Origin of the sequence: Paenibacillus lutimineralis (assembly GCF_003991425.1) — a bacterium.
Taxonomy (GTDB): domain Bacteria; phylum Bacillota; class Bacilli; order Paenibacillales; family Paenibacillaceae; genus Fontibacillus; species Fontibacillus lutimineralis.
The window spans coordinates 6449558-6497679 of the sequence record NZ_CP034346.1; the positions used below are offsets into that span (position 1 = coordinate 6449558).

47 protein-coding genes and 1 tRNA gene (1 of these 48 cut by a window edge) are annotated in these 48122 nt (G+C 46.3%); 6 read left to right on the top strand and 42 right to left on the bottom strand.

The features are described 5' to 3' along the window. The 3 genes from EI981_RS28650 to EI981_RS28660 all read right to left on the bottom strand — a co-directional run. Window positions 1–578: the 5' portion of a LacI family DNA-binding transcriptional regulator gene (locus tag EI981_RS28650; protein ID WP_127004108.1), read on the bottom strand. It extends 412 nt beyond the left edge of the window; only the first 578 of its 990 coding nucleotides appear in the window; it begins with the start codon at window positions 576–578; the stop codon falls past the left edge of the window. Window positions 579–871: 293 nt separating this feature from the next. Beyond that, complete coding sequence (locus EI981_RS28655) at window positions 872–1345, bottom strand: SRPBCC family protein (protein ID WP_127004110.1); 474 nt, start codon at window positions 1343–1345, stop codon at window positions 872–874. Between the two features lie 171 nt (window positions 1346–1516). Further along, the gene (locus EI981_RS28660) at window positions 1517–2764 is read right to left on the bottom strand and encodes a S1C family serine protease (RefSeq protein WP_127004112.1); all 1248 of its coding nucleotides are present in this window, start codon (window positions 2762–2764) and stop codon (window positions 1517–1519) included. Between the two features lie 460 nt (window positions 2765–3224). Between EI981_RS28660 and EI981_RS28665 the strand changes: the two genes are divergently transcribed. Continuing rightward, a complete protein-coding gene (locus tag EI981_RS28665; protein WP_127004114.1) occupies window positions 3225–3434 on the top strand; it encodes a hypothetical protein in 210 nt (69 codons plus the stop codon). On the opposite strand, the gene EI981_RS28670 is transcribed toward EI981_RS28665, so the two are convergent. The 23 genes from EI981_RS28670 to rpsF form a co-directional block, all read right to left on the bottom strand. Further along, a complete protein-coding gene (locus EI981_RS28670) occupies window positions 3403–4209 on the bottom strand; it encodes an MBL fold metallo-hydrolase (protein WP_127004116.1) in 807 nt (268 codons plus the stop codon). The two genes, EI981_RS28665 and EI981_RS28670, sit on opposite strands and share 32 nt — an antisense overlap. A 7-nt stretch (window positions 4210–4216) precedes the next feature. Next, a complete protein-coding gene (yycI, locus tag EI981_RS28675) occupies window positions 4217–4966 on the bottom strand; it encodes a two-component system regulatory protein YycI (RefSeq protein ID WP_127004118.1) in 750 nt (249 codons plus the stop codon). Between the two features lie 73 nt (window positions 4967–5039). Beyond that, complete coding sequence (locus tag EI981_RS28680) at window positions 5040–6335, bottom strand: YycH family regulatory protein (RefSeq protein ID WP_127004120.1); 1296 nt, start codon at window positions 6333–6335, stop codon at window positions 5040–5042. Then, window positions 6332–8155, bottom strand: a complete 1824-nt coding sequence (gene walK, locus EI981_RS28685) for a cell wall metabolism sensor histidine kinase WalK (RefSeq protein WP_127004122.1) — start codon at window positions 8153–8155, stop codon at window positions 6332–6334. The genes EI981_RS28680 and walK overlap by 4 nt, the downstream gene beginning before the upstream one ends. Next, window positions 8156–8869 (bottom strand): response regulator YycF, encoded by a 714-nt coding sequence (gene yycF / locus EI981_RS28690; protein WP_127005105.1) that lies wholly within the window; start codon window positions 8867–8869, stop codon window positions 8156–8158. A gap of 180 nt (window positions 8870–9049) precedes the next feature. Continuing rightward, window positions 9050–10606 carry a peptidoglycan DD-metalloendopeptidase family protein gene (locus EI981_RS28695; protein ID WP_127004124.1) on the bottom strand — a complete coding sequence of 519 codons (1557 nt, stop codon included), beginning with the start codon at window positions 10604–10606 and terminating at the stop codon, window positions 9050–9052. Between the two features lie 245 nt (window positions 10607–10851). Further along, complete coding sequence (locus tag EI981_RS28700) at window positions 10852–11559, bottom strand: hypothetical protein (protein WP_127004126.1); 708 nt, start codon at window positions 11557–11559, stop codon at window positions 10852–10854. A 243-nt stretch (window positions 11560–11802) separates the two neighbouring features. Beyond that, window positions 11803–13089 (bottom strand): adenylosuccinate synthase, encoded by a 1287-nt coding sequence (locus tag EI981_RS28705; protein WP_127004128.1) that lies wholly within the window; start codon window positions 13087–13089, stop codon window positions 11803–11805. A gap of 258 nt (window positions 13090–13347) precedes the next feature. Further along, window positions 13348–14712 (bottom strand): replicative DNA helicase, encoded by a 1365-nt coding sequence (gene dnaB, locus EI981_RS28710; protein WP_127004130.1) that lies wholly within the window; start codon window positions 14710–14712, stop codon window positions 13348–13350. Window position 14713: 1 nt separating this feature from the next. After that, a complete protein-coding gene (gene rplI / locus EI981_RS28715; protein WP_127004132.1) occupies window positions 14714–15157 on the bottom strand; it encodes a 50S ribosomal protein L9 in 444 nt (147 codons plus the stop codon). Next, window positions 15154–17136, bottom strand: coding sequence for a DHH family phosphoesterase (locus EI981_RS28720; RefSeq protein WP_127004134.1), 1983 nt, complete (start codon window positions 17134–17136; stop codon window positions 15154–15156). Before EI981_RS28720 ends, rplI begins: the two co-directional genes overlap by 4 nt. Window positions 17137–17147: 11 nt before the next feature. After that, window positions 17148–18095: a DUF2232 domain-containing protein gene (locus EI981_RS28725; RefSeq protein WP_127004136.1), complete on the bottom strand. Its 948-nt coding sequence runs from the start codon at window positions 18093–18095 to the stop codon at window positions 17148–17150. A 7-nt stretch (window positions 18096–18102) separates the two neighbouring features. Further along, window positions 18103–18405, bottom strand: a complete 303-nt coding sequence (locus EI981_RS28730) for a MazG-like family protein (protein ID WP_193556416.1) — start codon at window positions 18403–18405, stop codon at window positions 18103–18105. Between the two features lie 127 nt (window positions 18406–18532). Next, window positions 18533–18961, bottom strand: a complete 429-nt coding sequence (locus EI981_RS28735) for a CBS domain-containing protein (RefSeq protein ID WP_127004140.1) — start codon at window positions 18959–18961, stop codon at window positions 18533–18535. Between the two features lie 195 nt (window positions 18962–19156). Then, window positions 19157–20221 (bottom strand): LCP family protein, encoded by a 1065-nt coding sequence (locus EI981_RS28740; protein WP_127004142.1) that lies wholly within the window; start codon window positions 20219–20221, stop codon window positions 19157–19159. Window positions 20222–20885: 664 nt separating this feature from the next. Continuing rightward, on the bottom strand, window positions 20886–21881 hold the full coding sequence (locus tag EI981_RS28745) for an ABC transporter ATP-binding protein (RefSeq protein WP_127004144.1): 996 nt from the start codon (window positions 21879–21881) through the stop codon (window positions 20886–20888). Next, entirely contained in the window at window positions 21878–22897 is a 1020-nt protein-coding gene (locus tag EI981_RS28750) for an ABC transporter ATP-binding protein (protein ID WP_127004146.1), read from the bottom strand. The genes EI981_RS28745 and EI981_RS28750 overlap by 4 nt, the downstream gene beginning before the upstream one ends. Beyond that, window positions 22864–23841 (bottom strand): ABC transporter permease, encoded by a 978-nt coding sequence (locus tag EI981_RS28755; protein WP_127004148.1) that lies wholly within the window; start codon window positions 23839–23841, stop codon window positions 22864–22866. Before EI981_RS28755 ends, EI981_RS28750 begins: the two co-directional genes overlap by 34 nt. Then, window positions 23838–24809, bottom strand: coding sequence for an ABC transporter permease (locus tag EI981_RS28760; protein WP_127004150.1), 972 nt, complete (start codon window positions 24807–24809; stop codon window positions 23838–23840). The genes EI981_RS28755 and EI981_RS28760 overlap by 4 nt, the downstream gene beginning before the upstream one ends. Window positions 24810–24931: 122 nt before the next feature. Beyond that, the gene (locus tag EI981_RS28765; protein WP_127004152.1) at window positions 24932–26680 is read right to left on the bottom strand and encodes an ABC transporter substrate-binding protein; all 1749 of its coding nucleotides are present in this window, start codon (window positions 26678–26680) and stop codon (window positions 24932–24934) included. 713 nt (window positions 26681–27393) lie between these two features. Further along, window positions 27394–27663 carry a 30S ribosomal protein S18 gene (rpsR, locus tag EI981_RS28770; RefSeq protein ID WP_127004154.1) on the bottom strand — a complete coding sequence of 90 codons (270 nt, stop codon included), beginning with the start codon at window positions 27661–27663 and terminating at the stop codon, window positions 27394–27396. Between the two features lie 19 nt (window positions 27664–27682). Beyond that, entirely contained in the window at window positions 27683–28165 is a 483-nt protein-coding gene (gene ssb / locus EI981_RS28775; RefSeq protein ID WP_127004156.1) for a single-stranded DNA-binding protein, read from the bottom strand. A gap of 46 nt (window positions 28166–28211) precedes the next feature. Further along, complete coding sequence (gene rpsF / locus EI981_RS28780; protein ID WP_127004158.1) at window positions 28212–28496, bottom strand: 30S ribosomal protein S6; 285 nt, start codon at window positions 28494–28496, stop codon at window positions 28212–28214. A 203-nt stretch (window positions 28497–28699) separates the two neighbouring features. On the opposite strand from rpsF, the gene EI981_RS28785 reads away from it, so the two are divergent. Continuing rightward, a complete protein-coding gene (locus tag EI981_RS28785; protein WP_127004160.1) occupies window positions 28700–28897 on the top strand; it encodes a YjzC family protein in 198 nt (65 codons plus the stop codon). Between the two features lie 491 nt (window positions 28898–29388). On the opposite strand, the gene EI981_RS28790 is transcribed toward EI981_RS28785, so the two are convergent. The 4 genes from EI981_RS28790 to EI981_RS28805 all read right to left on the bottom strand — a co-directional run bounded on the left by EI981_RS28790 (window position 29389) and on the right by EI981_RS28805 (window position 31353). Beyond that, window positions 29389–29479: transfer RNA gene (locus EI981_RS28790), tRNA-Ser, on the bottom strand. A gap of 72 nt (window positions 29480–29551) precedes the next feature. Further along, window positions 29552–29773, bottom strand: a complete 222-nt coding sequence (locus tag EI981_RS28795; RefSeq protein ID WP_127004162.1) for a DUF951 domain-containing protein — start codon at window positions 29771–29773, stop codon at window positions 29552–29554. Between the two features lie 53 nt (window positions 29774–29826). Beyond that, window positions 29827–30711 carry a mechanosensitive ion channel family protein gene (locus tag EI981_RS28800; protein ID WP_127004164.1) on the bottom strand — a complete coding sequence of 295 codons (885 nt, stop codon included), beginning with the start codon at window positions 30709–30711 and terminating at the stop codon, window positions 29827–29829. 387 nt (window positions 30712–31098) lie between these two features. Beyond that, complete coding sequence (locus EI981_RS28805) at window positions 31099–31353, bottom strand: putative Se/S carrier protein (protein ID WP_127004166.1); 255 nt, start codon at window positions 31351–31353, stop codon at window positions 31099–31101. Between the two features lie 166 nt (window positions 31354–31519). Between EI981_RS28805 and yyaC the strand changes: the two genes are divergently transcribed. Then, window positions 31520–32128: a spore protease YyaC gene (yyaC, locus tag EI981_RS28810; RefSeq protein WP_127004168.1), complete on the top strand. Its 609-nt coding sequence runs from the start codon at window positions 31520–31522 to the stop codon at window positions 32126–32128. Here the strand turns inward: yyaC and EI981_RS28815 are convergent. The 12 genes from EI981_RS28815 to rpmH all read right to left on the bottom strand — a co-directional run bounded on the left by EI981_RS28815 (window position 32100) and on the right by rpmH (window position 43863). Then, window positions 32100–32600 (bottom strand): DUF4446 family protein, encoded by a 501-nt coding sequence (locus tag EI981_RS28815; protein ID WP_127004170.1) that lies wholly within the window; start codon window positions 32598–32600, stop codon window positions 32100–32102. The two genes, yyaC and EI981_RS28815, sit on opposite strands and share 29 nt — an antisense overlap. An 18-nt stretch (window positions 32601–32618) precedes the next feature. Further along, complete coding sequence (locus EI981_RS28820; protein WP_127004172.1) at window positions 32619–33779, bottom strand: aminotransferase class V-fold PLP-dependent enzyme; 1161 nt, start codon at window positions 33777–33779, stop codon at window positions 32619–32621. 122 nt (window positions 33780–33901) lie between these two features. Continuing rightward, window positions 33902–34744: a ParB/RepB/Spo0J family partition protein gene (locus EI981_RS28825; RefSeq protein ID WP_127004174.1), complete on the bottom strand. Its 843-nt coding sequence runs from the start codon at window positions 34742–34744 to the stop codon at window positions 33902–33904. Then, complete coding sequence (locus EI981_RS28830; RefSeq protein WP_127004176.1) at window positions 34737–35498, bottom strand: ParA family protein; 762 nt, start codon at window positions 35496–35498, stop codon at window positions 34737–34739. The genes EI981_RS28825 and EI981_RS28830 overlap by 8 nt, the downstream gene beginning before the upstream one ends. A gap of 203 nt (window positions 35499–35701) precedes the next feature. Continuing rightward, the gene (noc, locus tag EI981_RS28835; protein ID WP_127004178.1) at window positions 35702–36520 is read right to left on the bottom strand and encodes a nucleoid occlusion protein; all 819 of its coding nucleotides are present in this window, start codon (window positions 36518–36520) and stop codon (window positions 35702–35704) included. Window positions 36521–36843: 323 nt separating this feature from the next. Then, window positions 36844–37566: a 16S rRNA (guanine(527)-N(7))-methyltransferase RsmG gene (rsmG, locus tag EI981_RS28840; protein WP_127004180.1), complete on the bottom strand. Its 723-nt coding sequence runs from the start codon at window positions 37564–37566 to the stop codon at window positions 36844–36846. Further along, on the bottom strand, window positions 37559–39457 hold the full coding sequence (mnmG, locus tag EI981_RS28845; RefSeq protein WP_127004182.1) for a tRNA uridine-5-carboxymethylaminomethyl(34) synthesis enzyme MnmG: 1899 nt from the start codon (window positions 39455–39457) through the stop codon (window positions 37559–37561). The genes rsmG and mnmG overlap by 8 nt, the downstream gene beginning before the upstream one ends. Before the next feature lie 328 nt (window positions 39458–39785). Then, on the bottom strand, window positions 39786–41165 hold the full coding sequence (mnmE, locus tag EI981_RS28850; protein ID WP_127004184.1) for a tRNA uridine-5-carboxymethylaminomethyl(34) synthesis GTPase MnmE: 1380 nt from the start codon (window positions 41163–41165) through the stop codon (window positions 39786–39788). A 337-nt stretch (window positions 41166–41502) separates the two neighbouring features. After that, complete coding sequence (gene jag / locus EI981_RS28855) at window positions 41503–42216, bottom strand: RNA-binding cell elongation regulator Jag/EloR (RefSeq protein WP_127004186.1); 714 nt, start codon at window positions 42214–42216, stop codon at window positions 41503–41505. Continuing rightward, window positions 42213–43097, bottom strand: a complete 885-nt coding sequence (locus EI981_RS28860; RefSeq protein WP_127004188.1) for a YidC/Oxa1 family membrane protein insertase — start codon at window positions 43095–43097, stop codon at window positions 42213–42215. The genes jag and EI981_RS28860 overlap by 4 nt, the downstream gene beginning before the upstream one ends. Before the next feature lie 68 nt (window positions 43098–43165). After that, the gene (gene rnpA, locus EI981_RS28865; RefSeq protein ID WP_068778605.1) at window positions 43166–43522 is read right to left on the bottom strand and encodes a ribonuclease P protein component; all 357 of its coding nucleotides are present in this window, start codon (window positions 43520–43522) and stop codon (window positions 43166–43168) included. A 206-nt stretch (window positions 43523–43728) separates the two neighbouring features. Continuing rightward, window positions 43729–43863 carry a 50S ribosomal protein L34 gene (gene rpmH, locus EI981_RS28870; protein ID WP_068778604.1) on the bottom strand — a complete coding sequence of 45 codons (135 nt, stop codon included), beginning with the start codon at window positions 43861–43863 and terminating at the stop codon, window positions 43729–43731. Between the two features lie 345 nt (window positions 43864–44208). Between rpmH and gnd the strand changes: the two genes are divergently transcribed. The 3 genes from gnd to gntK all read left to right on the top strand — a co-directional run bounded on the left by gnd (window position 44209) and on the right by gntK (window position 47578). Then, window positions 44209–45108, top strand: coding sequence for a phosphogluconate dehydrogenase (NAD(+)-dependent, decarboxylating) (gnd, locus tag EI981_RS28875; RefSeq protein WP_127004190.1), 900 nt, complete (start codon window positions 44209–44211; stop codon window positions 45106–45108). A 220-nt stretch (window positions 45109–45328) separates the two neighbouring features. After that, complete coding sequence (locus EI981_RS28880; protein WP_127004192.1) at window positions 45329–46003, top strand: GntR family transcriptional regulator; 675 nt, start codon at window positions 45329–45331, stop codon at window positions 46001–46003. A gap of 36 nt (window positions 46004–46039) precedes the next feature. Next, on the top strand, window positions 46040–47578 hold the full coding sequence (gntK, locus tag EI981_RS28885) for a gluconokinase (protein WP_127004194.1): 1539 nt from the start codon (window positions 46040–46042) through the stop codon (window positions 47576–47578). Window positions 47579–48122 lie beyond the last annotated feature (544 nt).

A 48122-nucleotide genomic window follows, 5' to 3' on the forward strand; every position in this document is an offset into this window, starting at 1 on the left:
CCTCTTCGCCTCTCCGCCACACTGAGGAATACCGAAGGTCCACCGATATAGGCAATCCTGGTATGACCCAATTCGATTAAATGCTTGGTCGCATCATACCCGCCCTGGTAGTTATCCACCAGGACACTGGATACATCATCATGTGAGAACTGGTTGTCGAGCAGGACAAACGGGATTCTCTTTCTTTTCAGCTCGGCGACGTATTGCTCTTCCTCAATAGGAGACAGTAAAATAATGCCGTCTACACGGTCCTTCTGAAACAGAAAATTGTCGCCCTCTCCCTCATTCTCCGCAATCGACAAGGCGAGGAAATATCCCTGCTCTGCCAGCTTTCGGTTCACTACGCGAATAACACGATCATAAAAAGAATCATTAAAATTGGTTATCGACATGCCGATAACTCCTGTTCTACCGCGTACCAGGCTCTGTGCAGCTGAATTAGGCTGATAGTTCAGCTCCTCCATCGCCTTCAGCACCTTCTGTCTATTTGCTTCCCGTACCGATGGCGAGTTATTTATTACCCGCGATACCGTTACTACAGAGAGACCGGACTTTTTCGCTACATCGTGAATATTCATCTATGCGTTATCTCCTTCATTCTCTAATTTCAGATTCAAACATGATATTATCAAATGCTATAGCTCTTCACCACACACGAAAGTTTAAACCTTTAAACTTTATAGATATAAAAAAACCCTTATTTCCTCTGAATTGATAGATTAATGCCCATTAACACGAACAAAACCAAAACAAAGTATAAAGGTTTAAACTTTAGCTTGATATTAACACCGCTTGACGAATCCGTCAATGGAGAAAATAAAATTCATATTCCCGATGGATCTACAGACCTGGAGGACATCCCCCTGATCGACTAGAGAGTCCTAATCAGCTGAGAATATTCCTGATACCTTATTTTCCATTCCTCTTCCCGCGATTCTATGGTCTTCTCACCAAGCAATACTTGTATCATATCCAGACATACATGCCAACCGGCCAGATCCTTAGGGGTATGATCGGTAATCTTGCTTAGCTTCTCAACTAGAAGCAAACGGCATCCATCCGATTCCGGATACAATTCGAAGCGAACTCGATCTGCTCCCCAAGTATATTCCAAGACAGAACCCAAATTAAGCTTCGTAATTTCAAGCTCTATAAAAGTCCCATCCCGCATATCGAACTTGATCACTCCGCCCTCACGTAGCTTGTCCACCTGCAACTCAGAGAACCATTGCTTCAGCTTCTCGTTGTCTGTCAGATAAGACCAGACCTCTGCAGTAGAATGACTGAAATGACGAGTGAAGCAAGCGGTATAACCACCTTCATCGACCCTAATATCTGCTAACATACCGTTCCCCCTCTTTACTGGATTAAGCCAAATTCAAAGTAATACATTATTCAAACAGTATCTCCTAAGCCTATCTCCGCTAAACGGTAAATGATTAAGGCGCATGAGCTGATAGAACAGCATCACGCGCCTTAAACTGTTAGGTGTTGTTACACGCAATAAGTAAGATTATTATCTATCCCCAAGGCCGGCTTCGATCTCCGCCTCAGATGGTTTATCCGTTAGCTTGCAGTTCGACGTCTGCAGTTTGCCGTCACGATAGAAGGTAACCTCGAGCGTATCCCCGACCTTCTTCTCGTCATACAAATACTTGCGGAGTTCCCGTGTCGAAGCGATGGGCTCTTTATCAAGCTGCACAATGACATCATTGAGCTGTAACCCCGCTAGTTGAGCCGGACCGTGCGCTTCCAATACGATCACCCCAGATGTAATATTCTGCGGTAGCTTCAACTGCTTGCGCTGCTCAGCATCGATCGGCGCGTAAGGATTATCGAGATCCAGCGAGTAGACCCCGAGATATGGACGAACGACCTTGCCATACTGCATAATGCCTTCCACCGTCTTCATCACATCATTTACCGGAATCGCAAAACCGAGCCCTTCCACGCCCGTATCGGAAATCTTCATCGTATTAATCCCGATCAGACGGCCCTTCAGATCCACCAATGCCCCGCCGCTATTGCCCTCATTAATCGCAGCATCGGTCTGAATTACTTTCTGCTCCCAATCGTAGACCCCATCCTGATTAAGCGATATAGGAATCAGTCGGCTTGTATAACTAATGATCCCCGAAGTCAATGTTCCTCCAAGTCCGAGCGGATTGCCGACGGCAATCACTGTCTCACCGGCCCGCAAGCTATCAGAATCGCCAAGCTCAATCACAGAGCTAATCCCTTTGCTATCTATACTCAGCACAGCTATATCATTAATAGAATCTTGACCGACGATCTCTGCTTCTCGCGACACCCCGTCGCTGGACACAACCTCCAGATCATCCGCCCCGCTAATCACATGACTATTCGTAATAATGTATGCCTTGCCGTCGTCCTGCTTGAAGATAACCCCGGACCCTAGTGCTGCATCATCGGGATTGCTTCTGGAGAACTCATTATGATTCAGAATACTAACAACGCTCGGCGACACCTTATCGGCCGCGACGCTAATCCGGTTGAAAGGATCGCTACTAACCGTATTGATCAGATCCACAGGATTCCTCGCGGAATTCAGCCCTGTAAATACCACAAATAATAACACAACAAATATTGCACTTAGCAAAGAGGAGATCAATGAGACTTGCCAGGTGGATAGGCCCTTTTTCTTATGTTTCGGTGCCCTCCAGCCTTGCTGCTGTTTTGGTGATCTACGTAAATGCCGCCTAGATATCTTTGTGGAGTAAAAATCATCATCGAACAATCCCATCAAGTCTCCCCCTCCATGACTCTGCCCTGGGTTTATGTCTATTTCTCATCCAGTTCTTCGGCCGGTCAACCCATCAGAGTCTTAAGTTCCCCTTCAAACTGTATGCCGGTACAGCAAAGCCATATGCCCACACAATTCCCAAATTATCTGACGTCAAAATCGGCCTGTAGGTTGCTCTCCTGAACCATTTTTCTCATCTTTTTTGGCTGAATCAGGAATGTTTGTCCCATAACTGGACTACACTAGTTTTATAGAGTAATCAAAAAGTCCATTGGCCTTTTTGAACACGCTTAGTTTTATAGTTTCATTCTATCATATCCTAGGCGTTACCGGATGGGACTATAGTATTTTCCATTCAGGGAAATTTCACTAGAAATCGCTTACAAAATGCCTATACCTGTAGATGGCCATTACTGCCAACCAAATTTGGTAAAAATATCTCTAAAGGAGCAAAACGACGATGGATTCCAATTCCCTCTCCCCATTGCATGAAGTGAATATGCTGGCCAAGTTGGCCGATATAAAAGAAGAGCATTACCACCAACTGGTAACGCTCAGCACAATTATCGAACTATTAGTTGAGAAAGGGATTGTAACCCGAACCGAAATCGAGACAAAAGCGGCCGAGTTGAATTCCTTTATAAGTCCGCCACCGTATCCCATGGCGTAGGCCGATCAAAATAAGTATCGCATAACTTAAATTCGCTGTCCTTATAGAAGCAGCCACGGTCCTCCATGGCTCCTCTTACCGACATTCTAGCCAGATCCGGTATATTATGTTCACGGCTTAGATGGGCAAGATAGATCCGCTTGATCCGTCCGCTTAGAATCTCGCTCATTAATTCGCCAGTCGCTTCATTGGACAAATGGCCCATATCGCCGAGAATACGCCGCTTGATATTCCAGGGATAGCGCCCCATACGCAGCATTTCGATATCATGATTCGCTTCAAGCACGATGACATCGGAATCAGCTATCGACATCTTCACTTTATCGCTGGCATAGCCTAGATCCGTGCACACGCTCAGCTTCTGCTTGCCGTCATAGAAGCAGTAGGCCACAGGCTCAGCGGCGTCATGCGAGATGCCAAATGATTCTACCCGCAGCGAACCGAAATCCCGGGCTTCACCTGTCCCTAGGATTCGACGGTTCTCTTCGGCGATCTTCCCGACCGCCTTCTCCATCGCCTCCCAGGTCTTCTCATTGGCATAGATGGGGAGATTATATTTTCTCGCAACCGCTCCAAGTCCTTTAATATGATCCGAATGCTCATGCGTTACCAGAATACCCTGGATCTCTTCACCAGAGACCCCGCGTTCTTGTAACAACTCATCAATACGCTTGGCGCTGAATCCGGCATCGATCATCAATGTCGTCTCCCCATTAGCGACCAGTGTCGCATTTCCCGTCGATCCGCTTGATAATACTGAAAATCGTAGACCCATTTCCCCATTACTCCTTCGCTTTCTCTGTATTCGGACTGATGACGTCCCCGCTGATTCCCTGCACGTAATACTCCTTGCCGCTCTCCAGAATAAACCGCCAAGCCGGCGATGCAGGAAGGTGGGCATCCGAATTGAACACCTCGCCATAATAACCAAGCTCAATCTCTGTAACGACCGCCCCATCCGGCAGGAAGTTCTCGATCAAATTGCCGAGAGCCTTGGATGCAGATAATACTCGCTGTTCCTTCTCGTCTCCCGGATCACTGACCTCAATCTTCGGCTGCCTGTACGATATAATCTTCTGCTCACTGTAATAGAGGGTAAGATTAATCTTGAACAACGGCCATTTGCCATCGACCAGAGGATGCAGTATGAACTCTCCGGCCCGACTGGCCGCTTCATCATACCAATAGTCGCCGATATCAGGGATACTTCCCTTCAAGGCGTTAACCAATTCCTTGCTCGTAAAGATGAGCTTGCTGTCAACAGGCGACTCCAGATTGATCATCCGGTCGTTCTGATCCCCGTCTACAAAGCGATAAGAGATTTTCGGCAGCGCTGGCGTATCTCCCGGAATTTTCGCCAGAATCTTGATTCCCTTCTCATCCATCATCTTCTGAATATTGCTCTCAAGAGAGGTGAAGTCCAGATTGGAATCCGCCTGCTCCTGCAGATCATTCCATAGCTGATAACCTAGTACCAGATTTAGCAGTAAAAAAGCATAGATCAACACATTCTTCGCTCGGCTCCAATCCATCCTTCAGCCCCCTTTCCAACCTTGCATGAAGCTATTTAGCGGTTGATTGAATTCCATCATGACCACTCCCGCCCTAAGGCAAAATTCGTGTGGCCCCGTTTTGCAGCTCGGCCACCCACATCGGTGTCAGCTTTAGCCCTTCCTCACCAAGCGAAGGAAGATAAGCAGGATATAGGCGCTTGATGACGGACTCCTGACTTAACAATTCAAGCTTCTTCCGCAATTTTTCTCCACCTGCAAGCTGCACAACCTTCTTATCCGATCCATCTCCGATCGAATAGATCAGTGAACGCTCATAACCTGTAATCGTCCCTTGGCGAAGCTCAAGCGAGATAATCCCGTAATGGAATGTCGATTGATCAATAATCGGGAACGCCCCATACTGCCCGGAACCGTAGTATTGTTGGAAGACAACTGTCTGCGATTCCGCGCTGGCCCCTTCGTTCTGATCCAACCGATATTTCCCGTTCCAACCTCCATGCTGATTGACGAAATCGACAGCAGACAGCGCATTACGTCCCGGACTGCTCTCACCAGCTACCGCTGCCGCCGCAGGGTCCGTATAATTGATCCAATTGCGGCCCTGACGCACCTGCAAGCTTCGCCTGCCATCTGTATAAATCTCTGATCCATCCTTCTCACGAATGTAACGGGTAATACTTGGATCAAAGAACAGACTGCTCTGCATTTGCTCTGTAGAGAACAATCCGGTGAGCAGTGTAGTCTCGACCATTTCAATCGGCTGTTCCGGAATGTAGTATCCGTTCTCCATGGTGTAAGAGACCCAGTCCTTGCCGAAATCAGCCTGCTGCTTCACGTCCTGTACCGTTAGGTCGGCCTTGGTCGCTTCATAGACCACATCTCCGCGTGAGCTGAAGAAGAAGACTCTTACCTGATCCTCCGTCTCGGTGCTATAGATCAAGAGCCGGCTAATGCTCTCTCCTTCGAACAGCGGATCTTTGGCGATCTGCATCACCTTCTGCAGAAGCTCCACTGGAACCCCCTTGCCGAACTCCAGCTCAAGCCCGATCTGATCGCTACGAATTTCCGACCAATTAATGTTCTGTACGGGATAACGCTGGAACCCGTCGAACTGCCGGCCCTTTAACCGGGAGTAGATCAGATTATAGAACGTTGATTCGGGGTAAAAGACTGTATGGCGATTATTTCCCAAATGAACGGTTATCTGCGAAGGATAGAGTAGTTCATCTGCTTCCAATTCCGTCCCCATATTCTCGGTCTTCACATAATCATTCGCCGTCTTTACAACCGGATCACTGCCCGGCAAGCGATATATTAAGAAATAACTCTGGACCAGACTGCAGATGACAAGCAGAACAAGTGCCGTCGATTTTATTTTCTCCCTCATGGCATCCTGCCCCCTTGCTCCTGCTGTGGCAGGGTGAAGGTAACCTTCGTTCCTTTGCCCAGCTCTGATTGCAGCCAGATCGTTCCGCCATGCGCCTTAACAATTTCCCGGGCAATGGATAGACCGAGGCCTGTACCGCCCATATTTCTTGAACGGGCCTTGTCCACCCGATAGAAGCGCTCAAAGATACGCTCCTGGTCCTTCTTAGGAATCCCCATCCCGTTATCCTCGACCGAAATGGCCAGCATTCCATCATGCATGTCTCTGGCTTCAAGAGAGAGAGACCCACCCTCCGGCGTATACTTCAGCGCATTAGAGATCAGATTGTCCAATACCTGATCAATCTGATCCCGATCAATCCAGACCGTACCTACGCTGTTGTCTACACCCAAGCTCGGCCTAATGCTCTTCTCTTGCATCTGGAATGAGAAGCGGTCAGCAACCTCCTCCAGCATATCAATCACATTCGTTGGGCGTTTGCGCAGCTCAGCCTCCTTCGAATCGAGCCGAGATAAATGCAGCAAGTCCGTAACGAGCCGGATCATCCGTTCTGTCTGGTTCTGGATAACCGAGGCGAACTTCGGCCCAAGCTCCGCGTCCTGCATGGCGCCATCCTCCAGCGCCTCCGTATAACTCTTAATCGTCGTTAGTGGTGTACGCAGCTCATGAGACACGTTGGCTACGAATTCACGACGCGATGCCTCCAGCTTCTCTTGCTCAGTTACGTCCTGCAATACAGCAATCGTACCGACAATCCCAATCTCGCGGCGATGAATCGGCGTGAAGGTCACACGGATCATGAACTCATCGCCCTCAGATGTCTCATTCTCCAACAAAGTAGAATGCATCGTGCCCTGAGCGTAGATCACCTGCTCCTCCTCTGTAAGTTGAAGCAGCTCCATAATATCCATATTGCCTGCCAGCTCTTCCTCGACATTAAGCATCTCGCTGGCACGCCTGTTCATGAGAATCACCTTATTGTTCTCATCCGTAGCGATGACGCCATCACTCATGTTAGTCAGAATCGAAGCCAGCTTCTCCTTCTCCTCTTCGTTCTGTGCGAGTGCGTCACTTAACCTGCTCGTCATATAATTGAACGCTTTGCTGAGCTGGCCGATCTCATCGTTGCCGAATTCCGGCATCTTCTGATGGAACCGCCCCTCCGCCACAGCTGTCGCCTGCCGTGTCAGTTCCTTGATCGGCGCAGTGATCGTATGAGCGAGAATGACACCGAGTACGGCTGTCAGTCCCAGTGCCAGCAGTATTCCAGATATAAAAATATTGTTAATCCGCTCCATCGTCGCATATAGCTCACTCATTGAGGCAGCTATATAGATCGCCCCAACAATCTTGCCGTCGCTAACTACCGGCTTGGCCACGACTTTCTTACGGATGTTGTCATCATCGATAATATACTCCTCATTGTCGCGGATACCCTGTAGGGCACGGCTGACTACCGTCTGCGTGTTCTTCGTGCCAACATAATCGGCATGCGACGGCTTAGAAGTCGTCAACACTTTACCGCTGGCATCCAATACCTGAATCTCAGCTCCATTGATCGTGAACAGGTTATTGACCAATACACGCAAGTTCTCCATCGACTCTTCCGCCGACTCCCCGACCACGCCCAAATTCTGTGCGGCCAGAACGGAGAGTAGCTCCGCCCGCTCCTGCAATTCCTTCGTGAAATTGCTGGTTAATGAGGTCTTCATCGCGCTCACAAAATAAACCCCTATCAATTGCATGGCAATCAAGATCAGCAGTACATAGATAATGATCAGCTTCACTTGGAGCGTACGGAAGAAAGCGGGCAACCGCATCTAAAAACCACCCACCTTGGAACTACGCATCATATATCCTAGACCACGCCGTGTCAGTATATATTCCGGCTTGCTCGGATCATTCTCGATCTTCTCCCGCAGTCGGCGGATCGTTACGTCCACGGTCCGTACATCACCGAAGTATTCATATCCCCATACGGCTTGCAGCAGGTGCTCACGGGTCATCACCTTACCCGTATTCCTCACCAAATAGTAGAGCAGTTCGAACTCCCGATGCGTCAGATCAAGAGCCTCCCCATTCTTGTATACCGTATACATATTTGTATCTATAAACAGTTCGAACAAACTGATTCCCTGTCGTTCCTCCGGCTCCTCCAACGCAGCCGGCTTCTGCTGCCGACGCATCTGCACCTTCACCCGGGCCAACAGTTCCCGCGTACTGAAGGGCTTGGTCACATAATCATCCGCGCCAAGCTCAAGGCCTAGTACTTTGTCAATTTCTCCGTCCTTGGCGGTCAGCATGATAATCGGAGTCTCCAGCTTGGACCGGACCTCCTTGCAGACATCCATCCCGTCCTTGCCAGGCAGCATCAGGTCAAGCAGAATCAGATCGGGTTGCTCCGAGAACGCAAGCTCAACCGCGGCGATACCATCGAAAGCGAGTATAACCTCGTATCCCTCTTTCTCCAGATTAAATTTAAGAATGTCCGCAATCGGCTGTTCGTCATCAACTACGAGAATTTTCCCTTGCATCGCTTTATTCACCCCATACCTTCAGGCTTGACCAATCTCTTACTATCTTACCATATCAGGCAATCCTGTTCATAACCTATAGTTATTTCTTGCCCGCATTTGAGCATAAGAAAGGACCCGGTCTCATCATCGACCAGGTCCTTAGTCAAAATTATTATATAACTCGTAATCATTGCGATATTATAAGTATTTCAATGGATTCTGCAAGCTGCCGTTCTTATGAATCTCAAAGTGAAGATGGGTCCCCGTGGATCGACCCGTATTGCCCATGACTCCAATCTTTGAACCTTTCTCAACAACTTGTCCCTTCTTGACGCTGATCTTGCTCAAATGACCGTACAACGTCTCATATCCATTCTTATGATTGACGATAATACAATTGCCGTAACCTGATTTCTGACCAGCGAAGGTGATCACACCGTCGTCGGCAGCCATAATGGTCTTATTGCTGGATACAAGGTCAACGCCCTTATGTGTTCTGCCCCAGCGCTTTCCGAAGCTGCTGGATAAGCGGGCTCCCGATACCGGCCAAGCGAAATCGCCTGATCCCTCGCCAAGAACAACCTTCGTACCTTTCAGAACAATTCTCGGCGAAGACTGCTTCGTTACCGTCTGACCAAGCCACTCCTCGGCAATCACATCACCATTCTCTTTTGTAATCCGATACTCCACCGTCTTAAGACCGCTGGAACCTTCAGCAATCACCTTCGATTCCCCAGATCGCATGCTGTCACTCTTGCGAATCTCAACCTGTGGCTCGGTAGTTATCTCCTCAGATACCCGTTCTACCGTACGAACTGTAAGCGAAGGTTGAACCGCCTTAATGCTCAGAACTTCACCGATTTGCAGGGTGAACTCTTTGATTTCCGGATTGTTCACCTTCAATTCATGTTGGGTGATTGCGAATTTCTTGGCGATTGAGGAGATCGTGTCACCTTCCCGAACCTCATATGTAATCGCCGATTCGTCTCCCTGCAGAATTCGCTCAACGGCCTCATTTACATCCATGACCTTGTTCGGATCCGTCTTGGTAGCAACCTTGGCGACATCTTCCTTGATCTTCACCGATTCAATCGTAGTTCCATGTTTGTCTTCGACTGCTGCTGTCGTCTGCTGGATACCGCCTGTTTTCTTTACTTTAGCAGCGAAGCCTTGCGCCGTCTTCGCCTGTGGTGCGAACTTGCCTTGCAGCGTACTCAGCACCTCATCCGCCGTAGCCTGATCCTTCACAATCCCGATCAATTTGCCATCGACTCTTAATTCGACTCCCTGTGCATAGCCCTTGAGCATACCGCCCAGCTTCGCCAGCGTCTGTTCCGAATCGACTTCCGCCTTATATGATTTCTCCATCACCGTAGTGATGCCATCTGTATATAATCCCATTTTTGCCTGGGGATATTTCTGATTTAATTCTTGTTCCTTCTGTTGGTACAGAGCTTGTAATTGCCCTTCGCTTGAAATCATACCAATCTCTTGCCCGTTCACATACACCCGGTAATAAGGCACCATATTCGCTTCAACGTATTGTTGACCGGCAAAATAGACAGTACCTGCAAGTACGATAGTAGCAATCGCGCTAGCCGCAATCACACGGGTTTTACGACGGCGGCCTATGGCAGCCGGAATGGCCTCGTGGTGCTCGGATATCTCTTGATCGTTTTCCGGGCGACTGCTCATGGACGCATTCTCAGATTTCTTGCGCCATAACTGCCACCGATTTCCCCTGAAACCTCTCATACTGATCTCCTTTTCCATATCGACTATATACGACAACAATTTAAATAGTTTCAAAATCTTAACCTTTTACAACTAGTTAATACTTTATCATAGCCAGGTAAGGGATTTCAACTAGAGGTAAACATGAGAAAAACCCGCTTGTAGCGCGGGTTTGCGGTATATTTCATGTAATTGGTTGTACTAGTATATAATTTACATTTATGCGAATATTCCCTGCAATCCTGGAAATGAAACCCGAAAAGCACTCACTTTTTTAATATATTCATCATCTTTGTATACTCCGTCTTATCCAAATATTTGGACAAAACCTGCTCAATCTCTATCATTTCCGTCTCTGTTAACCCATCCTCCATCGCCTCAGTCAGCTTCTGCATCTCCTCCTGAGGCAGCTTCGTCATGAGAATCTTGAACACTTCCTCCTTCTCCTGATCAGGTAGCTGATCCTTCCTTGCGATTAGATCATCAGGTGTAACCAACACATCCCCCTGCTGTCCCGATTGAGAGGATATCCCCCCCATAGCCGCAACCGAATCTTCGGGCGCTTGGCCATTCTCTTGATCGGTTCCTGCCGGCTTGTCATTTTCTGCTGCCTTTCCTCCGACAGTCTTGTCAGAACCCTCCCCGTTCGTAGCGGAATCGTCACCAGCATCTGAGCTAGTATCGCTCCCCGTTCCAGAGAGAGCCCCCAAACCTCCTGTATCCGCTGTTTTATCCGGCAACCCATCCTCTGTTCCCAACTTGTCTGCCACCTTGTTGCCGGTCTTGCCTCCGAACCCGAGCATTCCTTTGAACATACCACCCAAGGTTGGAGCTTCTTCAGCGATCGGTATATTATAACTGCTTAGCAATGACTGAATATACGAATTAACTACGTAGCCTGTCGTCATTACAGTAAGCAAGCTAACCACAATAGCTGTAACAGACAGCTTAAACAGCCGCCACATCCATTTCATTCCACTTCCTCCTTCTAGTCAGCCTATCGATCTATGTATCTTCCGGCATTCTATCAATAGTATGGACGACAGAGTTGGAATTCAACCTCTATAATTCAACAAAATATACTTATAAAGGTGAACACGCACTTATAGAGATTTACTACCATCTCCCCCTATGTTCGCCCCATATACGCCAAAAAAGCCGCTTCAAGAGAGGCTGGATCCTCTCTTGAAGCGGCTTTTCGTATGCTTTAACTTAAATTATTCGTAGATGGGCAATACTTGATTCGTCTGGCTGCGGTTGCGGCCAACCGAGAAGATGGCAATCGGAATTCCGGTCAGCTCAGATACACGCTGCACATAATTGCGGGCGTTCTCTGGCAGATCCTCAAGGGTTTTCGCTTGAGAAATATCCTCAGACCAGCCTGGAAGCTCTTCATAGATCGCTTCACACTCTGCCAGCATCTTCAAGCTAGCTGGATAATGCGTGATGATCTCTCCACGGTATTTGTAGCCCGTGCAAATCTTAACCGTCTTCAGTCCAGTCAATACGTCAATCGAGTTCAGCGACAACCCCGTCAACCCGCTTACGCGGCGAGCGTGACGCACGACCACGCTATCGAACCAACCAACACGGCGTGGACGACCAGTAACCGTACCATACTCATGTCCTGTCTCACGGATCGTATCGCCGACTTCATCATTTAACTCCGTTGGGAACGGTCCATCCCCGACACGTGTCGTATAAGATTTAGCTACACCGATGACTTGGTTAATCCGCGAAGGACCCACGCCAGAACCAATGCAGACTCCACCAGCGGATGGATTGGAAGACGTTACGAACGGATAAGTACCTTGGTCGATATCGAGCATAACGCCTTGCGCCCCTTCGAACAGCACCTTCTCTTTCGCATCAATAGCATCATTAAGCACAACAGAAGTGTCAGTCACATATGGACGGATCAACTCAGCATATTCAAGATATTGCTTCAGCACTTCCTCTACATCAAGCGGCTCTGCTCCGTAGACCTGCTGAATCACTTGATTCTTCTCCTTCATCAAATGACGAAGCTTCAATTCAAACTCTTTAGGGTCCATCAAGTCAGCAATCCGGATGCCGTTCCGCGCAGCCTTGTCCATATAAGCCGGACCGATCCCTTTACGAGTCGTACCAATCTTATTCGGACCCTTGCGGTCCTCTTCGAGCGCATCAAGCAGCAAATGATATGGCATGATGACATGAGCACGGTCACTGATCACCAAGTTCTTCGTGCTGAAGCCATTCTCATGGATATAATTAATTTCTTCGAGTAAGGCAGCAGGGTTAACAACCATCCCGTTGCCGATAACGCATTTCTTATCTTCATAGAAGACACCCGATGGAATTAGGCTGAGTTTGTACTTCTTACCGTCAATCAGGATCGTGTGACCGGCATTGTTACCGCCTTGATAACGGGCCACCACATCTGCGCTTTCCGCCAGATAATCCGTGATTTTACCTTTGCCTTCGTCTCCCCATTGGGTTCCTACAACGACTACCGTTGACATGTACATTCCCCCGCCTGGTGCTAAATATCGCACCAATTAATAAATTTATAAGTGGAGCAGCAGCGATCAATGCGCTCGCCCCAGTCTCTAGGACTTCCTACTGAACAACCACAAAAAGCGCTGCTCCTGAGCAGCAATACAAGTTTACCAGCCTCATTTTTCAAAGTCAAATAAAAAACGAACAATCAGACGGATGCCCGTAGGATTGTTCGGATATATGGAAGATGTTCTCTATATTATGCCCGGAGTATTACTTGCCTATCCAGCGAACGCATCAGTGTGCGCCCGTTCATAGTTCGCAAATTTATTGTAATTCTTCAGGAAGACCAGCTCGACGGTACCAACAGGGCCGTTCCGCTGCTTAGCGATAATAATCTCAATAATGTTCTTCTTCTCCGTCTCCTGATTATAGTAATCATCACGGTATAAGAAAGCGACGATATCCGCGTCCTGCTCGATGGAACCTGATTCCCGAAGGTCAGACATCATCGGGCGCTTATCCTGACGTTGCTCTACACCCCGGCTAAGCTGAGACAGTGCAATAACCGGCACTTCCAACTCCCGCGCGATTTGCTTCAGAGTACGCGAAATTTCTGATACCTCCTGCTGCCGGTTCTCGCCAGGTTTGCCCCGTCCGTGAATGAGCTGGAGATAATCGATCACGATCATTCCAAGCCCTTTCTCTTTCTTGAGACGACGGCATTTAGAGCGAATATCGGCAACCGTTACCCCCGGAGTATCGTCAATATAGATCTCCGCCTCCGACAAGGCAGCTATGCCCATTGTCAGCTTGGACCAGTCATCATCACTCTTGAAGTCACCCGTTCGCATCACACTAGCGTCCAAATTGGCTTCAGCGCAAATCATCCGCTGTACGAGCTGAGGGGCTGACATTTCCAGACTGAAGATCGCAACGGTCTCTTTGGCCCGGACCGCCACGTTCTGAGCAATATTCAGCGCGAAGGCCGTCTTACCAACGGAAGGACGGGCTGCTACGATAATAAGGTCGTTGCGCTGGAAGCCGGCCGTCATCTTGTCGAGATCGACGAACCCGGAAGGAATCCCCGTTGTTGTCCCACTATTCTGATGCAGTTCTTCGACACGCTCGAATACTTCCATCACAACATCGCGGATCGCGACGAACCCGCTGCCGGAGCGGCGGTTCGATATTTCTAGAATGCGCCGCTCGGCATCGCTTAATAGGGAAGAGACATCCTCTCCACCGGTATATCCCTCGCTCACGATCTGAGTTGCCGTCCGGATCAGGCGCCGGAGCATCGACTTCTCTTCAATAATCTGCGCATAATACTCCACATTTGCGGCTGTAGGAACTGCATGGGCCAGCTTAGCTAGGTAACTGACACCGCCGGTATCCTCCAGTTCACCCCGATCCTGCAAGCGCGAGGTCAGCGTAACGAGGTCGATAGGTTGGCCCTCTTCTCCAAGCTGTACCATCGCTTCAAAAATAAGTTGATGGGGCTTATCATAGAAGTCCTCGGTCCTCACCCGCTCCATCGCAGTGATTAGCGCTTCAGACTGAAGCAAAATCGCTCCGATCACGGCCTGTTCCGCCTCCAGATTTTGCGGGGGGATCCGGTCGTAAAACAGATCTGTGCTGCTCATTTTACTCCTCCGTTACATGTACCTTGAATGTTGCCTTCACCTCAGGATGAAGCTTCACACTAACCTGAGTTACACCCAGCGTGCGGATCGGCTCGTCCAGTTCGATCTTGCGCTTGTCGATCTTCACCCCAGCCTTACTCATTGCTTCAGCTACTTGCTTGCTCGTAATTGCGCCGAACAAACGGCCGCCTTCGCCGGCTTTTGCTTGAAGCTCAACCGTCATCTCTTCTAACTTCTTGCCAAGTGTAATTGCATCCTGCTTCTCCTGGTCTTTGCGCTTCTGTTCAGCCGCTGTCTGATGCTCCAACGTCTTCACATTGCCCTCAGTTGCTGGGCGGACTAGTCCGCGCGGAATCAGAAAGTTTGTTGCATAGCCTTCCGAGACTTCTTTAATTTCCCCTTTTTTACCTTGACCCTTAACATCCTTCAAGAAGATAACCTTCATTCGAATAACCCCTCTTCCTTATCTATTTGCTCCAGTACCTCCAGCAGTCTCTTCTCTGCTTCGGCCTGGCTGCCCTCTAACTGTGCCGCGGCGTTTGTTAAATGTCCGCCGCCACCAAGCCGCTCCATCACGACCTGGACATTCATGCTCCCGAGTGAACGGGCGCTAATTCCTATTAGACCATCTGGGCGCTCGCTAATGACGAATGAGGCAAGCACATTAGTCATATTCAGCAGCGTATCTGCCACCTGAGCGATAAGCATCTGTGGAATTTTGCGATTCGGCTCCGTGACAGCCAGTGCAACATGACTGTAGATGATCCGGGCATGCTTGATAATGTCCGCCTTGGCGATATACTCCTGTAGGTCCTCCTTCAGGAGCCGCTGTACCATGACCGTGTCAGCGCCCATTCGCCGCAAGAAGGCCGCCGCCTCAAATGTACGGGAGCCCGTATGAAGCGCAAAATGCTTCGTATCTACCGTAATCCCGGCCAGCAAGGCCGTCGCTTCCAGTGGGCTGAGCTCAACCTTCTCATGGATATACTGAAGCAGCTCCGTTACCAGCTCTGCGGCTGAAGAAGCGTATGGCTCCAGATATACCAATACGGCATCATTAATGAACTCTTCACCACGGCGATGATGATCGACGACGACTACCCGTTTTGCTGCGCTCACGAGCCGTGGCTCCATCGTCAGCGATGGCTTATGCGTGTCAACCAGAATCAACAGTGTATTCGGCGTCATCATGCTGAGCGCTTGTTCAGGTGTAACGAAGCGCCTTAACAAGGCGTCCTCCTGCTCAATGCGATCCAAGAGACGAGTAATGCCCGGATTTGGTCCGTCGAGCACAATATGGGCCTCGACATTGTACATATTAGCGGCCTTCAGCACGCCAATCGAGGAGCCAATCACGTCAAAGTCTGGGACGCGATGGCCCATAATAATGACGCGATCGCTCTCTTGCATCAGATCGCGCAGCGCGTGGGCGATGACGCGGGCACGAACGCGCGTCCGCTTCTCTACGGCGCCTGTCTTGCCGCCGTAGAAAGACATGCGTTGACCCGCCTTCACAGCGGCTTGGTCACCGCCCCGGCCGAGAGCCATATCCAGACTGGACTGGGCTAATTCGCCCAGTTCGCTCAGGCTCTCGGTACCGAAGGCCAGGCCGATGCTCAGCGTCATCGGCACCTTGAGGTCCGCCGTCATCTCGCGGACCTCGTCCAGGATCACGAACCGGCTCTGTTCGAGCTGGCTCAGCGACTTCTGATTCATAATCATCAGATAGCGTTCCGACGACAGCCGCCGCAGATAGAGACGATATTGCTTCGCCCAATCGGTAATCGCCGTCGCCACGCGGGCAATCAATGCGGTCCGCTGCTGATCGTCCATCCCCTGTGCAGCTTCATCCAGATTATCGAGCATCACGATCCCGAGCGCAACCTTCTCGTTCTCATAGCGTTCACGCAGCACAGCCAGCTCGGTCATATCATGAATATATATCATTCGTTCATCGGCATCGATCGTCAGCTCATAATAACGTTCATTGACGATAACTTCCACCAAGGACCTGCCACTTCCATGATCCCTCTTATCATGAACAAGCTGTGGTAGTGGCGGCAATAGCTCCGACAAGGAGACGCCAACAACACTCCCCCGACCGAACATGCCGAGCACAAAGCGGTTATGCCATTCAACTGTACGATCCTCGCCATAGAGTAGAAGGCCAAACGGCAAGCGACTCACCGCTTCGCCTTCTACTCGCTTGATCCGGTAAGTCAGATCCGTCACATACTTCACCAGTTCCTTACGGAAGCGACGCTCCGCCTGCAGCATAACATAGGCTAATCCGCCAACTAGGCAAAGACTGACCAGACCGAGGATCCAGTTGTAATAGGAGACAAATATGACAAGCAGCAGCTCGAGCATAAATACCCATACTGTCTGATACCCATACCAACGTTTTTGCAGAAGTTTAGGCATTCCTTTTCACCCTATCGTTTTGATTTCGTTATCATGTCACGCAGTGGAAAGGCAATGTCTGCGATCCCGACAATCCAGAACGGCAGAAACGGTATGAAGACCATCGCGATAACGAGCAATATAGGCAGTACCGGATTCCACTTGCGTTGATAAGCTATGAAAAAGAAGAGGCTTGCAGCCTGAATCATAAATAAAAACTGTAATAACGGCGTCAGATTAACCAAAATGGTCCCGAGGAACCCTTCGCTTATAGCCGCTCCACCAAGCATATTCAGGATGAGGCAAATCAGATAATACCAGATTAAGGAGCGCGGCAAGCGCCAATTGCGGAACGCTGGCATCTTCGGAACGATCAACCCCATGCTGCCCAATGTTGGACGAGAGATCGCCTGAGTTACCGCCGCCATGATAAGCGAACATACAATCAGTGTAAATGGAAGCATCCGTACAGTTAGAGAGGAGAATTGCTGAATCATCTCCGGGGACCATACCAAATTGCTGCCTAGACCAGTTCCTATTGTGCTATCTGCAGCATTTCTAAAAGGTTCCATCATCGTGTTAATCATGTCTTCAATAGCCCATGACAAATGAAAATCAAATAATACCGTACTAATCAGCAGCACTAGCAGAAATTCCACCAAAATCGTGCCCGCTCCCATCATTACTGTTCGGAAAGCAGGTGCCCGCTTCTTATACAACTCTCCCATCACTATAGAAGGGATTATAAAATACAGGGCCTGCAACAGAATGATCGGTCCGCTCGATCCAAACAATATAGCTGCCAAAATCCATGCCGGTACGATATGAAGCAGGAACAACCGCCTCGATAAAGTCGAATATAGCAGGACGGTTGGAACCAAAATGAAAAATACCGTAACCACGGCAAGTGGAGTAGCTAATGAAAACAGGAGCAATAAATAAACAATGCTCCAAGCGACCGATGTCCAGCGCAGTTTCAAAATAAGTTCACCTCTTACGCATATGATCTTCAAGTGTAGAAATGTCCTGATACCAATCTTCGAGCTGATGTCCATCTTGTTTGTGCTTCTTTAACTTCTCCAAAATGGCTTCATCTAAATCTCGATGAGAAATTCCCAGCCTGCGTCCCAATATGTAGCTACTGACGATTAAGCTGGCCAGGCTATCCGTTACCCGTGTCGTGCTGCCTTCCCATAATGCTTTGAATAAACGAGATACGTGATCGACTACTTCTGTTTTGAGCCATTCAATCACTTTGGCGCGTTTGGCCACATCCATTTCCTTATGCATGGCAGACAGCTTTCCACCTTTCCAAAAGAACTTTGCTCTTCATTATAGCATATAGCAACCGCACCAAAACTTGCAAACCTAACAAGGCAATTCAAAAAGTTCGCTTATGATAAGAAAACTTATACTTTTATTTTCTGACGATGGAATCGTCTCTGGTTACGAATTTCTCGCAATATTCTATGATCTGACTACGGCGGACAATACCGATAAATCTCCCCATATCGTCAACAACAGGGACAAAGTTCTGCACTTTGGCCAAATTAATCAAATCCTCCATGTCAGCGTCTATAGAGACTGGTTTATTATCCATCCGAAGCGGCACATCCGCTAGATAAAATTTTGAAGCGTTCTCAAAAGTCACCTTACCATCCGAATTTTTCATATACCAGAGCAGATCACCTTCTGTGACCGTCCCGACATACTCCCCATGATGTCCGATAATCGGTACCGCTGTATAACGGTGATGTTCCATACGTTCCAGCGTCTGTCTAAGCGTTGAATCTATCCTTACGGCAGCAACATCATTTTTCGGCAACAGAAAAAACGCGATATTCATTCGAGTGGAGTCCTCCTCTACCTTTTCATACTCCCCAGTTTAAGGGGGATTATAAGTCATAACAGTGCGTATTTATACATCTACTGAAAATGTCACTTGTGTTCTCTAGCGCAACAAATCGGCAGCCGGAAATCCGGACTGCCGAAATATGAACGTAAGATGGCTTTATATATAGATATGATAGCTAAAATGCACTCATTCTTTGGTTGTCGCAGTTGAATCCTGTTGATCACGGGATTCCGGTGTAAGCAAGTCCTCTGGCTTTGTATCCGGATTGCTCCAGCTATCGATCATTTGCTTGGCGAACTCGAGATCTTCTTTATCTACCGAATCATAGTACACTCCGTTCTTACGGAAGCCTTCTCCCATGATAGTGAATCCTTTAATTGTAGGAGACTCGCCTAGCAATACTTGCTTGGACAAATCAATAATGTAGCTTGGCATCATATCCGTCTTGAAGTTCTCGCCCATCATATCCATTAAATCGGGAATTTTCGAGACTTGGTCCAGTTTCATCATCCGATTGACAATCGCGTTCAAGAAGATCTGATGTCTTCCTGTCCGATTGAAGTCGCTATCCTCGCGGTATCTTACGTAATTCAGTGCCTCTTGTCCATTGTAGAGCGGCTTATTCGCTTTGATCGTAAATTTCTCGTGGTCCTTCTGCTTATTGACGATATCCTTCGTAATCGGGAGCTCTACTCCCCCCAATGCATCAACAATATCACGCAATCCGTGGAAATTAATCGCGGCGTAATAGTCTACAGGATGATCGAGCAACCCTGTTACCGTATCTTTCGCCATCTTTGCTCCGCCAAATGCATAAGCATGGTTAATCTTATCTTCTTTGCCTCTGCCTACGATCTCAGTGTAAGTATCTCGAGGGATTGAGACAAGCAGCACCCGGGATTCTTCCGGACGTACTACCGCATAGATCATCGTATCGGAGCGTGCCGGTTCATTATCCCGCTGATCCACGCCTAGAAGAAGCATGCTGAACGGCTTGAATTTCTCCTCTACCGGAACTTGCTGAGGCTTCTGCTCTTCAACCGGAGCATAGGATTTCTCCAGCTTCTTCTCCACCTGACCCGACAGGAACAGATCAAAGGCCACGACCGACAGCTCTTTCCTGAAAATATATCCGCCAGTCCCAAGTAGCAGCAGGACAGCTACCACAATGAGCGCACGTTTACCTTTATTTTTACGCTTTTTGTCCTTGGATTTGGCTTTATTCTTCAAATGTTGTTTTCGTTCTAGCATCTTTGCCTCCAAAATTAAAAAAGATAAAATAAATGACTCATCTCTAACGACATACTCTTTTTTACATTGTAAACGGATAATTAAAGAAAAAGGCTACAAAAAAGACACGTTACTATTAAAGTTGAATTAAAATAACTCTATCGTCTCGTAATATATCATATTTTGGAATTTGGATACAACTTAGCATATTACATCGAACCTATCATTCTGCCTAATAATAGTAAAGGCCTCACTCTAGTACTAGAGCAGGCCTTGTCTCTTTTCCATAAATTTATAGAGGAAGTTCAAAAAGTTCGCCTTTGATAAGAAAACCTCTAACGAGGCCATTCAAGGATGAGCGACCGCGACTCAAAGGTTGGTTTTCTTGCGATATTGAATTTCATCAGCTCTGCTGATAACTTATAAATTCAATATCTAACACGAAGAAACTCAAGAAGTGAACTCGACATCGAATCTTGAATTCAGCCGGGCCTAAGCGGATGCTTACGAAGTCATGTTTCCTACGGAAACATCTCAGGTGCTCACGTAGGTTTGGCCTACGCTCCGCTCCTCAGCCCCTAGCTTCATCCAACTGAAACGTTTTGTAAAAACGCACATCGGAAGCATAAGCTTCGGTGCTGAAACCGTCCTGTTTGAACACTCACCTATAAGGTTATTCAAAAAATTATTGAAGTGGATAATGACAAGCGACCTGTCTTCCAGGAAGCGCTTCGGTTAATACCGGCTCTACTTGCGAGCACTTACTCTGGGCAAACGGGCAACGAGTATGGAATCGACAGCCTGATGGCGGATTTGCCGGAGACGGAACATCCCCCTGTAGAACGATTCGTTCTCTGCGATCGCTAACTCTAGGTTTTGGAATCGCTGATAGAAGAGCTGCTGTATATGGATGGAGCGGCTCCGCGAATAAGCTCTCCGTCTCTCCTACTTCCACCAACTTACCGAGATACATCACCCCAACCCGATCTGAAATATGCCTAACCACGTTGAGACCGTGGGCGATAAACAGATAGGTCAAACCCAGTTCTTTCTGTAGCTTCATGAGCAGATTGATAACCTGGGATTGAACAGATACGTCCAGGGCGGACACAGCCTCATCAGCTACAATAAATTTAGGATTAAGGGCGATTGCCCGGGCAATACCGATCCGCTGTCTCTGACCACCTGAGAATTCGTGTGGATAACGGTTCCGACGGGAAGCATCGAGACCTACGAGTTCCATCAGGCGAACAACCTCGGAGTCAATCTCCTTGGAAGATAACCTGCGATGGATACGCAAAGGTTCCCCGATAATATCTCGAACGAGAAAACGCGGATTAAGGGATCCGAATGGGTCTTGGAAAATAATTTGCATTTCCTCGCGTAATTCTCTAAGTTCTCTTGATTTTAGCGTCAGCAGGTCGTGGCCTTCGAAACGAAGTTCGCCTCCGGTTGCATGCTGCAGCTGCAGAATAACCCGGCCTAATGTAGATTTTCCGCAACCGGATTCGCCCACAAGTCCGAAGGTCTCCCCTTGCTTAATCGTCAGAGATACATCATCCACTGCTTTTACATGTCCTACTGTTCGATTGAACAGGCCTTTGCGAATTGGAAAATATTTTTTAAGATTATTGATCTCAACTAGATTCTCGGCCGGAGTCGCCTTTGCCGTATTACTCATACATGCCCCTCCTTTATCGGACGATCCTGTTTATTCACGTTCTTATCCTCGAACAACCAGCATGCTGTACGATGATCATCCGTGATCCAGAAGTCGCCCGGTTCCTTGCCTCGACATATATCCTTGACATGAGGGCAGCGTGGGTGAAAACGGCATCCAGATGGAATTTGTCCCAAGCCTGGAATATTGCCTTGAATCGTGAACAGCTCCTTACCACGGTCTCCCTCCAAACCAGGAATCGATTGAAGTAGTCCAACGGTATAAGGATGCGATGGGTTATCAAATATCTCTTGAACCGTCCCCTCTTCTACGATAACACCCGCATACATGACTGCAATACGGTCTGCCATCTCCGCAGCTACGCCCATATCATGAGTAATCAGAATAATAGACATTCCAAGCTCTTCCTTCAGATTACGCAGCAGATCCAATATCTGCGCTTGAACCGTCACATCAAGCGCAGTTGTCGGCTCGTCGGCAATAAGCAGTGCAGGTCTGCACGCGAGGGCGATAGCAATAACGACCCGTTGACACATCCCCCCCGACAATTCATGGGGATATTGCTTAGCTCGCAGCGCCGGATCAGGTATGCCTACTAATTTCAGCAGTTCCACAGCTTCCTTCCAAGCTTCGCTATCGCTGAGACCCCGATGCAGTCTAAGGCTCTCTGCAATTTGATCTCCAATTGTGAATACCGGATTTAATGCTGACATCGGGTCCTGGAAGATCATCGCAATCTTATTGCCACGAATATCTCGCAGATCGTCCTGTTCCATTTTCGCTAGATCCTGACCATGGAACTCAATGTTCCCTTCCAACACCATGCCTCCAGCATAATCGATCAACCGCATTATCGATAGCGCGGTCACACTCTTGCCGCTACCCGACTCACCAACCAGACATAAGGTCTGCCCCTGTTCCAATTGCAGTGATACCTTATCGGTCGCTTTGACGATCCCCTTCTCTGTTACAAAACCGGTCGTTAAATCTCGGATTTGTAGTAATCTTCCCGCCATTTGTCCAGCCTCCTCCGGGATATCATAACTTTATGTCTAGGGTCCAGCGCATCGCGAATCCCATCACCGATAAAGTTAACTGCCAGTACTACAATCAAAATACATAGACCAGGGTAAACGGCCAGCATTGGATCTACCAGCATGAATTCTTGAGCATTACTCAGCATAACTCCCCAGCTTGTTAGAGGAGCTTGAATTCCCAATCCCAGGAATGAGAGAGCTGATTCGCTCAGAATAGCGCTACCTACCATTAATGTCGCGTTAACGATAATTGGAAAGCTTGCGTTACGGAGCAAGTGCCGGAAAATAATCCCCCAACTCGATACGCCAATCGCTTTGGCTGCTTCCACATACTGCATCTCACGCAGCTGCAGGAATACACCCCGTACGAGCCGTGCTACGCCCATCCAGCCGGTTAACGATAGAATCAGAATCATATAACTAAACTTAGATCCGAATATCGAAAGTACTAATATATTAATGAATAGAAGCGGCAATGAGTTCATTACATCGACAATCCGCATAAAGATCGTGTCGATAATTCCACCGAAGTATCCTGAGATGGCTCCTACTAAAGATCCAATAAACACTGCAGCTACGGCAACAGCAAAGCCTACGACTAACGAGATTTGACTACTAAATACCAGCCTGGAGAAGATATCACGGCCCAACTCGTCAGTACCCAGAATATGTCCGTCGGTACCCGCATGCAAATTAGCGCTCAACAAATCAATGTAAGTCGGGTCAAAAGGTGCAATCTTCTTCGCCAGAATAGCCACTAATATAAAGAAAACAAGAATAACTAAGCCAATCATAGCAAACTTGTTATGGGAGAACTTCCTCCAGAATACAAGCCATGCATTTTGGGGTTTATCTGCTACCTTTGAAGCCACGCTATCTGACTGGGAACTACCAAGGGAAGGATCTAGATTAAGCTCTGTCATGCTGCCTTACCTCCTTTACGTCCCAGTTGTACACGTGGATCAACAACGGCATATAGAACATCAGCAACCAGGTTCCCGATGATTACCATGACAGCGGTTACCATTGTAATAGCCATTAATACTGAATATTCGCGTGCAACAGCCATTTCTATGAATAACCGGCCCATTCCCGGCCAGTTGAATACCCGCTCAGTTAATGCGGCTCCACCAACAAGGATCGGCAGATCCAGCCCGAGAATCGTAATGATCGGAATCAGGGCGTTGCGCAGTGCATGACGGAAAATTACCTTACGCTCCGCGACGCCTTTCGCACGAGCCGTGCGAATATAATCCTGGTCTAATACTTCAAGCATACTTGAACGAGAATACTTCACATATGCGGCTAGAAAGCCCAAAGAAAGAACAGTTACAGGCATCAATAAATGTAATATCAAATTGCCTATATTTCCTTCTTGACCCATCGCCCACATATCCGATAAAGGAAGCCAATTTAGCTTAAGCGCAAATAGCTCCTGTAACAGAATCCCGAACCAGAAAGCAGGCATCGCAAAACCGACATAAGAGACGAAAGATGCTATCTGATCGGAAATTCCGTAGGTTGATGTACTATTATAAATCCCCCAAGGAATAGCGATTATTAATGAGAGAAGCCAAGCGACTCCCATTAACACCAACGTATTGCCCACTGTTGGCCAGAGAATATCCCCTACCGGCATATTGTTCTTGAAGGTATGACCCAGGTCTCCTTGTAGCATGTTCCCCAGCCAGCGAAAGTATTGAATATGTATAGGCTGGTCAAGGCCCAGATTATGAGCTTGTACTTTAAGAGCTTCCGGAGACAGGCCTGGTGAGAGCATCATTTGTGTAGGGCCGCCAGGTGCCGCATGAATAAGTCCAAAGGCGACCAATGTGATTAGAAACAATACCAGGACAGATTGAAGTAAACGCCGAACCAAATACTCTGTCATGTCTTTCCTCCTCAAGTTTTGGAGGTTACACACCTTCGCCACCCCCAAGTATGGAAAATAGAGGAAGGAGATTTGTTCTCCTCCCTCTCCATACTGACGCTGATGACGTAACCTATTCTAAATTATTCGACCCACCATTTGATGATATGGTAGAAGTATCCGTATGCTCTAGTCGGCTCCGGACCATCCTCTTCTGGGAATTTAACTTTCGGGCCGATCGCTTGAGGCGTCCCATATTGGTACATGAAGATATATGGTAAATCCGTGGATAATTCATTTGCTGCATCAGCGTAAATTGCCTTACGTTCATTCTGGTCTACAGTCGAGTAACCATCGATCCACAATTGATCCAGCTTCTCGTTCTTGTACCATCCCATATTTTGCCCAGCTTCTGGGAAGTAATGGGAGGAGAAGATGCTCTCTTGGTTAGGGTCTGGATTGCTCAGGGACCAGCCAAGCAGAACAGTCTCATACTTACCTGGGTTAAGGTTCTGCTCTACCCAAGCGGAGAAATCAATCGCCTTAGGAATAAGTTCAATTCCAACTTCCTTGAGGTTTTGCTGCGCAATTGCTGAAATTTGTTCCCGGCGGCTGTTGCCAGCATTATATTGCAATTCAAATGAGAAACGCTTCCCATCTTTCTCCAAAATTCCATCCTTGCTATTTGCCACCCAGCCATCTTCGGCAAGCAGCTTCTTAGCAGCTTCCACATCGTAAGCATAGTTCACTGCCTTATCCCCTGGATCTGCCCAGGATCCTGGCAGGAACGGTGCATTCATCAGAATACCGGTACCCTTCAAGACGTTATCAACCATGCCCTGACGGTTCAATGCATGAGCGATTGCCTGTCTTGCCTTCTGACTAGCAAATGGAATGAATTTATCTTTGAAGTTGTTCGGATCAAAGTTAAAAGAGATAAATTCATAGGATGCTCCCGGCTTATTCGAAATTGTAATGCCTTTTTGATTCTTGACAGCATCCAATTGAGTTAATGGAACGGATTGAACACTATCTACATCGCCTTTCAACAAGGCCTGAACTTCTGTATTTTGATCCGCATAAACTTTATAAATAACCTTACCGATGTGCGGCTTCACTTCACCCCAATAGTTCGAATCTGCTTCGAACGTTAAGTACTGCTTCTGCTTCCATTCTGTCCATTTCCAAGGACCGTTCGATACGGTCTGGGCAGGATCAACACCAAATTTGCTGTTCTTCAATTCCTTTGGATCAACATCCTTCAAGATGTGAGCCGGAGCAATTGTAGAGTTAAGGGTATATCCAAATGGAGCATATACATCCTTCAATGTAATCTTAACCGTCTGGTCATCAATCTTTTCGAGTTTATCAACCTTATCGTACTCACTAATTCCAGGTGCGCCAACTTCAGGATTAGTTATTGTATTAATGGTAAAGATAATATCGTCCACCGTTACTGGCTGACCGTCACTCCATTTCGGAGTTGATTTTAATTTCACGGTATACGTCTTACCGTCTTCTGATATATCCGGAAGGCTCTCTGCCAGGGACCAAGGTTCAACCACGAGGTTACCCGCACGATCCAGATCATAGATCTTGGCAAAGGCAAACAATTCAGCATCCCCTGATGCAGTGTCACTTACAAAAATAGGGTTAATGCTTACGATATCCGATGGGCTACTGAACGTAAACGTCCCGCCATCTTTAGGCGTGCCTGTATCACTAGTATTCTGTTCATCACCTTGCTTGTTATTATCCGTCTGCTGATTCGTATTCTGCGGCTTGTCATTCCCGCCCGCGGAATCTGTCTTCGAGCCTCCGCATCCTGCCAGCAATGCACCCAGCAGCGAGAGTACCATGAACAAAGACATCCAATACCTTTTTTTCGTCATTCTTACATTCCTCCCCGTAATTGAATAATTTTCACACTACACCCATGATCAAACTGCTTCCGATTATCTGTGTACCCTTTTCAGCCCCTTCTGATAGAATCATTGCCCCTTTGATGGTTATACAATGAAGAAATATATTATAAAATAATATATCCAATAAATAACATAGATTAACTTGGTTTTATATTTCCAGAAAAAACAGCTGCATGATACTATTCTTAAAAATGAAGTAGTTAAATCGTGAAACGATTAATCATTCAAGTAAAAAATGCGGGTATAGTCAAAGATGCTTGGAAAGAGAGAAATTCGTGGATGGAACTGATGCATAAATAAACCAAAGGTCAATTGAAAATGCAGTAGATTCTTAGAAGGTAATGTAACTTTTTTTAATTTAGTTAATAATATAACCTAATTCCCCTAATATTCCAAGTACTTTATTATATTTTTTAACGTTTCATTTTTAAACCAACGGGAAATATTAACTTAAGGTATAGTTTGATGTTCTGGAAATGATAGAAAAGCAACTCTGGGCAGAGATCTCCATATTTTTTGACGTTAAAAACAAGCTAGGAAAGTCCTTTTTTTTCACCTCAATCTATGCATATTTCTTGTCGATCTGTAAATAAACTTATAAAATTTCTATTTAAGAAAAAACAGCCTTACTCCAGAAAATTCTGGAATAAGGCTGTTCGTTTTCTCTTGAAACTCTCACATTACTCCGTAGTGTACGGAAGCAATGCTACTTGACGGGAGCGTTTGATCGCAACTGTCAAGAGACGTTGGTATTTTGCACTAGTGCCGGTTACACGGCGTGGCAAAATCTTACCACGTTCACTGATGAATTTCTTCAACAGCTCAGTATCTTTATAGTCAATGTGAGTAATTTTATTCACAGTGAAGAAGCACACTTTACGACGTTTGTTACGTCCGCCGCGGCGAGCCGGTCTCTTGTCGTCTCCGCCTTCTCTTTGCTTGAAGCTCATGCTTTTCAGTCCTTCCTTATTAGAATGGCAAATCGTCATCCGATATATCGATCGGTTTCCCGTCATCAGAGAATGGATCATCCTGTTGATTGCTGCGCGAATAATTGTTATTATTGCTGCGGCCTGCGTTACCGCCTCCAATAGGATTATCCTCCCGCTGTCCGCCGCCAGATCCACCTTCACGGCTCGATTCCAAGAAACGGACATTATCAGCAATGACTTCGGTGACGTAGACACGTTTACCTTCGTTATTTTCATAATTCCGCACTTGAATGCGTCCTTCAACGGCAACCAGACGACCTTTACGCAAGTAATTCGCGCATGTCTCGGCAAGCTGTCTCCAGGTTACAACTGGAATGAAGTCCGCTTCTCGTTCGCCACCTTGCGATGTGAACGGTCTATCAACAGCTACAGTGAACTGAGTAACAGCCACTCCGGATGGTGTATATCTTAGCTCCGGATCCTTGGTAAGACGTCCGATCAGAATAACACGGTTCAACAATCAAATCCCCTCCTTACGGGCAAATGTTTACTAAACTTAGTACATATTAGGCTACGTCTTTTGTAATGAGATAACGGATAACCTCGTCGGAAATCTTCAAAATCCGCTCAAGCTCGGCAACAACTTCAGGAGTTGCTGTGAAATTCACGAGAACGTAAATTCCATCACGAATTTTGTTAATCTCATACGCAAGCCGGCGTTTGCCCATTACGTCATGCTTAGTAATTTCACCGCCGTTTTGGATGATGCCTTGGAATTTTTCGACTAAAGCTTGAACAGCTTCTTGCTCAAGTTCAGGACGAAGAATATACATCACTTCGTATTTGCGCATTTGTTTCACCTCCTCTTGGACTATGGCCCCCAAATCATTTCGCTTAGGAGCAAGGAACGAGCATAAACTCGAACTATATTAATATACCAAATCAGAACCGCCAACGCAAGCTCACACATTTTTAAGCCGAACCCTGCGCACAATATAAGTGCGATTACAATCTTATTATGATTCCCTTAAATCTCAGAAAGGAGACATTTACCATGGGTGAAAGAACAGAATACGAAGAAGGCGACAAGGCTCCAAATCCAGGAATATATACGGAGGTTGGTGAAGCGCGAAGCTTCCATACTCAAGTCAACAACCCCAAACAGATTAAGATGGAAAAAGGCGATACTTTCCCTGAGACCAGCAATAAGAATCGCAAATGGAAAAAAGCTGAGAAGGCTCGTGTTCATTAATACAGAGCATTTGCCGCCTAAGGTAAAAAGAATTTCGTAATTTATTTTTCCAGGTTGAATAAAAAGTATTACTCTGAGCATAATACACTTCAGACGGCGATAGCGTAGAGAGGTGTGGTTCCGTTGAACCAATCAGCGAGTAACGACGCTTTAGGAGACTAATTTACATTAGCCAAGAGAGGTGTGGTTCCGTTGGGCCAGTCAGCGAGTAACACCGCTTTAGGAGTCTTATTCACTGTCGAGAGTAGAAACCAAGATAATAACGGTTTATTGAAGACCCCTCTTCGATAAGACGTGTCGCGAATGATCGCATATCAACGTTTCTGAGTTCGTTAGAAAAAGAATTCCAATAAGCTTCGCCGTCGACCAGAAAAGGACCTGTAAAAAGGTCCTTTTCCCTTTTGTATGTGCGAGCCATCTGACGTATTGTTCCTGAAATACCAAAAAGATCTTCCACACATTTGTGTAGAAGATCTTGAATTTCAAAGCTATGGCGGAGAGGGTGGGATTCGAACCCACGCACGCCTTGCGACGCCTAGTTGATTTCGAGTCAACCCCCTTGGGCCTCTTGGGTACCTCTCCTTACAGCAAGAATGATTATATCATGATTTATGAACATTTGCAACAGTGTCCCTTCATGACTTCAAGCATTTTTCATTCATTGTCTGTAGCTTCTGTCTCAGAGGCAGTGGAGCGCAGCACCTTCTTCATATTCTTCTCAAACTTGGCTCTTGGAACAAGCACACTGTGCTTACATCCAACACATTTGATACGAATATCCATCCCCATCCGGATAATCTCCATCTCATTACTGCCACATGGGTGATTCTTCTTCATTTGAACAATGTCACCTAGCTGAAACTGTTTCCGCTCCATTTTGCCTTCCCCCTTTATTCTCTAAGTGAAATATCACTCAAGTCTGGCATAGCTTAACTGCCAAGTTTAGCGCTCTCCTCCTGCTCCAGCGCTTCCTTTGCATACATCTGCATCAGACGTTCCGCTTCCGATCTGGCACCCGGCTGACATTCCACAGCGATCCGTATTACGTATTCACTGGCCGTTAAAGACTGGATTCCAAGTACATTCGGCACCTGTTCAATCTCATCATGCTTCTCTTTCATTTCACGCATAGCCTTCTCCAGCAATTCAATGCTATCCTCAAGCTTCTTCGTATTACTGAAGGGCAGATCAATTACCGCCAGCGCAGTCCCGATGGAATAATTCGTCACATTGGCAATCATGCCATTGGGAATGATATGCACCTCTCCTGTCCAGCTTACCAATCTCGTCGACCTTAGCCCAATCATCTCAACCGTACCTTTTAGTGCGCCAGTCTGAATGACGTCGCCTACCGCAAACTGATCCTCTAATATGATAAAAAATCCAGTTATTACATCTTTAACCAAACTTTGCGCACCGAAACCAATGGCCATCCCCAGTACTCCAGCCCCTGCGATCAATGGACCAAGTTGGAAGCCAAGCTCCCCAAGCACAATTAATACCATAATAAAGTTGCTAATGACCGAAGTCATATTTTTCAACAGCTCACCAACCGTCACAAATCTGCGTGGATTTACTTGCAGTCTTCCCTTCTCTTTCCTCTGCAGAGAACGATCAATAATCCGGAAAATAATTCTTACCAATATACGAGTTAATATGAAGATCAAAATAATCCGTACGGCAGCCCACATGAAATTCTGCCACATATCCATATCGGTGAACCAGCTTATCATGCCATCCGTCCATTTCTTTGCTGCTTCCACCGCTTCTGCCGGATCATCAATTGTCGTCTCCCCACTTAATAAGCCTATCATTTATTCATATCCTCTCCTATCAGTGGTGTTCAAAAAGGCCAGTTTTCAGCACCGAAGCCTATGTTTCCGATGTGCATTTTTTCAAAACGCTTTAGTTGGATGAAGCTAGGGTCTGAGAAGCGAAGCGTTACGTTTTGGGTACGTGAGTACCTAAGATGTTTCCGTAGGAAACATAACTTCGTAAGCATCTACTTAGGCCCAGCTGAATTCAAGATTCGATGCCAAGTTACTTCTTCATTCACTTCGTGTTAGATATAGAATTTATTCGTTATCAACGGAGTTGATGAATTTCTATATTGCAAGAAAACCTACCTTTGAATTACGGTCGCTCCTCCTTGAATGACTTCGATCAGTTTTCTTATCAAAAGCGGACTTTTTGAACTACTTCTATAAGCTGATGTTGTCATATTCTCCTGTTTCACGGCGCATATAGATGCCGCGAATCTCCACTTGCTCCCGAGCTACAACGTCCTTCACCACAGTCAAGAATTGTTGAGGAAATTGAATGGACAACGCACAACCCGCTGTAATCTCTTTCGGGGTCGGGCATAAGTCTATCTCTACCTCAGCATATTCAAGCAGCATTTCGGCACGCAGCGCTTGTTGGGTAGAATCGAAGGCCATTACCAGCCAGTCTTCCAAAGTCTAGTCTCCCCTTTTTTAGAACGCTCTTTTTATGAACTATGACTTAAGTACGAGTATATATTCCCCTCGATTTCCATATACTATCTACTACCGTTACAAGAGTGGCATAGGTATAGATTCATGTCTATGTAACCTATTTTAATACGCGTGAAAGGAAGATACCATGTCTCAGATTCAACCACCGCTACGCAGCCAGGACATCCCTTACTTGAAGATCGCCCACACCGAACCTGGTATTAAATCCGTCATTATTCACCGCCTCTTGCTGCACTTCGCTAAAGTGTGCCCGGGCCAGGATATCGTCATCGTATGCATCGGTACAGATCGTTCTACTGGAGACTGTCTTGGACCTTTAGTCGGCACTTCATTGTCTAAGTGGAATAGCAAGCACTTTCACGTCTATGGCACCTTGGAGGAGCCTGTGCATGCGATGAATTTAAGAGATACCCTACAGCAAATTAATGAAAAATTCAACCAACCCTTTATTATCGGGATCGATGCTTGCCTTGGGCAGACCTCCAGCGTCGGCTCCATTCAAGTCGTACAGGGGCCGCTGCGTCCTGGAGCTGGGGTAAATAAAGAATTACCGCCGGTCGGCGATATCCATCTTACGGGAATCGTCAACGTCGGCGGTTTTATGGAGTATTTCGTATTGCAGAACACAAGGCTTAGCCTTGTTATGCGTTTATCTGAGATTATCGCCAGCAGCGTCTATGCTGCTATTAAAGAATGGAATCGCTCGTTCATTCCCCTGATCCAGCGAGAGCAATAGCTTCCAATTCCTCTGGGGAGAGCGCATGCGGCGACTCTCCCTTTGCCAGGGGCTTAGCATATACATAGGACCCGTCACGATTGTAAAGTCCAGTAATGACCACACCATCCTTAGCATCATTAACTATCGCAATAGAGAAGCTTAGATCATTTCCACGTTCACCAAATGCATTGTAACGTTTAATACCGATCTTTGACTTCTGCTTAGGAAGTAATTGGCTAATCGCCGATATCTCTGCACTTTGCTTCGTCTGGAGCTCTTCAATTTTGTCCTGCCCTAGCTTCAAATCGATGAGCAAGCTCTCTAAATCTTCAACTCCGGTGCCGCCCATCATCAATTCATATTTCTTGCGTATCTTTCTAAGCTTACTGCCTTGGATGAAGTTCCAAATCAACAGCCATAAGAACACTACCACCAAACCAACTACAATCCATACCATCTGATCTAAAAAGAGCTCATTCCATTCCCGCATGCTTTTTCCCCTCTATGCCTAATATGACTCAGTAATCCTCTTTATAGCTAACACTAAAGCGTCGACATCATCAACCACAGTATTGTAACCTATGCTGGCGCGTACCGCGCCACCCTTCATCGTACCTGCTGTCATATGCCCTAAGGGAGTACAATGATAGCCTGCCCTTACAGCAATTCCATAATCCTTATCTAATAGAAAAGCGACCTCTGAAGCATCCCTATCTGCTATAACAAAGGAGACAATTCCTGTCCGGTCTTTGCCAATCTCCGGCCCAAGCATTGTTAATCCGGGGATTTCTGATAATCCCACCATTAACCTCTGAGTCAATTCCCACTCGTGCCGATATATACTCTCCGGGCCTTGTTCAAGAATATACTTAACGCCTTCTCCCAATCCAGCGATGCCTACCGTATTTGCGGTTCCTGCTTCATAACGGTCTGGACGTACAGCAGGCTGTTCTAGCTCTTCAGACTGGCTCCCCGTCCCTCCATGGAGTAAAGGAACCAAATCAATCTTCGAACTAATATATAAGCCGCCCGTTCCCTGCGGACCAAGCAGTCCTTTATGTCCTGGAAAGGCCAGCAAATCCACACCCAGTTCCTCGACATCTATTGGATAATTTCCAGCCGTCTGAGCGGCATCCAATAGCATAACGGCCCCATATTCATGGGCAAGCTGACTCATCTTACGCACAGGAGCTATACTTCCCAGCAAATTCGAGCTATGGGAACAGACCACCAGAGCTGTATTAGAACGGAAGCTGCTTCGCAGTAGCCCCATTTCCATTTCACCCAACGGACTGACCGGAATATAATCCACTTCTATCCCTATTGTCCTGCGTAGGAATTCCAGTGGCCTTCTGACAGAGTTATGTTCCACCATCGTGGCAATAACATGATCCCCCGGCTTTAACCATCCCTTGATCGCCAAATTCAATGCTTCTGTTGTATTTGACGTAAAGACAATATCATTTGGATTGGAAATATGGAACAATTTTGCCAGCAAGGATCGGGTGCGGAACAATTTTCTCGCAGCCACTAGTGCCATCCCATGATTACCGCGCCCCGAACTTCCAACCTGTCCCTCTATCATTTCCAGCATCACCTTGCCTACACCTGGGGCTTTAGGCCAGGATGTAGCAGCGTGGTCCAAATATATTGCGGGCTGATTGACCATCGTTTCCCCCCTCTGCCTTCATCTGACAAGGAAATATCATCACTTAGACCAAGAGTGACATACCCATCCCCGCCCATGGATAATCCCCCCATGGATAAACAGGATAAATATGCCACTTCATTTTATTGGCTCAATATATCCAGCAATCTTTGCAGGTCTTGTTTACTATAATAGTTAATTTCGATTTTACCTTTATCTTTATTTTCCTTAATCTTAACTGTCGTTTTATACCTCTCACGCAATCCCTCTTCTACCTCTTCAATATACGGATCGCGTTTTTTAACAGCGGTTTTCTTGCTTTCCAATTTCTTCTTGTCTAGCTGTTGAACAGCATTTTCCAGATCACGAACGCTCCACTCGTGATCAATACACTGCTTTGCTAGTTGCATAATTACAGCAGAATCCTTCAAGCCAACTAATGCTCTAGCATGGCCCATGGATAATGTTCCACGTGAAACATATTCCTTTACTTCATCCGGAAGAGATAGCAATCTCAGGAAATTGGCGATGTGCGATCTAGACTTCCCAACTTTGAGAGATAATTCCTCTTGTGTCAATTGGAATTGATCCATCAACCCTTGATAGGCGACTGCGACCTCCATCGCATTCAAATTCTCACGCTGTAGGTTTTCGATCAGAGCAATCTCCATTACCTGTTGATCGGAAAAGGACTTAACAACAGCCGGGATTGAGGTGTTCCCACAAAATTGGGATGCACGAAAACGCCGTTCTCCAGCGATAATCTCATACCCTTTTAGTACACTACGAACAATAATAGGTTGAATAACGCCATGTTGACGAATAGATTCAGCCAATTCCTTGATCGATTCCTCATCAAAAGTCTTCCGAGGCTGATATGGATTAGCACGAAGCTGATTCAAAGGAATCTCAATCACTTTCTCATCTTCATCTATGGAAAGCGACGGAATCAAAGCATCCAATCCTTTACCCAAACGCTTACTCATTAGAAACCACTTCCTTTGCCAACTCTAGGTATACTTCCGCCCCTTTGGATCTCGGATCATATGTGATAATCGACTGGCCATGCGAAGGTGCCTCACTTAGACGCACATTTCGAGGGATGACCGTCTTGTACACTTTTTGCTGGAAATACTTCTTAACTTCTTCGATCACTTGAATTCCCAGATTTGTTCGAGCGTCGAACATCGTCAGAAGAACACCTTCAATTTGCAATGAGGTATTCAAGTGTTTCTGAACGAGACGCACCGTATTCAGCAACTGGCTCAAACCTTCCAGCGCATAATACTCACACTGAATTGGGATCAGGACGGAATCCGCTGCTGTTAAAGAATTTAGAGTCAGAATACCTAGTGATGGCGGGCAGTCGATCAAAATATAATCATAGGAACGCTTCACCTGCTCCAATGACTTCTTAAGACGTACTTCACGAGACACCGTAGATACAAGCTCAATCTCGGCACCCGCCAACTGGATCGTGGCCGGAATAATATCCAGGCCCTCAATTTCAGTTTGCGTGATTGCATCCTTCGGATTGACATCATTAATCAGCACATCATAAATACAATTAGCTACATCAGCCTTATTAATGCCAACACCGCTAGTCGTATTCCCCTGAGGGTCGATATCAATGAGCAGTACTTTCTTACCGATCGTGGCAAGACCTGCTCCCAAATTTACGGACGTCGTTGTTTTTCCAACTCCGCCTTTTTGATTGGCTATGGCAATGATTTTAGACAATCCATTTCACCTCAATATATAAGAAGAATCTTCTTGTAGATTTTCTAAGATTGTAACTACTAAGCTGCAGCTACAAAAAGACCAAAACATTGGTAGTTCTGCTAAGCTACAAACTTGAAATGAAGCAAATCAACATTTCAGAAAATGATCGAAAAAGAAGCTGACCCCCAACCCTGTCCGGTTATGGTCAGCGAACATAGAACTTATCTCTTTGGAATCTGAATCACAATTTCATAATGATCGTCGTGATCCTTCTCTTCTGTCTTGATCTGCAACCCTGAACCCGAAACCATATCAATCGATTGTCGTATCGTATTTAAGGCCAATCTGACATCCTTGGTGAAAGAGATCCGCTTAGACTTCTTCTTGTTCTTATTCACTTCTTTGTAGAAAGCAATTCTAGCTTCCGTCTGCTTAACGTTCAATTCCTTATCGATAATTTCCTTTAATACCTTAAGCTGTAGCTCTTCTGTATCCAGTGAAAGCAAAGCTCTGGCATGACGCTCCGTAATTTTGCGCTCCATCAAGGCATTCTTGGCATCATCAGGAAGATTAAGCAGCCTGATCTTATTAGCAATTGTAGATTGGCTCTTGCCTAATCTCTGAGCGAGGCTCTCTTGTGTCAATTGATGTAAATCAATTAGATTCTGATAGGCTATCGCTTCCTCGAGCGCTGTCAGTCCTTCACGCTGCAGATTCTCTATCAAGGCAATCGATGCTGCCTGTGAATCATTGAAATCCCGTAAAATAGCAGGAATGCTCTCCATTCCCAGCTTCTTCACAGCCCGCCAGCGCCGTTCGCCCGCTATAATCTCATACTTATTATTACGATAACGAACAACGATTGGCTGAATAACGCCATGCGTCTTAATCGTCTGACATAGCTCATCAATCTTCTCGTCATCAAATATTGTCCGGGGCTGATAAGGACTTCCAACGATATCCCCTACCGGAATTTGCTTCACTTCATCACTACTGCTGCGTTCGGCTAAACCAAACAATTTGGAAAATTGTTCTTTCATTCTGTAGATTACCACCTAATTTCATAGTGACATAAGGTCATACCTTACTTGAACATACACTAATAGAGACTACAAAAGTTCATAATTAAACACGATGAAGTTTAAGGGCATCTCCCAAACATAACCAAAAGTCGGTATGCTGATCCCTATGTAAAAAACTCTACTTTGTAACGATATATCTATTCTACCACTTTTTTCACTATAATCCTATTCTCTTATTAAATGTATTTTAAATTTGCTAGATAGAAAACTTCCACAATTAAAAAGTCCCCCTTAACATATGTTTCACGTGGAACATTTTGTTAAGAGGGATACAAATATTTCTAAATAATTGGAGATTTTAGGGGTGTTCCCGCTTTACGCGGATATTTTTTGGGTGTCGAAGATGTCTTATTGATAAGAATAATATGTCGCTCCGAATTCTCCATTGGAAGCTCGAAATGATGGGTTGCCGAGAGCTTACCTTTAAGCTCAGTTAAACTGCGAGCAGCCTCCTTCAACTCTTCTTGCGGATCCAGACCCTTCATCGCTGCGAAGATACCGCCCATTTTAACAAAAGGTAGACAGAACTCATTTAGTACAGCCATACGTGCAACTGCTCTTGCTGATACAAGGTCGTAGGAGTCTCTAAATTGCTCTTTCCGAGCTATGTCCTCAGCCCGTCCATGAATCAACTGTACATCCTGCAGATCGAGCTGATCGACAACATTTTGCAAAAATTGGATTCGCTTATTCAAAGAATCAATAATGGTTAGCTTCAAATGAGGATAACAGATTTTAAGCGGTATTCCCGGAAAACCAGCCCCTGATCCAATATCTGCCATTGTCGATATCTGACTCATGTCCATATAGAACGACAATGTGATTGAATCATAGAAATGCTTCACATATACCTGTTCCCGCTCCGTGATCCCAGTTAAGTTCATTTTCTCATTCCAGGATACCAGCTCCTGATAGTATATCTCGAATTGCTGCAATTGCTCCGAAGACAGCTCAAGCTGGTGCTCTTTTAATAATTTTTGAAAATTATCCTGTACCTTATCCAATCGAAGGTCCTCCTGCAGCAGTAACGCGATTATAGTGCTCCAAATATACCAATAAAATGGAAATATCCGCTGGCGTTACACCCGAAATTCTTGAAGCCTGGCCGATTGAGATAGGGCGAATCTTAGCAAGCTTCTGCCGCGCCTCTATAGCCAAGCCTTGAATATCTTCATAGTTAATATTCTCAGGCAGTTTCTTCCGTTCCATCTTCTGCAGACGCTCCACATGCAGCAATTGCTTCTCAATATAACCGGCATATTTAATTTGAATTTCCACCTGTTCCTTCATATCATCATCCAGCTGTACCTCAGATGGGGAGAAGGAATCGATATGAGCGTACGTCACTTCCGGACGCCGCAAAATCGTTAACAAATTGCTTCCGTCCTGAATTGGAGCTGATCCGATAGAAGTGAGCAACTCATTGATCTCCGAAGGCTTAACCTTCGTCTCCTTGAGTCTAGCTATCTCATCCTCTACCTTCTGCTTCTTGTCGAGGAATTGCTCATAACGTTGTTCGCTAATGAGCCCGATTTCATGACCCAGTGGCGTAAGGCGAAGATCCGCATTATCATGACGGAGCAATAGCCGATATTCAGCTCGGGAAGTAAGCAAGCGGTAAGGCTCATTCGTTCCCTTCGTCACTAGATCGTCGATCAACACACCCATATATCCTTGAGAACGATCAAGAATGACTGGCTCTTTGCCTTGCACCTTGCGAGCTGCATTAATTCCCGCCATAATCCCTTGTCCAGCTGCTTCCTCATAACCAGAGGTACCATTGATTTGTCCCGCTGTGAACAAACCGGAAATTCGCTTGGTCTCCAGGGATGGCCAGAGCTGAGTCGGTACAATTGCATCATATTCAATCGCATAACCATTACGCATCATTTCAGCATTTTGCAGGCCTGGAACAGAACGAAGCATTTGCACTTGGACATCCTCAGGCATACTGGTCGAGAAGCCTTGTACATAATACTCTGATGTATTCTTGCCCTCTGGTTCCAGGAAGATCTGATGTTTCGGCTTATCGCTGAAACGAACGATCTTATCCTCAATCGATGGGCAATAACGTGGGCCCGTCCCTTCGATCACCCCAGAGAACATCGGTGCACGATGAAGATTAGCATTGATAATGTCATGGGTTTCGATCGACGTATAAGTTAACCAACACGGAAGCTGCTCATTGTCCGAACTCTTCGTCTCATAGGAGAAGAACTTCGGATTCTCATCCCCAGGTTGGATCTCCATCTGTGAGAAGTCAATCGTATCCTTATGGACCCGTGGTGGAGTCCCTGTCTTGAAGCGAACCAATTCAAATCCGAGTTCCTTCAGATTATGGGACAGCTGCACCGATGGCTGCTGATTATTTGGGCCGCTCTCATACATCAATTCACCCATAATAATCTTGCCGCGCAGATAAGTTCCTGTCGTAAGTACTACTGCCTTGGCACGATACTCTGTTCCGGTCTTTGTAATGACGCCGACACATTGCCCGTCCTCAACAATTAATTCCTCAACCATTCCCTGGCGAAGTGTCAGATTCTTCTCCTTCTCCAGCGTCTCTTTCATCGTATGCTGATAAGAAAATTTATCCGCTTGAGCACGAAGTGCATGCACGGCAGGTCCTTTACCTGTATTCAACATCCGCATTTGGATGAAAGTCTTATCGATATTACGCCCCATCTCTCCACCAAGCGCGTCAATCTCACGAACAACATGGCCTTTGGCCGGACCACCAATCGAAGGATTGCACGGCATAAATGCCACCATGTCCAGATTAATTGTAATCATTAACGTCTTACTTCCCATTCGGGCAGCCGCCAATGCGGACTCACAACCAGCATGTCCTGCACCGACGACAATTACATCAAATTCGCCGCCATAATGACCCATATCACAACCCCCTCACATTGTATCAACAAATTAATATTTTAGAGGTTGTTCAGAAAGTCCGCTTTTGATCACGAAGTGAATCTAGAAGTAACTCGGCATCGAATCTTGAATTCACCCGGGTCTTCCGGTGCTCACGTACCCACTACGTACGCTACGCTCCTCAGACCCTAGCTTCATCCAACCTTCTCGGTGCTGAGAACCGGACTTTTTGAACACACACTATAAGGAAATCGAATGAAGAGAAGTGCTCTTTATTCGTTCAAATTTAAAACGTTTATTCATACTTTTCATCATACCATGAACAATCGTGTATAATACACGAACGCCGTTATTTTCCAAGACAAAATTGCGAGAAAATCTGATCGATCAGCGCATCCGGTGCCGAATCACCGACCACCTCACCAAGCTGTTCCCAAGCCAAGCGAACGTCAATCTGCATAATGTCGATCGGAATACCTGCATCTGCAGCCTCGTAAGCATCCTGCAGAGACTGCTTCGCCCGCTTCAACAGCGCAATATGACGGACATTGCTGACATAAGTCAAATCTCCAGATTCCAGTTCACCGCCGAAGAATAGCTTCGAGATCGCCTCTTCCAAATGATCAAGACCCTCTTCTGTCTTCGCCGACAATTCCACAATTACATCATCTGCAAAATAACGGCTTACTTCGCTGCGATCCAATTGCTGCGGCAAATCAATCTTGTTCAAAATGACGATCACCGGCCGACCAGATAATTGCTTCAATAGAGTGATCTCATCCTCATGTAGCTCCTCAGCATGATTCAACACCAACAGGATCAGATCTGCCTCATCAACGGCTGCCTTGGAACGCTCCACACCGATCTTCTCCACGACATCAATCGTCTCACGAATTCCCGCCGTATCCAACAATTTAAGAGGAATATGGTTGATCGTCACGAACTCCTCAATCACATCCCGCGTCGTACCCGGAATATCCGTAACAATCGCCTTATTCTCCCTGGCTAATGCATTAAGCAACGAGGACTTCCCGACATTTGGTCTTCCGACAATCGCCGTCGTGATCCCTTCCCGCAAAATTTTGCCCTGGCTCGCAGTCCTCAGCAGATCATCAATCCCCTGCATCGTTAGCGTACATTTCTGCTTAATGAACTCCGTTGTCATCGACTCCACATCATGCTCTGGATAATCGATATTGACCTCAATATGCGCCAGCGTCTCCACCACCGTATGCCTAAGCTCCCCGATCTTGCGCGACAAAGCCCCTTCAACCTGCTTTAGAGCTAAAGAAAACGCCCGATCCGACTTCGAACGGATCAGGTCGATTACCGCCTCTGCCTGCGACAAATCGATCCGCCCGTTCAAGAACGCCCGCTTCGTGAATTCCCCCGGCTCCGCCAGGCGAATATCCCGCTGCTCCAGCAACAGATCCATCACCCGCTTCACGGAGATAATCCCCCCATGCGAGCTAATCTCCACTACATCTTCCGTCGTAAAAGACCGTGGCGCTCTGAACAGCGACACCAGCACTTCTTCCAACTTCTCATCCGTCTTCGGATCTATAATAAATCCATAATGGACCGTATGACTATCCGCTTCCGTTAACTTTGTCTTTGAGCGAAATACATTCTCCACACTTGCGATCGCCTCCGGCCCACTCACCCGGATTACCGCAATCCCGCTCTCTCCTACAGCCGTAGAGATCGCTGCAATCGTATCACTTAACATTTATTCTCTCACCCCTGCTTCATCAAATATCTATCCTAAACAGCAAATAACTGTTATCTTCAATTATTAAATGTACCACATCCGTCAATAACTTACTCGCTCCTCATCCCACCCAAACCCTCCCTTACCGTAAAGGAGGGCCCCGAGGGTTGCACCCTCTGGACACCCACATCTGGACTAACATGAGAGAGAGAGATGAACTCCTGCGAGACTATGCTTAGGAACGCTTTTCCCCCTTCGGGTACGTCTTACTGTTAGAGCACCCGGGTTACCTACACAGGTTAAAAAAAGACGCAACACAACATCCCCTAAGGAAACGTCGCTTGCGTCTCATTCATCATTTGCTTTGCTTCAGTGCAATAACAACCCGCCGGTTCGGCTCTTCGCCTTTGCTGAACGTCTTAACCTCCGGATGATCCTGAAGTTTGGAATGAATCACTTTACGCTCCTGCGGCGGCATCGGTTCAAGAGCTACTTCCTTGCGGGTGCGGACGACCCGACCCGCCAGCCTAACGGCCAAATCCTCCAGCGTCTTCTTGCGTCTTTCACGGAAGTTCTCCGCATCAAGAATAATACGAATATAACTATCAGAATAACGGTTGGCAATAATATTTGCCAAGTATTGAAGTGCGTCAAGCGTCTGCCCGCGGCGACCAATAATCATACCTAGATCGTTGCCTGAGATATTGAGCACAGTGGCATCTTTCTTCTGGACGATCTCCACATCGACTTGAAGTCCCATATTCTCGCCAACGTCTTTAATAAATGACGCCGCCTCTTGATAAGGATCCTGATCGGTATTAGAGCTTAGATCCTTCTGGGATTCCAGACTGCGATCCTCCGAACGATCTCCCTTTGGCGGAACTGCTGGGGAGTTGGACAGGAGAGTAAGTTCAACCTTTGCCCCTTTTACCCCAATCAGTCCCAGGAATCCTTTTGATGGCTGCTCTAACACATTAACGGCGACTTGATCCTCGGTGGTGCCGAGCATAGCCAATCCTTGTCTTACAGCTTCTTCAACGGTTTTCCCTGACGTCACAATTTTATTCATTTCGACTTTTTGGCCTCCTTGGCACCTCTGCCGGGATGACCGGCTTTGAGATTCGAACCGCCCTTTTTCTTCCCTGATGACGTGTTGCTACTGGTTGCTACAGCAGGTATAGGTTCTTTCTTTCTATAAATGAAATAATTTTGTCCTATCGTATACAAGTTAGAGAATATCCAGTACAACGGCAATGCAGCCGGGAAGTTGAAAGCCATAATAAAGATGAGCACTGGATAGACCCACATCATAAATTTCATCGGGTTAGGACCGGAAGTGTTCATCGTATTCATATTCGACATCATCTTCGTCTGAACAAACGTAGTAATCGCAGCTACCGCTGGCAAAATATAAGTCTTGTCCGGCTCGCCAAGCTGCAACCACAAGAAGGAGTGATCACGGATTGCCGAATTATAATAAATCGAGTTATAGAGCGCAATAAAGACCGGCATCTGAATCAGAAGTGGGAAACATCCCGCCATCGGATTAACCTTATTCTCCTGGAACAGCTTCATCGTCTCCTGTTGCTGCTTCTCAGGATTATCTTTGTAATCCTCCTTGATCTTCGCCAGCTGAGGCTGAATAGCCTGCATCGCTTTTGAACTCTTTACTTGCTTCAATGTAAGTGGAAGAATTAACGTACGAACAATGATCACCATAATTAATACGGCGATTCCGTATGCCCCATTGAACCACTTCGCAAACGTATCCAAAGCTAATGAAAAATAATAGACGACATTAGCAGTCCAGAAAGAACCACTATTTTTCATATCTTCGGTAGTAGTAGCCAAATGAGCATTTTGCGTTCCGCAACCGGCTAACAACACGACGAGCCCGATTGCAAGAATAATGAGGACTAATCTCCTCTTGTTATTGGCAATTCGCGACACTTCAAAACCCCTCTCTTAACCTATCCGTCATCGTAAATCATAACATATTTATAGGGACAAAGAAACAATCATGCTTGGCGTCCGGAAGGCTTGAGCAGCGAGGCTTTACGAAGGACGTGAAGTACGCTTTTCTCCAGTTCCTTATATTCCATTCCGACAGCACCATTGCGTACAATGAGAATGATATCGACATGATCCTGGATCTCGCTCTCATGCAAGCGAACGATCTCCTTCAGCATTCTGCGCATACGGTTTCGTACCACAGCATTCCCTATTTTCTTACTTGCCGATATGCCCAGTCTGAAACGCTCAACATCTGGTTTTCTCGACCAATAAACAACGAGTTGACGGTTAGCAAAAGACTTTCCATGCCGGTATACCCGGCCAAAATCCGCCCGATTTCTTAATCTTAACTTTTTATGCACGAGCAATCTCCTCAACTCTAGACCTGCTAACTGCTATTGTAATTATAAACCATCCATATAGGCAGTAAACCTGATTTTATGCAAAATCGAGTTCCTTCATATTATAGTCAATAATTAATCAACAAATTTGACACATAAACAGCAAGTTCATTACTATATCATTTGGCGTACAAAAAAAGACCACCGCAGTGGTCTTCACGCACGCATTACGCACTCAATACTTTTCTTCCTTTTTGGCGACGAGCAGCAAGAACCTTACGGCCATTCTTCGTGCTCATTCTTTTACGGAAACCGTGAACCTTTTTACGTTTGCTCACATTCGGTTTGAAAGTCGGTCTCATCTATTGCACCCCCTCTACAGGAATCCGTCACTGTCAAATTCACCATTTTCATAATCCACAGAAAATGCCTTTATACATTTAATCATAAGCACCATAAAAAGTCAACTGAGCCCGGCATATCTTTACCCAGCCAAATTTATACACAGCTCGCGTAAACGAGCAAAAAATAATGATTCATTTTAGTTTTCCACAGGCTAGGTTACTATTTCACCTCGGAATAAAGGTTATACACATGTGGAAAAGTAATTTTGACACTCTCAATTTCTTCATATTTACAGTATTTATGAATCGGGGTATGATCTCTAATGTAAGGATGTATACAAGTATACTGAGAGGATGTAATTTATGAAACTAGGCATGGTAGGACTCGGAAAAATGGGCCATAATCTGGTCATGAATTTGCTGCGCCATAATCACGAGGTTGCGGCCTACGATATGAATCCGGAGGCAGTAAGCCGTGTTGCTGAGCATGGAGCTATTCCGGTAGCAAGCCTGGAACAACTCGTAGCCACACTCGAGCCACCGCGGATTATCTGGATTATGGTACCGGCCGGAGCTGCTCTTCAGTCCGTCATCTCCACTCTAACCCCGCTTTTGGATGCAAATGATATCGTTATTGACGGAGGCAACTCCCATTATAAAAATTCGGTGGAGCTGGCTGACCAGCTAGCGAAATCCGGCATCCACTTCTTCGACGTGGGAACCTCCGGCGGCATCGAAGGCGCTGAACAAGGCGGCTGCTTCATGATCGGCGGCGATGAAGCTGTATTCCGCATCATTGAGCCAATTTTTCAAGATATCGCTGTGAAGAACGGTTATATGTATACTGGCAACCCTGGAAGTGGACATTTCCTAAAAATGGTCCATAACGGAATTGAATACGGAATGATGCAGGCGATTGCCGAAGGCTTTGAAGTGCTGGACAAGAGCCAATATGACTACAATTATGAAGATGTAGCCAAGGTATGGTCGAATGGATCGGTTATCCGCAGTTGGCTGATGGAACTGATACAGGATGCCTTCTCGAAAGATCCGAAGCTGGAAGGTATCCGCGGAGTTATGCAATCCTCGGGCGAAGGTAAATGGACGGTCGAGACTGCACTGGAATTGCAGGCAAGTGCCCCAGTGATCGCAATGTCTCTGTTCATGCGCTATCGTTCTCTTGAAGATGATACTTTCCACGGTAAAGTCGTTGCTGCTCTGCGCAATGAATTTGGTGGTCACGCTGTAGAATCAAGCAAATAAATATAGGTATCCCAAATTTTTCATGCTATGATCTTATAAACGCATGTTGCTTCGTGTTAGATATAGAATTTATACGTTATCAGCGGAAGCTGATGAAATTCTATATCGCAAGAAAACCTTCCTTTATATCGCGGTCGCTCCTCCTTGAATTACTGCGATCGATTTTCTTATCAAAGGGGACTTTTTAAACAACCTATATTAGTGATAGGAGCATAGAACTATGAAGTTTCCCTCAAGTTGGTTAAAGGGCAGTTCACTTGGCGAATCTATCGCCAGTGAGCTGCGCCTACATATTATAAGCGGAGACATTAAACCGGGTACGGTACTATCCGAGAATCGGATCGCTGCAGATTATGGCGCCAGCCGCTCACCTGTGCGCGAAGCCTTGAAAACGCTGTCTAGTGAAGGACTAATCACCCTGCAAAGAATGGGCGCGGTCGTGAACGGGCTTCAAGTAGAAGACTATGAAGAGCTGTATGACGTCAGGTACTTAATTGAGAGCTTTGCCTGGAAACGGCTGGCCAGCAGCAATTCTGCGGAATTAATCACTCAACTGCGGCAGATTATCGACAAAATGGATTTGGCCGGTAAACATCATGATGTTGTAGAGTTTGCCTACCAGGACCTAACCTTCCATGAGACGATCATTAAGGCAGCGAATCATACCCGGATCTGGCATCTATGGATGAGTATTCGGCAGATTGTGATGACCGTAATGCTGATCACGACCAAGCAAATTCTGTCCCAGGATGACTACAGGATTAATTACGTCGTCAATAAGCATCGCAAATTATTAGCTGGGCTGGAATCCAAAGATCCACATATCATCGCTCGCAATGTTGAAGAATACTTCGAAGATTCCGTTCAAACCTTGCATACAAGTATTCCGGAATAATATATCTCCTGCAGGAGAAAGAAGGTGCGTTGTTAAATGAACAAAACATCATTTATGATCGGTGTTGATATCGGAACGACAAGTACAAAAGCAGTTCTTTACGAAGAAAATGGCACTGTCGTTGCGAGCGCAAATATTGAATATCCATTATATACTCCTTCCGCAGATATTGCTGAACAGGATCCGGAAGAGATTTTCGCCGCTGTTCTGCAGGCGGTTCAACAAGTAATCCAGCAGAGTAAGACGGAAACAAGCCGAATCCTGTTCGTCTCCTTCAGTACGGCCATGCATAGCGTGATCCCGGTAGATGAAGCGGGAGCACCATTGATGCGTTGCCTGACCTGGGCCGATAACCGCAGTGTGAAATGGGCAGATAAACTGAAGAAGGAACTGGGCGGACATGAAATTTATCTTCGTACCGGAACACCGATTCACCCCATGTCTCCGCTGACAAAAATATTATGGTTGCGCCATGAGCGGCCGGATATTTTCAATAAAACTCGTAAATTCATTTCTATTAAAGAATATATATTCTTCAAGTTGTTTGGAAGATATATTGTCGATCATTCCATCGCATCCGCAACCGGACTTATGAACCTGGAGCACCTGGACTGGGATGCTGAGGCGCTGCAAATCGCTGGCATTACTTCGGAGCATCTATCTTCTCTCGTATCAACGACCCATATTTTGCATGGGCTTGCACCTGAATATGCTAACAGAATGGGTCTGCTCGCCTCTACCCCGTTTGTGATCGGAGCAAGCGACGGGGTTCTATCAAATCTGGGTGTCGGCGCCATCGATCCTGGAGTCGTCGCGGTCACCATCGGCACGAGCGGAGCCATTCGCACTGTAGTGGATAAGCCTAGGACCGATCCGAAGGGACGGATTTTCTGCTATGCTCTAACCGAGAAGCATTGGGTGATCGGCGGAGCGGTCAATAACGGCGGCGTTATCTTTCGCTGGGTGCGCGATGAGATCGCCGCATCCGAGGTTGAGACCGCCAAGCGGCTCGGAATCAGTTCCTATGATGTGTTAACGAAGATTGCAGAACGGGTTCCCCCTGGCTCAAACGGTCTCCTCTTCCATCCATACCTATCGGGAGAGCGAGCCCCGCTATGGAATCCGAATGCACGCGGTTCCTTCTTCGGTCTGACCCTTCATCATCAGAAGGAACATATGATTCGCGCCGCTTTGGAAGGAGTCATCTACAATCTGTATACCGTTCTACTTGCTATGGAAGAACAAATCGGGAGGCCGCTTAAAATTCAAGCCACCGGCGGATTTGCCCGCTCCCCATTATGGCGGCAAATGCTGGCCGATATTTTCGACCAGACCGTTGTGATCCCTGAAAGCTTCGAGAGCTCTTGCCTGGGAGCAGTTGTACTTGGCTTATATGCGCTAGGAAGAATCGATTCCTTCAACCATGTCTCCAGCATGATCGGAGAAACCTATGAACATACGCCAAACCGCGACAATTCAGCGATCTATAAGAAGCTCCTTCCTATCTATATCCGTATCTCGCGAAAATTGGAGGAAGATTATCAAGCCATTGCCGATTTTCAGCGTAACCATTAAACGAGTTATATATAGTCTGATCATAAGAAAACAGGACCTGACGAACGTCAGGTCCTGTTTTCTTATTTTATAATCTATCAAAAGGACTCATTTATCCTACCAACGATCCTCGAATCTATCCAACCGAAAAAGTTATTCACAACCTCTTAAAAAACAAATTTCGATCAGCTTGGAATAACCTGTGCACATTTTTTTTCGTTAATTCACAGTTCCTGTCGATTTTTAAACAGATTATAAACAATATATAGTGTTGTTGACGGAATTTATACACAAGTTATTGAATTTGTGGATAAATACGCGTATTACATTGAAATATAAGGCTTCTTTTGCTATGATTATAATGCTTTCACTGTGAATATCTATTAAACATTATAAAATTATCAACAGCCTGTGGATAATATTGTGAACAATTCAAAGTTATCCACTTTTATAATGATTACATTTTTCTGAGTAATGGGGATAAAACTCCCCTTTATTTATGTTTTTTCGACTTTTTTTGCATGGCTCATGCCACAATTGGATGATTTAAAAGGAGTGACAGTCT

What these genes read in the sequence shown, in the direction of transcription:
- EI981_RS28660 (WP_127004112.1), bottom strand. Translation starts at nt 2,764, where the DNA reads ATGGGATTGTTCGATGATGATTTTTACTCCACAAAGATATCTAGGCGG.
- EI981_RS28755 (WP_127004148.1), bottom strand. Translation starts at nt 23,841, where the DNA reads ATGACAGAGCTTAATCTAGATCCTTCCCTTGGTAGTTCCCAGTCAGAT.
- EI981_RS28735 (WP_127004140.1), bottom strand. Translation starts at nt 18,961, where the DNA reads ATGAATATCGCGTTTTTTCTGTTGCCGAAAAATGATGTTGCTGCCGTA.
- jag (WP_127004186.1), bottom strand. Translation starts at nt 42,216, where the DNA reads ATGAATAAAATTGTGACGTCAGGGAAAACCGTTGAAGAAGCTGTAAGA.
- EI981_RS28815 (WP_127004170.1), bottom strand. Translation starts at nt 32,600, where the DNA reads ATGCGGGAATGGAATGAGCTCTTTTTAGATCAGATGGTATGGATTGTA.
- rpsR (WP_127004154.1), bottom strand. Translation starts at nt 27,663, where the DNA reads ATGAGCTTCAAGCAAAGAGAAGGCGGAGACGACAAGAGACCGGCTCGC.
- yycF (WP_127005105.1), bottom strand. Translation starts at nt 8,869, where the DNA reads ATGCAAGGGAAAATTCTCGTAGTTGATGACGAACAGCCGATTGCGGAC.
- EI981_RS28785 (WP_127004160.1), top strand. Translation starts at nt 28,700, where the DNA reads ATGGGTGAAAGAACAGAATACGAAGAAGGCGACAAGGCTCCAAATCCA.
- EI981_RS28720 (WP_127004134.1), bottom strand. Translation starts at nt 17,136, where the DNA reads ATGCCTAAACTTCTGCAAAAACGTTGGTATGGGTATCAGACAGTATGG.
- EI981_RS28695 (WP_127004124.1), bottom strand. Translation starts at nt 10,606, where the DNA reads ATGAGAGGTTTCAGGGGAAATCGGTGGCAGTTATGGCGCAAGAAATCT.
- EI981_RS28760 (WP_127004150.1), bottom strand. Translation starts at nt 24,809, where the DNA reads ATGACAGAGTATTTGGTTCGGCGTTTACTTCAATCTGTCCTGGTATTG.
- rpsF (WP_127004158.1), bottom strand. Translation starts at nt 28,496, where the DNA reads ATGCGCAAATACGAAGTGATGTATATTCTTCGTCCTGAACTTGAGCAA.
- EI981_RS28800 (WP_127004164.1), bottom strand. Translation starts at nt 30,711, where the DNA reads ATGATAGGCTTATTAAGTGGGGAGACGACAATTGATGATCCGGCAGAA.
- walK (WP_127004122.1), bottom strand. Translation starts at nt 8,155, where the DNA reads ATGCGGTTGCCCGCTTTCTTCCGTACGCTCCAAGTGAAGCTGATCATT.
- EI981_RS28665 (WP_127004114.1), top strand. Translation starts at nt 3,225, where the DNA reads ATGGATTCCAATTCCCTCTCCCCATTGCATGAAGTGAATATGCTGGCC.
- noc (WP_127004178.1), bottom strand. Translation starts at nt 36,520, where the DNA reads ATGAAAGAACAATTTTCCAAATTGTTTGGTTTAGCCGAACGCAGCAGT.
- yyaC (WP_127004168.1), top strand. Translation starts at nt 31,520, where the DNA reads ATGTCTCAGATTCAACCACCGCTACGCAGCCAGGACATCCCTTACTTG.
- EI981_RS28705 (WP_127004128.1), bottom strand. Translation starts at nt 13,089, where the DNA reads ATGTCAACGGTAGTCGTTGTAGGAACCCAATGGGGAGACGAAGGCAAA.
- mnmG (WP_127004182.1), bottom strand. Translation starts at nt 39,457, where the DNA reads ATGGGTCATTATGGCGGCGAATTTGATGTAATTGTCGTCGGTGCAGGA.
- rplI (WP_127004132.1), bottom strand. Translation starts at nt 15,157, where the DNA reads ATGAAGGTTATCTTCTTGAAGGATGTTAAGGGTCAAGGTAAAAAAGGG.
- gntK (WP_127004194.1), top strand. Translation starts at nt 46,040, where the DNA reads ATGAACAAAACATCATTTATGATCGGTGTTGATATCGGAACGACAAGT.
- EI981_RS28765 (WP_127004152.1), bottom strand. Translation starts at nt 26,680, where the DNA reads ATGACGAAAAAAAGGTATTGGATGTCTTTGTTCATGGTACTCTCGCTG.
- yycI (WP_127004118.1), bottom strand. Translation starts at nt 4,966, where the DNA reads ATGGATTGGAGCCGAGCGAAGAATGTGTTGATCTATGCTTTTTTACTG.
- EI981_RS28745 (WP_127004144.1), bottom strand. Translation starts at nt 21,881, where the DNA reads ATGAGTAATACGGCAAAGGCGACTCCGGCCGAGAATCTAGTTGAGATC.
- EI981_RS28880 (WP_127004192.1), top strand. Translation starts at nt 45,329, where the DNA reads ATGAAGTTTCCCTCAAGTTGGTTAAAGGGCAGTTCACTTGGCGAATCT.
- EI981_RS28680 (WP_127004120.1), bottom strand. Translation starts at nt 6,335, where the DNA reads ATGAGGGAGAAAATAAAATCGACGGCACTTGTTCTGCTTGTCATCTGC.
- EI981_RS28655 (WP_127004110.1), bottom strand. Translation starts at nt 1,345, where the DNA reads ATGTTAGCAGATATTAGGGTCGATGAAGGTGGTTATACCGCTTGCTTC.
- EI981_RS28740 (WP_127004142.1), bottom strand. Translation starts at nt 20,221, where the DNA reads ATGCTAGAACGAAAACAACATTTGAAGAATAAAGCCAAATCCAAGGAC.
- gnd (WP_127004190.1), top strand. Translation starts at nt 44,209, where the DNA reads ATGAAACTAGGCATGGTAGGACTCGGAAAAATGGGCCATAATCTGGTC.
- dnaB (WP_127004130.1), bottom strand. Translation starts at nt 14,712, where the DNA reads ATGAGCAGCACAGATCTGTTTTACGACCGGATCCCCCCGCAAAATCTG.
- EI981_RS28700 (WP_127004126.1), bottom strand. Translation starts at nt 11,559, where the DNA reads ATGAAATGGATGTGGCGGCTGTTTAAGCTGTCTGTTACAGCTATTGTG.
- EI981_RS28730 (WP_193556416.1), bottom strand. Translation starts at nt 18,405, where the DNA reads ATGCATAAGGAAATGGATGTGGCCAAACGCGCCAAAGTGATTGAATGG.
- EI981_RS28795 (WP_127004162.1), bottom strand. Translation starts at nt 29,773, where the DNA reads ATGGAGCGGAAACAGTTTCAGCTAGGTGACATTGTTCAAATGAAGAAG.
- mnmE (WP_127004184.1), bottom strand. Translation starts at nt 41,165, where the DNA reads ATGTTAAGTGATACGATTGCAGCGATCTCTACGGCTGTAGGAGAGAGC.
- EI981_RS28670 (WP_127004116.1), bottom strand. Translation starts at nt 4,209, where the DNA reads ATGGGTCTACGATTTTCAGTATTATCAAGCGGATCGACGGGAAATGCG.
- EI981_RS28825 (WP_127004174.1), bottom strand. Translation starts at nt 34,744, where the DNA reads ATGAGTAAGCGTTTGGGTAAAGGATTGGATGCTTTGATTCCGTCGCTT.
- EI981_RS28820 (WP_127004172.1), bottom strand. Translation starts at nt 33,779, where the DNA reads ATGGTCAATCAGCCCGCAATATATTTGGACCACGCTGCTACATCCTGG.
- rpmH (WP_068778604.1), bottom strand. Translation starts at nt 43,863, where the DNA reads ATGAGACCGACTTTCAAACCGAATGTGAGCAAACGTAAAAAGGTTCAC.
- EI981_RS28750 (WP_127004146.1), bottom strand. Translation starts at nt 22,897, where the DNA reads ATGGCGGGAAGATTACTACAAATCCGAGATTTAACGACCGGTTTTGTA.